The sequence below is a fragment of the Rossellomorea orangium genome, from assembly GCF_019334305.1.
GTDB lineage: Bacteria > Bacillota > Bacilli > Bacillales > Bacillaceae_B > Rossellomorea.
Map to the genome: position 1 here is coordinate 284431 of NZ_JAHWGH010000012.1, position 57671 is coordinate 342101.

Genomic DNA, 57671 nt, shown 5'->3' on the forward strand with positions numbered 1-57671 from the left:
TCTGTCACTTTTTATTTTGTCATCAAAGGATTCAAATCGTTTTACGAAAAGCTTCTACGATTGAAGGAGAAATGGTTCGGCCGGAATGCAACCCTTACGACAGGCCAAATCGCCGTTCTCAGGTTGATCCCTTTTGTCCATTATCAGCTCTTAAATCTTTGTCTGCTCGAACGGAAGAAGGAGCTCAAGCCCTTCATTCGTGCATCTGTCCTTTCAAACATTCCCCTGGCGTTCTTTTACACTGTCTTCGGCCAGTACATCAAACAATTTTCCCCGCCCATTCTCGTTATGATCTTCCTTGCACTCATTGTCCTATTCTACCTTTTAAGAGAAAAAGTGCGTGTTATTCAGTGGAGAGAGTTTTTTCCCAGTAAATAAAATCAATGGTTGTTATTTACACAAAATGTGTATCGCGATGCTCTGTCAATGAGTGTGTGCTAGAGGGTGGTGGGAACTGCTTCGCTTTCCGCGGACGTTCGGCCAAGCCTCCTCAGCACACTTCGCTTCCGGGGTCTTGCTCGCCCGTTTTCCGCAGGAGTCTACGCAGTTCCCACCACCCTCTTAACAAGATTTTGGTGACAGAGCTAAATAGTACTTAGCCATCATTTAACTTATTGGATAAAAATATCATCATGAGTTGATTGGAGCGGAAGGTGCTCGACTCCGGCGGGAATTGCTGGACAGGTGAGACCCCGCAGGCGCAGCCGAGGAGGCTCACCGCCAGCCCCGCGGAAAGCGAGCACCTCTCGCTGTAATCAACCGCTACTAGCTTCTTTAACAGCATGAATGTTTAGGAAAATAATAAAATTAAAAAAACGACTGGCTAGTCGTTTTTTTGTTGCGCGTTTTGAAGAAATTCGTGGATCGGGCTTTTCCAGTCGAGTTTGGCATTGGGGTATCGTTCTCTGATTTCGTTTTGTAAATATTCGAAGTCCTCCCGGGTGAGGCCATTCAGGGAAGAGACATTTTTCGTCCATACAAAAATGGACACAACTTCGAAAGACCGGTCTGTAGCCCCCAGATATTTTTCCCCTTCGAATCGGACACCTTTATATGTTATGTGGAAATTCTTTCGGACATTTTCCTGATCATCCAGAAAATAAAAACGTTTCTGCTCTTGGGCAAGCTCGAGTTTTCGCTTTGGGTTCATAATGTATTTCACGCTGCTGTATAAAAGATAAATAATAAGGACAAAAATCACTAACCGAATAATCCAAAGCATCACCATTACCTCCATAGGCATATTTCTTCCACTATAATTTACGGTTAAAACAGAAAAAGGTTTCATATTATTTAAAATTTGTTTAAAAATTTGTCATACTAAGAGTGAGCGACATAAATACAGACATCATAAGGGGAGAATGACGATGAACATTGAGAAGTTATTGGACATGCAGAAGAAACTGGATCAGCATATCGAAGAAGAACATGGATTAGAAAAAGAAGACCTGGTCGACAAGAAGATCCTTGCTTTACTTGTAGAAGTAGGGGAACTGGCGAATGAAACAAGAAGCTTTAAGTTCTGGAGTACAAAACCTTCTTCCTCAAAGGATGTAATCCTGGAGGAATTCGTGGATGGTGTGCACTTCATCCTGTCCCTTGGAATCGAAATTGGCATTCAGCAATTTGATTTGGGTGAAACAAACTATACGAATGAAGATGTGACAAAGCAATTCATGGACGTGTTCAAGTACGCCAACCATTTTGCTGAAGAACGTTCGGTTGAACATTTTCAGGAGTTATTCAGACACTATGTATATCTGGGGGAACTACTTGGATTTTCCCATGAAGAAGTGTTTGATGCATATGTGAAGAAGAATGAAGTGAATTATAATCGTCAAAAAGAAGGATATTAAAAGAAAGCGTCATATCTATGAATAGTGAAGAAGATTCAGCAAATTTTGATGAATCACACATGTTTTAGTATAATGGAAGAGTATAATCATTTAGGGGGTCGAAATAATGGCGAAATTAGACGAAACTTTGACAATGCTCAAGGATTTAACCGATGCCAAAGGGGTACCGGGTAATGAACGAGAAGTACGTGACGTCATGAAGAAATACATAGAGCCGTTTGCAGATGAAGTGACAACAGATAATCTTGGAAGCCTGATCGCTAAGAAAGTCGGCGATGAGAATGGTCCCAAAATCATGGTGGCTGGCCATCTTGATGAAGTAGGGTTTATGATCACACAGATCGACAGCAAAGGATTCCTTCGCTTTCAAACCGTAGGAGGCTGGTGGTCTCAAGTCATGCTCGCCCAGCGTGTGACGATCGTGACCAGCACTGGGGAAGTGACAGGTGTGATCGGTTCCAAACCGCCGCATATCCTGCCTCCGGAAGCGCGGAAAAAACCGGTTGACATCAAAGATATGTTCATTGATATCGGTGCGTCAAGCCGTGAAGAAGTACAGGAATGGGGAGTGAAGCCGGGAGATATGGTCGTCCCTCATTTCGAATTCACGGTGATGAATAATGAGAAGATGCTCCTTGCGAAAGCATGGGATAACCGAATCGGATGTGCGATTGCCATCGATGTGTTAAGGAATCTGAAAGATGAGAAGCATCCTAACATCGTCTATGGTGTCGGTACCGTACAGGAAGAAGTCGGTCTTCGTGGAGCGAGGACGGCGGCAGCGAAGATCCAGCCTGACATCGGATTTGGTGTGGATGTCGGAATCGCCGGCGACACACCTGGTGTTTCTGATAAGGAAGCGTCAAGTAAGATGGGGGAAGGTCCACAAATTATTTTATACGATGCGTCAATGGTTTCCCACAAAGGTCTTCGCGACTTTGTTACGGATACGGCGGATGAGCACAACATCCCGTATCAGTTTGATGCGATTGCAGGTGGTGGGACGGATTCAGGAGCGATTCATTTAACCGCCAACGGAGTTCCTGCATTATCCATTACCATCGCAACACGCTACATCCATTCCCATGCAGCCATGTTGCATCGTGATGATTATGAAAACGCCGTTAAACTGATTACAGAAGTGATCAAGAAGCTCGATAAAGAGACAGTGGCGAAAATAACGTTTGATTGATTTTACGGAGAGACCCTTATGAAAAGGGTCTCTTTTTATGTGCATTCATAAGGTCATTTCCCCGGATAAGGTCATGTCGGCGGAGATCGTTTTTTTAATGATGCGAATGGCGCTTTCATTATCCTCATCCGTTTCAGAAGCCATGCAATCCCTTGGTATCGACATATCATATTCCCTCATATAAGCATCATTGGCAGTATACAGGACACAGATGTCACCTGCGATGCCTGTTAAAATAAGGTGCCCTACATCTAGCTGATGAAGCAGGATATCGAGCTGCGTCCCGAAAAAGCAGGAGTGCTTGGGTTTGATGATGAAATAGTCATCGGTATCAGGGTGAAGCTTCTCGATGACGGTTCTCCCCCTTCCTTTTTTGCACTCTTCAATGACGTCATTCATATTATCCTGCCAAAGCCCATAGTTATCATTCACATAAATGACCGGTACTCCTGCTTCCTTTGCTTTCTTCTTCAATTCCCGAATATTCCCGACGATATTCAGCGTATTTTCGTAAAGTTTCTCTCCGCCCTCAAAATCAAACGTATTAATCATATCGATGATTAACAATGCGCTTTTCTTATGATTCATACAGCGTTTCCCCTTTTGTTTACATATGTATTTTTCATTACCACTGAAAGGGCGATCTATAAACCTGGAAGGAATAAAACAAGGGCAATCCATTTTTAGGATTGCCCTTGTTTCTAATGCATTTGCTGCAATGATTCCTCTAATGTTTCAAGGACCATTTTTTGTTCCTGCGGATCTGCGTTTTGCCAGAAGACTTCAAGCAGTACACCGAGGCCTGGAAGAGTTTTTTCTTCCCCTCCCTGGATGGCGTCGACGATGGTGTCTCTCAGTTCGTCCTGGTTATTACCAGATACGTTGTGTATGATCGCTTTACGTAAATTAAGATTCATCACACATTTCTCCTTTTTTCTAGGATAAGGAACTCATTGTTATCTTGTCTCAAATTGAATTTATTATGTAGGAAAGTTAAGGTATAATGAGACGTTGAATAGGAATTTAAAGGAGCGGATACGATTGAAGTATATTCAATCCTCAAAAAACCCTGTAGTTAAACAGTGGAAGAAATTATTAACCAAAAAAGAACGGGATCTCACCCGTACATATATCATTGAAGGCTTTCATCTTGTGGAGGAAGCGTTAAAACAGGAAGATACAGTCTTAGAGATCATCCTTGTAGAAGGAGTCGACATCCCTCAGAAGTGGAACGTGGACTCTGTTTCCATCACGATGGTGTCCGATGAAATTGGGAAAGTCCTGTCTGATACGGAAACCTCACAAGGGATCTTTGCCATCTGTAAGCAAAAAGAGGATGAGCATATCATCGACCAGGCAGCAACGCTGATGCTCCTTGATGGTCTGCAGGACCCAGGTAACATCGGCACAATCATCCGAACAGCCGATGCAGCTGGGATCGATTTGGTCGTGTTAGGGAAAGGGACGGTGGATCCTTATAACCCTAAAGTATTGCGCTCGGCACAGGGAAGCCATTTCCATATTCCCATTGTCAGGAAAGACCTTCATGAAGTCATTCCAATGTTGAAGGAGCGGAACATTCCTGTGTACGGGACCGCCCTTGAAAATGGTGTTGAATATACAACGGTCAAGCCGCACTCTTCTTACGCCCTCATTATGGGGAACGAAGGAAATGGGATGTCGAAAGACCTTTTATCGGAGACGGATCAGAACCTCTATATTCCGATTTACGGCAAAAGCGAATCATTGAATGTAGCGATAGCTGCAGGTGTTTTACTGTACTATTTCAAAAATGGGCAGTGAATTCCCTGAAAAGGTTTGAAATTTGCTGTGAAATTCACTATAATAATGCACATATAACTTTAAAAACGTTGAAAGAGGAAAGTAGCACATGACCTTCTTTAAGGGAGAGGATGCCTTTAGACTGCAAGCATCCTTAAGAAAACATGATGTGAACATTTCACCTCTCGAGTTGGCATCGGGACCATTCCATTATTGCGAATGTAAAGATGCACCGGCAAAGCCGTTATCCGAATGAAGTGAGTATGTCCACCCGTGGATATGCTTATAAGGGTGGTACCGCGATATAAACCTCGTCCCTTTTGGGGATGGGGTTTTTTTATTTGTTTTAAAATAAATTAAAACCGCCCGTTCGGACGATATACATTAAAGGAGGAAGAACAATGGAGGACAAATTACGATCCCTTCAACAAGAAGCCATCGAAAAAGTAAACGAAGCTCAAGACCTGAAAGAACTGAACAACATCCGTGTTGCCTATCTGGGGAAAAAAGGACCGGTAACCGAAGCTTTAAAAGGAATGGGAAAACTGTCAGCGGAAGAGCGTCCTAAAATGGGGGCACTTGCCAATGAAGTCCGTGGAGCGATCACGGAAACAATTGAAGCGAAGCAGGCCGTGCTTGAAAAAGAAGCGGTGGAAAAGAAGCTTCAATCCGAAACGATCGATGTCACATTACCAGGTCGCCCCGTGAAAAAGGGAAATCATCATCCCCTTACGATGATCGTGGAAGAAATCGAAGACCTTTTCATCGGTATGGGCTACACGGTTGCTGAAGGACCGGAAGTCGAGAAGGATTATTATAACTTTGAAGCCCTGAACCTTCCGAAAGGACATCCGGCCCGCGATATGCAGGATTCTTTCTATATAACTGAGGAAACACTGTTGCGTACCCATACGTCACCAGTTCAGGCAAGAACGATGGAACTCGCCAAAGGAAAAGGCCCGATCAAGATCATCTGTCCAGGTAAAGTGTACCGTCGCGATACGGATGATGCGACACACTCACATCAATTTACTCAAATCGAAGGTCTTGTCATTGATGAAAACATCCGCATGAGTGATCTTAAAGGAACGCTGAATGTGTTTGCCAAGAAAATTTTCGGTGAAGACCGTGAAATCCGCTTACGCCCAAGCTTCTTCCCATTCACAGAGCCTTCTGTCGAGATGGATATCTCATGTAAGATTTGCGGTGGAAAAGGCTGTCGTGTATGTAAAGGAACAGGTTGGATCGAAATTCTCGGCGCAGGGATGGTTCATCCGAATGTCCTTGAAATGGCAGGATTTGATTCGAAGAAATATACTGGATTCGCATTCGGTATGGGACCGGAGCGTATTGCCATGCTGAAATACGGAATCGATGATATCCGTCATTTCTACACAAATGATACGCGTTTTGTCACACAGTTCGGAACACAAGAGTAATCGAAAATCGGGTAGGAGGTACTAACACATGTTTGTTTCATATAAATGGTTGGAAAATTATGTAGACCTATCAGGCACAACACCTGAAGAGTTGGCAGAGAAAATTACAAGAAGCGGGATCGAAGTTGAAGGGGTAGAACGTATCGGCGAAGAAATCAAAAATGTGGTCGTCGGCTATGTACTTCAATGCGAGCCTCATCCCGATGCGGATAAATTAAATAAATGCCTGGTGGATGTAGGGGAAGAAGACCCCGTCCAAATCATTTGCGGTGCACCGAACGTAGCACAAGGTCAGAAAGTGGCTGTGGCAAGAGTAGGAGCGGTCCTTCCCGGCAATTTCAAAATCAAAAAAGCAAAGCTTCGCGGTGAAGCATCCCACGGGATGATTTGTTCCCTGCAAGAGCTTGGGGTAGAAGGTAAGCTTGTACCGAAAGAACATGCAGAAGGAATCTATGTATTCAGTGATGATGCACAAGTCGGTCGCAATGCAGTTGAATTATTAAACCTGGATGATGCGATCCTCGAGCTTGGCTTGACACCAAATCGCTCAGACTGCTTAAGCATGCTTGGTGTTGCGTATGAAGTGGCAGCGATCCTGGATCGTGAAGTAAAGCTTCCTGTAACCAATCTTTCCGAAGCTGGTGAACGAGCATCGGATTATGTAACGGTTAAAGTAGAAGCTAAAGAAGATAATCCTTTATATGGTGCTAAGATCATCAAAAATGTCAAAATCGGACCATCTCCACTTTGGATGCAAAATGCACTGATTTCAGCGGGAATCCGTCCGCATAATAATGTAGTCGACATTACGAACTACGTGCTGTTGGAATATGGCCAACCGCTCCATGCGTTTGACTATGACCGCCTCGGTTCAAAAGAAATACTTGTCCGTCGTGCAAAAGATGGTGAAACCTTCGTAACACTGGATGATGCGGAAAGAACCTTATCAAGCAGCCAGCTTGTTATCACCAATGGTACGGAACCTGTTGCCCTTGCCGGAGTGATGGGTGGAGCGAATTCAGAAGTCCAGAACGATACGACCACTGTCCTTCTTGAAGCGGCTTACTTCACTGGTGCCATCGTAAGGGGAGCGTCGAAAGATCATGGGCTCAGAAGCGAAGCGAGCACCCGCTATGAAAAGGGAGTAGACCCGAACCGTGTCCTGAAAGCAGGAGAAAGAGCGGCTCAATTGATGGCTGAATATGCCGGAGGGGAAGTCCTTGAAGGCACTGTATTGGTTAATGAATTGGATGTAGAACCTGTTAAAGTGGAGATCACTCTGGAAAAAATTAATTCTTCTCTAGGAACAGACATCACAGTTGAAACAGTGGAAGACATCTTCCGCAGACTTCAATTTGATATCGAAGTGAACGGTGAAACGTTTGCCGTTACGGCTCCTACAAGAAGGGGAGATATCACCATCCCTGAAGATTTACTTGAAGAGGTGGCACGCCTTTACGGCTATGATAATCTTCCGCTTACTCTTCCAGAAGGAGAAGGAACGCCTGGTGGTCTTACGCATCACCAGCTGAAACGACGGACTGTCCGCCGTTATCTAGAGGGAGCAGGATTATTGCAAGCCATCACGTATTCACTGACAAATGATAAAAAAGCGACCCAGTATGCACTGGACGTGAAAGAGCCTGTCCGTTTATTGATGCCGATGAGTGAAGAACGCAGCAACCTACGCTTAAGCATCATTCCGCAGCTTCTAGAAGTGGTTTCATACAATAAAGCCCGTCAAAACGATTCACTTGCTTTCTATGAAGTCGGATCCGTTTTCTTAAGCGAAGCAGGGGAAGAGCTTCCCGAGGAACAGGAGCATATCGCAGGTGCCCTCACAGGCCTGTGGCACCAGCACGCTTGGCAGGGAGAGAAGAAGCCTGTTGACTTCTATGTAGCTAAAGGGATCCTTGAAGGAATGTTTGAAGAAATCGGTGTTTCTGAAGCCATCTCTTACCGTCAGGCGACTGTAGAGGGAATGCATCCAGGCCGGACGGCAGAAATTCTCTTGGATAACGAAGTGATCGGTTTTGTCGGAGCGATTCATCCGGAAGTGGAAAAAGAATTGGATCTGAACGAAACGTATGTGTTCGAACTGAAAGCTTCTCCTGTATTTCATTATGAAAAGCCGGCACTAAGCTATACGCCGATCCCACGTCATCCATCGATCACAAGAGATATCGCCCTTGTTGTAGATGTGGATGTGAAAGCAGGGGAACTGCAATCCATCATTAAAGAGGCTGGAGGAAAACTTCTGAAAGAAGTGGCCGTCTTCGATCTTTATGAAGGGGAGCATATGGAAGCAGGCAAGAAATCACTTGCATTCTCCTTGAAATACTTCGATCCGGCGAAAACCTTGACGGATGAGGAAGTCGTAAAAGTGCATGATAAGGTACTTTCAACAGTGAAAGAAAAAGCAGGAGCCGAATTGAGGGGATAATTCGATTCTTGGAGGAGATGTCAGACAGGGGTCTGGCATCTTTTTTTTGTATGTACGGGATTTTGGAAGGGGAATATTCTGTGGGGAATCAGCAGGTGAAATAAGGATGATATTCAGCAACTGAAATATACAAATAAATCACCTGCTGAATTAAGGCTAATATTCAACAGGTGAATTACCTAGAAAATTCACCTGCTGAAAAACAAAGAAAAATCAGCAGCTAAATATCTTTCACTTTTCAACAGCTGAACAAGCCACCAAAAAACAAAAAGCCGCATCGCTACACTGATGCGGCCTCTTCCTCATTTCCTTGCTAACTTCATTGCCTTCTCACTATTCGCAAAATGCCATTTGGTGATCGATTTTAATTCCTCGACCCCTTTTCGCTTGATGATCTTGGCTGCGGCGACATCCACATGTTTTCCTGCGCCTTTAGGTATTTCGACGCCAGCTTTTGCACTCAGCTTATCCATTTCTTTCAGGAATGCATAGCGTGCGATGATTGAGGCAGCTGCAACGGCAAGATGGATGCTTTCTCCCTTTGTGCTGAAGTATACCCGGTCCTTTTGGACTTTTTGTTGAGCAGACACGTGTTTGAAGTATGTATTCTTTTCGACGAATTGGTCGATCAATATTCCCTCAGGTTGTTCAGGGTCCATCTTTTCCAGTAGGTTCAGGATGGCTTTGTTGTGAAGGAGTGCCTTCATTTTCCCTTGTGTCATCCCTTTGGCCTGCATCTCATTGTATTTTGGATTATGCAGGATGAGCAGGGAATAAGGAATGGTGGAAATGAGATCCCTGGCAATGCTGATGATTTGAGGGTCTGATAGGTTTTTGGAATCCTTCACCCCGAGTTCTTTCATGAGGGGGATATGCTCTTTCTTCACGTAAGCACTGACGACGGTGATCGGTCCGAAGAAATCTCCTGTCCCGACCTCGTCTGAACCGATGACAGACCAATCGGCAAAGTTCTCAGGCAGGTTCGTCGTACCCTTGGTTGGGGATTTGACCTTCGGGGTAACGCTGCTTCCCCACTGACTTGCTTCGCCATCACCGTTTGCTCCCTGAAACAATACTTTCCCGGATTTATAAGCGGTTACCGTACAGCCTGATGGTTTAGCCACAAATACGGCACCCGGCGGCAACTTGTCGACCAACACCTTTTGATAATGGTCTTTCATTTTCTCGATTGTTCCTTTAGTTGTTTGAATGACGGTATTGGCCATGTTTCTCTCTCCTTATGACAAAAATCTTGTATTGAATAAAAATTGTGAGCTATTATGACAAATTCCTTCCATAATCAAAAAGTTTCATGGTATGATTATGTGTAGGATTCTTAATGAATGGGGGCTTTCAGGTTGTCTGATGAACAAAAAAATCGTACCACTGTAGACATATATGGACAACAATATACGATTGTTGGGACTGAATCAACAAGTCAAATCCGATTCGTTTGTTCGAAAGTCGATGACAAAATGAGAGAGATCAACTCCATGAATCCATCTCTCGACACAAGCAGATTGGCGGTTCTGACAGCGGTGAACGCCGTAAACGATTATCTCAAACTTCAAGAACGAGTTGAAGAGCTTGAACGGGAAATTAAACGATTAAAGGATTGAAAAAAAGATGTTGGACTTAGCTTTGTTAGTCATCCTGGTGATAGGGTTTTTAATAGGATTAAAACGTGGATTCATACTCCAGGTCATCCACATATTCGGGTTTATCGTTTCTTTCATTGTAGCATACATATATTATGATCAGCTTGCTCCGAAGTTGACTTTATGGATCCCTTATCCTGTACTGGACGAGCAATCCACATTGAATATGATATTTGAATCGACCCATTTGGATCAAGCATACTATCGTGTGATTGCGTTTGCGCTGATTTTCTTCGCAACTCGTATCATACTGCAAATCATTGGATCGATGCTCGACTTCGTTGCACATCTTCCTCTATTAAAGCAGTTGAATGTACTTGGCGGAGGGATATTGGGCTTTATTGAAGCATACTTAATGATCTTCATTCTATTATATATTGCTGTATTATTGCCGATTGAGTCGGTTCAATCACTCATCAATCATTCGTTCATAGCACAAGGGATGGTGAAACATACTCCTGTTTTCTCTGATATGGTGAAATCATGGTGGATTGAATACGTTGCCTGAAAAAGGGCTGACTATAAGTATGCAACTCACATTCGTAAGGGTTCCCTTCACGGATTAGTTCATCTTATAAGTCAGTCTTTTTTCTTTTTATGGCAATTTTGCTACTATAATAGGTGGAGTGTTAGGACCATATTTTTTAATTCTAAGATAGAGGGTGAATCTCTTGAATAAAAAAGATATTATAAAATTATTAGAACAAATTGCAATATATATGGAATTAAAAGGTGAAAATTCGTTTAAAACATCAGCCTACAGAAAAGCGGCAGCGGCACTGGAGAATGATGACCGCAGCTTACAGGAAATCAGTGATTTCACCAAGCTTCCAGGCATAGGGAAAGGGACAGCCGGTGTCATTGAAGAGTACATAAACGAAGGGACCTCTTCTGTTCTTGAAGAATTGCAAGAGGAAGTTCCCAAAGGATTGATCCCCCTTTTGCAATTACCGGGCCTTGGCGGGAAGAAAATCGCTAAGCTTTATAGTGAACTTGGGGTAGAAAATATAGAAGATTTGGAAGAAGCTTGTAAAGAGAGCAGAGTACAGGCTCTTGCAGGTTTCGGGAAGAAGACGGAAGAAAAGATCTTAGCAGCCATTGAGCAGGTAGGGAAAAGACCTGACCGATTACCTATCGGATTTATGATGGGGATTGCAGAAGAGATTGAAGGTTATCTTTCTGAGATTGAGAGCATCCATACCTATTCGAGAGCCGGAAGCTTGAGAAGGATGAGGGAAACCATTAAGGACCTCGACTTCATTCTGGCAACAGAACATCCTCATAAGGTGAAAGAAGAACTGTTGAAATTGCCGAATATCGTTGAAACCATTGCGGCAGGGGATACGAAAGTTTCATTGACCCTCTCTTACCAATGGGATGTCAGCATCGATTTCCGAATTGTAAAACCGGAAGAATTTGCGACAACCCTTCACCATTTCACGGGATCCAAGGACCATAATGTCCGCATGCGTCAGCTTGCAAAAGAACGTGGAGAGAAAATCAGTGAGTATGGAGTAGAGAATAGTGAAACAGGTGAAGTGACAACCTTTAAGACCGAGGAAGAATTTTACCATCACTTCAATCTTCCCCTGATTCCACCGGAGCTGAGAGAGGATGGAAAAGAAGTAGAAGAGTTCAGTAAGGAATATCCTCTTCTCACGTTGGAAGATATAAAGGGAGACCTTCACATGCACTCCACTTGGTCTGATGGTGCCTATTCCATAGAAGAAATGGTGCAAGCATGCCGTGCCAAAGGGTATCAATACATGGCCATCACCGATCATTCCCAGTATTTGCGGGTGGCAAACGGTCTTACAACAGAACGGTTATTGAAACAGATCGAGGAAATAAACGAAATCAATCAGAAATACGATGATATAGAAGTCCTTTCAGGTATCGAAATGGATATCCTTCCTGACGCTACCCTGGATTATGACGATGACATCCTGGAAAAGGTGGATCTCGTGATTGCCTCCATTCATTCAAGCTTTTCACAGTCTCAGGAGAAAATCATGGAGAGACTATCAACAGCCTTGAAAAGTGCACATGTGGATATCATTGCCCACCCCACTGGCAGAATCATTGGTAGACGGGAAGGCTATGATGTCGATATAGATCTTCTTATCCAGTTGGCGAAAGAAACAGGTACGGCTCTTGAGCTGAATGCAAATCCGAACCGCCTGGATTTGTCTGCTGAAAATATCCGGAAAGCACAGGAGCAAGGTGTGAAGCTTGTAATCAACACAGATGCCCACAGTATCGACCATCTGGAATTTATGAAGGTCGGTGTCGGGACTGCCCGTAAAGGATGGATCAAGAAAGACAGTGTCATCAATACATGGGATAAAGATGAGTTCATTCAATTTATTAAGCGAAACTGAAAAAAGGTGGAATACATTCCGTGAATTCTAAAGTATTAAAGACGTTAGAGTTTGACAAAATCAAAGAACTATTAAAGCAATTCGCAGCATCTGCACTTGGTCATGCAAGGGTATCTTCCCTCATGCCTTCAGTCGAATATGAAGAGATCACAGCTCTGCATGAAGAGACGGATGAAGCTATGACCATACTCAGATTAAAAGGTCACGCGCCACTAGGGGGGATTTTCGATATACGACCTCACGTGAAGCGGGCTCAGATAGGCGGTATGCTTTCGCCTTCTGAATTCGTACAGGTGGCGAGTACGATCCGGGCAAGCAGGAAGCTGACACAGTTCGTGGAAGAACTACTTGAGGAAGAAGTGGAGATACCACTGTTACAGGAGAAAATGGGGACGGTCATTCCGCTTCCTCAACTGGAGCAGGATATAAGGAAAGTGGTGGACGATAACGGTGAAATCCTGGATTCAGCCAGTGAAACACTGCGCACGATCCGCACCCAGCTCCGTGCCAATGAAGGCCGGATCCGGGAGAAGCTGGAACGTATGATCCGATCTTCAAATGCTCAGAAAATGTTATCCGATGCCATCATCACCATCCGGAATGACCGGTACGTCATTCCGGTAAAACAGGAATATAGAGGGCAATACGGCGGGATCATCCATGACCAGTCCTCATCAGGGCAGACGTTGTTCATCGAGCCTGAAGCAATCGTTCAGCTGAATAATCAGCTGCGGGAGTATCGATTAAAGGAACAAACGGAAATAGAAAAGATTCTGCAAGAGCTTTCTGAGAAAGTCCAGGAATTTGGAGAAGAACTGCTTCTGATCGTCAACGTGCTGTCAGACGTAGATTTCATGTTTACGAAGGCAAAGTTCGGGCGGTCCATCAAAGGGTCTAAACCAACGATCAATAATGAACGACGGGTAAAGCTGAATAAAGCGAGGCATCCATTGCTGCCGATTGAAGAAGCTGTTGCCAATGATATCGAGCTTGGGAATGAGTTTTCCTCCATCGTCATCACCGGTCCGAATACGGGTGGTAAAACGGTTACCCTGAAGACATTGGGCTTAACAAGCCTGATGGCACAGGCCGGACTTCCGATTCCTGCTCTGGACGGATCCGAAGTAGGGGTATTCCGTACCATCTATGCCGATATCGGGGATGAGCAATCGATTGAACAAAGCTTGAGTACCTTCTCTTCCCATATGGTCAATATCGTCGACATTCTGAAAAAGGTCGATCACGAGAGCCTCGTATTGTTTGATGAATTGGGAGCAGGTACGGATCCTCAAGAAGGGGCGGCATTGGCGATTTCCATCCTGGATGAAGTTCATGGAACAGGGGCAAGGGTCGTTGCGACCACCCACTATCCCGAGTTGAAAGCATATGGATACAATCGGGAAGGTGTCGTGAATGCCAGTGTGGAATTTAATGTAGAAACATTAAGTCCTACGTACAAGCTTTTACTTGGGGTGCCGGGAAGAAGTAATGCGTTTGACATTTCCAAGCGTCTCGGTTTGTCAGATGGGGTCATTCAACGGGCGAAGTCCCACATCGGTACCGATAGTAAAGAAGTCGAGAACATGATTGCCTCCCTCGAAGACAGCAGACGTCAGGGCGAACGGGAGCTTGAGGAAGCTCATGAGCTTTTAAGACAGGCAGAGAAGATGCATAAAGATATGCAAAAGCAAATGATGGAGTATTACGAGAAGAAAGATACCCTTTATGAAAAGGCTCAGCAAAAAGCCAGTGAAGTCGTTGAAAAGGCGAAGGCGGAAGCTGACCAGGTGATCAAGGATCTGCGGAAAATGCAGCAGGAGAAATCGGCACAAATCAAAGAACATGAATTGATTCAGGCGAAAAAACAGCTCGAAGATGCGACTCCTAAGTTGAAAACGGGTCAAAAGAAGAAGTCCACGGGATCAAGCCATGAATTGAAGCCAGGTGATGAAGTCAAGGTGTTGAGCTTTGATCAAAAAGGTCATTTGGTCGAAAAAGTGTCGTCAAAGGAATGGCAGGTTCAAATGGGCATCATGAAGATGAAAGTGAAGGAATCGGACCTTGAATTTATCCAGTCCCAGCAAAAGGTGGAAACGAAGCCCCTCGCTACAGTTAAGGGAAAGGATTTCCATGTCAGTCTTGAACTTGACTTGCGCGGTGAGCGTTTTGAAAATGCATTATCAAGAGTGGAGAAATATATCGATGACGCCCTCCTTGCCGGCTATCCCCGCGTTTCCATCATCCATGGAAAAGGGACAGGTGCTTTAAGACAGGGAGTACAGGAGTATCTGAAAAATCACCGCTCAGTCAAAAACATTCGTTTTGGGGATGCAGGTGAAGGTGGAACGGGAGTAACGGTCGTTCAATTCAAGTAATTGAAAAAAGGATTAAAGGGAGCTTTTCAATGGAGAATTTCTGGGAAAATGAATTTGTTCAAACGGCGGGGAACTACAGTGTCGTCATCCTTTGCCTGGTATTGTTCTTAGCGATTTTTGAACTGGTGACCAAGTATCGGAACTGGGAAGAAATTAAAAAAGGAAATTTGGCTGTGGCAATGGCGACAGGCGGTAAGATTTTCGGGATCGCCAATATTTTCAGGCACTCGATCAGCCACAATGATACCATTCTTACCACAATAGGATGGGGCGTTTTCGGCTTCATCTTATTGTTGATCGGGTATTTTATTTATGAATTTCTGACACCCAAATTCAGGATCGATGAAGAAATTGAAAATGATAACCGGGCGGTTGGCTTCATTTCGCTGGTCATCTCAGTCGGATTATCCTATGTCATAGGAGCCGGTATATCGTAAGGAGAGGGAATATGGAAACATTGGCAAAGGTTCTGCTTACCCTGTGCGGGGTATTCATCGTGGTCGGGATCATCTACATGCTCTTCTTCACATGATCAGACCAAAGGACTCAAAAAAGGGATAAACATCATACCAAAATAATAATAGTGTACAAACAGACTGTCATATGGTTGAATAGGCAGTCTTTTTTCTTTAATAAAAATGATCTTTCACGAAGGGCAAGCTTCAAGGATAGTAAGAAAGTCGGGTCGTCATTTTTTTCAAATTGTAACTGAAGTCCCCTTATATTATAATAATGAATAGAAGAAATTTTCTAAAAATTATGAAGGAGGGATTACGATGAACAAACCATGGCTTGCTGAATATCCGGCTGAAATACCAAAGGAGCTTAACCTTGTCGAAAAACCTTTACAGTCTTATTTGACCGATGCCGCTTCTCTTTATGCGGAAAGGACAGCGATTCATTTCATGGGAAAAGAAATAGGATACAAAGAACTGTATGAATCGGCTCTTACATTTGCCGGCTATCTTAAGACACTTGGGATCAATAAGGGCGATCGGGTGGCGATCATGCTTCCGAATACCCCTCAATCAGTCATCGCCTACTACGGCATCCTATATGCAGGAGGAGTGGTGGTACAAACCAATCCGCTATATATGGAAAGAGAAATCGAATATCAAATGAAGGACTCCGGTGCCAAGGTAATCCTGACATTAGACATCCTTTATCCGAGGGTATCGAAAGTAATGAAAAACACCGATCTTGAGCACATCATTGTAACCGCTATCAAAGATTATCTTCCTTTTCCCAAGAATCTCATTTACCCATATATCCAGAAGAAACAATATGGTATCGTCGTGAAAGTGGACCATGCAGGTCAGAACCATTTATTCACTGAAATCATGAAAAGAGAGAAGGGTGAAGTTATACCCCGGGAAGAGTTCGACTTTGAAAATGATCTCGCCCTGCTTCAGTACACAGGGGGCACTACAGGTTTCCCTAAGGGCGTCATGCTCACCCATAAGAATCTGGTCGCGAACGCCTCCATGTGTGATGCCTGGCTGTATAAGTGTAAAAAAGGGGAAGAAAAGATGCTCGGGATCCTTCCATTCTTTCATGTGTATGGAATGACTGCCGTGCTGATTCTCTCTGTCATGCAGGGATACCAGATGATCCTGCTCCCTAAATTCGATGCTGAAACGACGTTGAAAACAATACAGAAGCAGAAGCCGACACTTTTTCCAGGTGCCCCGACGATCTATATCGGACTCTTGAATCACCCGGAATTAAAGAAATATGATCTGTCCTCCATTGATTCATGTCTCAGCGGCAGTGCACCATTACCGGTGGAAGTGCAGCAACAATTCGAGGAGGTCACGGGCGGGAAGCTTGTTGAAGGATATGGCTTAACCGAATCATCCCCCGTCACTCATTCCAATTTCCTTTGGGATAAAGCGAGAATAAAGGGAAGCATCGGTGTACCATGGCCTGGTACGGACAGTGCCGTGTTCTCGATGGAAACGGGAGAACCACTCCCTCCAAATGAAATGGGTGAGATCGTCGTCAAAGGTCCGCAGGTGATGAAAGGATATTGGAACCGTCCTGAGGAAACCGAGCAAACGTTAAAGGACGGATGGCTCCTGACGGGAGATATCGGGTATATGGATGAAAAGGGCTATTTTTACGTAGTGGATCGTAAGAAAGATATGATCATTGCCGGCGGCTTTAATATCTATCCCCGGGAAATTGAAGAAGTCCTTTACGAGCACCCTGCCATTCAGGAAGTTGTTGCAGCAGGCGTCCCTGACCCATATAGAGGAGAGACCGTCAAGGCATATGTTGTTTTGAAAGAAGGAGAATCCCTGACAGAAGAGGAGCTCAATGAGTACTCCCGTAAATACTTGGCTGCCTATAAAGTGCCGAGGATATATGAATTCAGGAAGGAACTGCCTAAAACCGCTGTCGGAAAGATCCTACGGAGATCCCTTGTGGAAGAGGAGCGCCAAAAAATAGAAAACGAACAAAAAACAAGCTAAGATGAGTTTCATTGAGCTTTCTCTTTTTGGATTCGAATGGGACAAGGATCTATTCTTGACAATCATGGAGAAACCTTTTATTATAAAAATATGAATGAATGGTCATTCATATTTTGTTAAGGCAGGTCAGAACTTATGAAACGAAATAAACCTAAATACATGCAAATTATCGATGCAGCTGTTATTGTTATAGCTGAAAATGGCTACCATCAGGCCCAGGTCTCAAAGATTGCAAAGCAGGCAGGTGTCGCAGATGGTACCATCTATCTTTATTTTAAAAACAAAGAAGATATCCTGATTTCTTTGTTCAAAGAAAAAATGGTTCTCTTTGTCGAAAAAATTGAGGAAGTTGTAGCAGGAAAACAGACAGTTTCAGAGAAATTATTAGTGATGATTGAAAATCATTGTAGGATTCTGTCGGATGATCATCATCTGGCCATCGTTACACAATTGGAACTCAGACAATCCAATAAAGATATCCGTTTAAAAATCAATGATGTATTAAAGGGATATCTGGAATTAGTCGATAAAATCCTGATCAGTGGTATTGAATCAGGAGAGTTCTCAAGTGACCTGGATGTCCGCCTCGCCCGCCAAATGATCTTTGGAACATTGGATGAAATGGCGACAACATGGGTGATGAATGATCAGAAATATGATTTGGTAGCTCAAGTCCCTGCTATACACAAACTACTACTTCATGGATGTGGCGGCAGGAACTAACTTAGTTTAGGGGGATGAGAGATGGAAAGTTTATCATGGGTCTTAGAAGGACAAGTAGCAACGGTCCTGATTCAAAGACCTCCAGCTAATGCACTCGCAAGTGGACTCATCAGGGAGATTGATTTGGTTCTTGATGAGCTTGAAACAAATAAGGATGTCAGGGTCATCTTGCTGAAAGGTGAAGGACGTTTCTTCTCGGCAGGTGCTGATATTAAGGAATTCACGACCATCGAAAGTGGGGAGGAATTCTCTAAGCTCGCGAAAAGGGGGCAGGACGTGTTCGAACGGATGGAGAACTTCCCGAAACCGATCATTGCAGCGATTCATGGAGCTGCTTTGGGTGGTGGATTGGAACTCGCAATGGGCTGTCACATCCGGTTGGTCAGTGAGAATGCCAAACTCGGATTACCGGAACTGCAACTTGGACTTGTTCCTGGATTCGCAGGATCTCAGCGCCTTCCGAAGCTTGTTGGCAGAGCAAAAGCAGCTGAAATGCTGTTGACGAGTGAGCCGATCAGCGGAACAGAAGCCGTTCAGTGGGGACTCGCCAATAAGGCCTATCCAGAAGACCAGCTTTTTGATAAAGCAAAGGAAATGGCGGAAAAGATTGCGAAGAAGAGCCCAGGTGCCATGAAGGCTGCGATCGATTTGTTAAGTTATACGAAAGATGACCGTTTCTATGAAGGCGTAAAGAAAGAATCGGATCTTTTTGGTGAAGTATTTGTGTCCGCTGATGCCAAAGAGGGTATTTCAGCGTTCGTTGAAAAGAGAGAACCACACTTTAAAGGCTAGAATACATTCTAGTAATATAGTAAACTCTTAGTGAGGGGCAGTATTGCATGTCAATGCTGCCCATTCAAAGGGGTTAAATTGTCGAAATCTTTTTAAGGGAAAGAATGTTTACATTATTAGGAGGGACTTACGAATGAACATCTATGTACTTTTGAAAAGAACGTTTGATACTGAGGAGAAAATTTCGATCCAAAACGGTCAAATTGCCGAAGACGGAGCTGAATTTATCATAAATCCTTACGATGAATATGCAGTCGAAGAAGCCATTCAAGTCCGTGATGCACAAGGCGGAGAAGTAACAGTCGTGACAGTCGGCGGAGAAGAAAGCGAAAAGCAATTGAGAACGGCTTTAGCAATGGGTGCTGACAAAGCAGTCCTTATCAATACAGAAGATGATCTTGATCATGGAGATCAATTCACAACAGCCAAAATTCTTGCTCACTATTTAAAAGAACAGGAAGTTGATTTGATCCTTGCAGGTAATGTTGCTATTGACGGTGGATCTGGACAAGTTGGACCACGTGTGGCAGAACAGCTTGATATTCCTTATGTAACAACCATCACAAAATTGGAAATCGATGGTGAAACGGTAACGGTCACTCGTGACGTAGAAGGGGACTCAGAAGTCATTGAAACATCTCTTCCACTGTTAGTGACAGCTCAACAGGGGTTGAACGAACCGCGTTACCCATCCCTTCCAGGAATCATGAAGGCAAAGAAAAAGCCTTTGGATGAAGTGGAATTGGATGATATCGATTTAGACGAAGATGAAGTAGAAGCGAAGACCAAGACAATTGAAATCTACCTTCCACCGAAGAAGGAAGCAGGTAAAGTATTAGAAGGCGAATTGGATGCTCAAGTATCGGAGCTTGTTTCACTTCTTCGCAACGAAGCGAAAGTTATATAAGCGGGAGTCACAGTAATAACTAACATTCAGGGGGTAATTTAACATGGCGAGAAAAGTATTAGTACTTGGAGAAGTTCGAGACGGATCATTACGTAATGTTTCCTTTGAAGCGATTGCGGCAGGTAAAACAGTATCTGAAGGCGGAGAAGTCGTCGGTGTCCTTATCGGCAAAAGTGTAAGCGCTTTAGGAGAAGAGATGATTCAATATGGCGCGGATAAAGTAGTGGTTGTGGAAAACGATAAGTTGGATCAGTACACGTCAGACGGTTATTCACAAGCGATTCTTTCAGTCATTGAGGAAGAGGAGCCTGAAGGCATCATTTTCGGTCATACGGCACTTGGAAAAGACCTGTCCCCTAAAGTGGCAAGTAAACTAAGCACAGGATTGATTTCAGATGCAACAGATCTTGAGGAAGCTGGCGGTAACCTCGTCTTCACAAGACCGATTTATTCAGGGAAAGCATTTGAAAAGAAAATCGTGACAGACGGAGTGATCTTTGCGACCATTCGTCCAAATAACATTGAGCCATTGGCGAAAGATGAGTCACGTAGTGGTGAGGTTACATCCCTTTCCGTTGATATAAAAGATTTACGCACGATCATTAAAGAAGTTGTACGCAAAGCAAGCGAAGGTGTTGATCTTTCCGAAGCAAAGGTCATCATTGCCGGTGGACGTGGAGTGAAGAGTGAAGATGGATTCAACCCTCTTAAAGAACTTGCCGATGTACTTGGTGGGGCAGTAGGAGCATCCCGTGGAGCGTGTGATGCAGACTATTGTGACTACTCCCTGCAGATTGGTCAAACAGGGAAAGTCGTAACGCCTGATCTATATATTGCTTGCGGTATTTCCGGAGCCATCCAGCATTTAGCCGGTATGTCCAACTCTAAGGTCATCGTTGCGATTAACAAAGATCCAGAAGCGAATATTTTCAACGTTGCTGATTATGGTATCGTTGGAGACCTGTTTGAAGTAGTACCAATGTTAACGGAAGAGTTTAAAAAATTAAAAGTATCTTCTTCTTAATCCGTTCATGTTTGGAAGGAACGGATACAGGGTAAGAGCATAATATGAAAACAAATGAGGACGTAGCTGAATCACGGGCTGCGCCTTATTTTTTCTCTCAAGGTATATTCCGTTTTCCAAAGGGAATATTACCTACGAGCAGAAAGATAGCATCCCCAAAAAAACGGTGATATACTTACGTTACATTCAAAGATTTTAGGAGGCGCATATATATGGCTATTACACATGCTACTGATCAATCATTCACAACTGACACAAACTCTGGACTGGTACTTGCAGATTTCTGGGCACCTTGGTGTGGACCTTGTAAAATGATCGCTCCAGTTCTTGAAGAGCTTGATAGCGAAATGGGCGACAAAGTGAAAATCGTCAAAATCGACGTTGATGAAAACCAGGAAACAGCAGGGAAATACGGAGTTATGAGTATCCCGACTTTAGTTGTCCTTAAAGACGGCGAAGTGGTAGACAAAGTGATCGGTTTCCAACCTAAGGAAGCACTTGCTGAATTATTAAACAAACACGTATAAGAGATTACTCAGAAATATCGGGGCTGAAGTTCAGCTCCGTTTTTTTTATGTTGATGTAACTGGTTTTTTGTAATGAAGGCTAGAGGAAAGTCCCCCAACAAACCTAAAAATGCTGCCACCACTCATAAATTCCCCACAACAAAATTAATTTTCAAAATACGTTGACTGTGAGAATCATTCTCGCTATAATTTAAATGGAATTGAAAATCATTATCATTTAATCAGTCGGGGGTTTATACATATGAGAAAGAGAGATTTAACGAAGATTTTTGCCGCATTTTTATTAACGGGTTCTGTCCTTGCAGGGTGTGGAACAGATGATAAAAACAGCGATGAAAAAACAGCTGCATCAGATGAGTCGAAACAAGTAGAAAAGGAAGATGAATCAGAAGAGGCAAATGTTGATTTCTCTGCTTCATTTGAGGAAGCAAAGGCAGAGCTTTCCAAAGCAAAGGAAGACAAAGAGGTTGACTTTGATAAAGTGACTTCGATCTATGAATCAGATCTGCAGGAACTTGTGCAAAAACGTGATCAGGAATTTGAAGATACGGTGGATGAACATATTTCCACTGCTCTTGAAGCAGGGAAGGATGGTTCCCTTGATCAAGTGGTCGTAGCACAATTATTTGATAAATTAATGCAAAAAGTATTTTATACAACCATGAAACATGAATTCACAGAAGTAGCCGAGAACTGGGGCAATACAGAAGAAGTGAATGAAGAAATAGAAGAAGCGAAGGAATTCTATGAAATTCTTGAACCAACTGTCGAAAAGCGGGATCAGGCATATGGAACAAAGATGATTGACGCCATTAATGGTGGATTCTCCGAAATGGAGAAGGCGGTTGAAGAGGATGATGAACTCGGCTTCCAACTTGGAAAACAAGTGGTTGATAAGACACTCATGAAGACGTTTTATCTAGCTTCCGGGGCACTTCCGAACGGTTATGCCATGAAAGCCTCTATGGAAGCGAAGGAAGATGCTGAAGCGGCCAAAGCGGAACAAGCAGAAGGATGGGCATTCTATCAATCTCTTGCTAGTTATCTATCAGGCAACGCTCCTGAAGAAGCAGAAATGATCAACAACCAATTTGATTTACAAACGGACGTGACGTCCATCGACCCTGAAGCAGTGAATCATGCTTTCGTTCGCGGATTCTCTAAAATTGCTTTACATGAGTATGAAGAGAGCGAAGAGTACTGGGGAGAAGATAAATCTGCGATCACGGCATTGGAAGGTGCTTTGTTTATTGATTTGATCTCTTCTGATATTAAGAGTCTGATGGGTGAAGAATCATATGAGTCCTTATCGACCAATGCTCAAAGCTACTTAGAAGCTGTTAAGTCACAAGATAAAGAAAAAGCAGAAGGCTTAAGGAAAGACCTTGAAAAAATGTTGAACGATGTGATGGCGAAAGCGAATAAATAGTCATTTGGGTTGACCCTTTATAATTGTGTGAAGTCCTTCTTTCATCATAGATGGAGTTTCAGAGCACAATGGGGTCAACCCTTTTTCACTTTCTCTCTTAGGTAGGGTACAATATAGAAGGATTAAATCGGTATGGTACGAGGTGTAAGATATTGAAGATTATTGTTACAGGTGGTGCCGGGTTCATCGGTTGCCATTTATCAAGAAAGCTCATTGAAGAGAAGCATGATCTGTTGATCATAGACAGCTTCCACCCCTATTATTCTCCTGAAAGAAAGAAACGGCAGTTATCCTTCGTGAGGGAAATCGGTTCATTCAGATTTGCTCAAAAAGACTTGCTGCTGGATGAGGAAGATCTCCAAGAGGTGTTTCACGAATTTAAAGGTGACTGTGTCGTCCATCTGGCCGCAATCCCGGGAGTATCACACTCCTTGAGTGCTCCTCATGAATACGTCGATTATGATATTAAAGCGACAATCAACACGCTCCGGATGGCCGGAGAGAGCGGTGTCAGTAAGTTTGTTTTCGCATCTTCCTCCTCTGTATATGGAAATACGAACCATAAACCTTCACGGGAAGAGGATGCTACGGGGTCGGTAGTGTCGCCGTATGCTGCGGCAAAGTATAGCGCCGAATCGTTTTGTAAAGCGTATGCGTCCATTTATGGGATGGAGTTGACAATCCTCCGTTTCTTTACTGTTTACGGTCCTTGGGGAAGACCTGATATGGCCATTTATTCTTTTATCAAGAAGCTTATGAATGGTCAGGAACTTCCCATATTCGGTTTGGAGAACACACGGGATTATACGTACATAGATGATATCGTAGATGGTACATATAAGGCGATCGGAAGTGATGAGTCAGGTACGTTCAATCTGGGAAACGGATCTCCTATTTCCATGGACAGATTGATATCTGAATTGAAACGCCATTTTCCCTCGCTTAATCTGAATGTGACAGATAGGAGACTTGGGGATGTTACGTCTACGTGTGCGGACTTCTCGAAAGCGAATGAAGTTCTCGGGTATTCTCCCATGGTTTCCTTTGAAGAAGGAATCAGAAGAACGGTTCAGTGGATGAGAGAACATGAAGAAATCGTACTATAGGTTTGCAAAAAACGGCGTGCGGATCCTATTGACTGTTGTCTTTTTCATCTTACTATTATTCTATTTTGACAAAGAATATATGACGAAAACCTTACAGCAGCTTCTCCATCATCCCGTCATCGTGTTAGTCGTGCTGGGAATCTATTTTTTTTCATTCTTCCTGAAGGGAATCGCATGGAAACTCTACTTGAATGATGAGGTACGATTATCTAGTTGTTTGATCGGACTGTTTTACAGTTTGCTGTTTAATCACTTGTTACCCTTGAAAGTAGGGGACGGGCTGCGGGTCATGGTGATGAATCAGCGAGAAAAGCATATTAGCGTTGAAAGGTCCTTTCATTCCGTCGTGGTTTTAAGGGTAATGGACACATTATTGCTTTTACTGCTGGCAGGATGCGGGCTTTTCTTTTTCCCATTTGCTTTAAAGCTCCCTGGCTTTTTAACAGTCGGATTGGTCATTGTATTCATAGTGGCCGCATGGGTCCTCCTTCAATTCATTACACCAGACATTCTTTCAAGACATGTCGGGATGTTGAAACATGCGCTGTCAGGAGGCAGGGGGCTTTTGGTGGCAGGTCTTATCCTTTCAAGCTGGGTATTGGAAGGAGCCATTCTTTACGGGGTTTCCATGATCATACTTGAGCCTTTATCGATGGGAGCTGCGATTTGGGTTAACAGTGTGACGATCACTGGTCAGTTATTTCAATTTGCCCCAGGGGGACTTGGTACCTATGAATCTGTTATGAGTTATACTTTGCTCTCGGCTGGTATCCCCTTAGGGAAAGGCCTTTCCATGGCTATTTTGAGCCATGGATTAAAATTTATTTTTTCTTTTGCAGTTGGAGGAATCGTAATCGCCGTATCACCTGTTTCGATTAAGCAAGTGAAACAGTGGGGCAGGATGAAAGGATGAATGACATTGAAAAGCGCATCGAAATTTGAAAAAACGGCGGCAAGATGCTGGAATCTGCTGAATGAAGGGAAGCCATTCACCCCTATTTTTGTCGTAGGGACTATGACGATCTTTCACTTTCAGGGATTGCTGCAAGGTGAATGGTTCTCGTTCCTTATTAGCTTGCTGTTTACACTTCCCCTATTTATTTTATATTTCTATTATGATTTTCCATTGTTCTTACGAAACTATTTATGGATCCCTGTCATAGGGTATCTTCTTCTCTTTGAATCACCGGATTTAGCATTGTGGGGACTTGGGATTGGCCTTTATTTCTTCTTTACGGTCTTTTTCTGGGGAACCTTTTATTATCACCTCCGGATCGGGACGGACTGGCTGAATTTCACCCGGTTTTGGAAACTGGTGCTGAAGAACAGTGATTCAACGAGCGGGAACGCCCAGGAACAGCTGCCGAAATTCCTACTCCTGCTCTCGGTATGGGATGGAATGATGACGAATTTGTCAACGGGGGAATTACTTCCTACGAATGATTATTTCATCTTCTGTGGTGTGGTTTTCGCATTGGCGTTCATCCTTCACCATTTTCTATTTGACTGGAAGCCGAAGCAGTATGATTCATTTACAGCAGGAGAGCCAGGCGAAGCACTCAATGATAAAGTGGTTGTCATCGTGATAGACGGGATGAGGAAGGAACGCTTCTATGAAGCGAATACGCCTTTTCTTGATGGATTGATGGAGAAGGGAACCGAGTATTTAAATATGGAGACGGTGTATCCTGCGAGAACGGTTGTCTGCTTCTCTTCCATGTTCACTGGCACATATCCTAAGGAACATGGCATGAGATCAAATATGGTCTGGAAGCTTGGCATCAAGGTGGAAAGTATCTTTGATTCTTTACGGAAAGTAGGGAAAAAAGGGAAGATGCTTGGAATCGCCCACCTGGTGGATTCGTTCGGCAGTGATGTTGATACGGTCACAGCCGTGATGCACAAAGATAAAGCAGATCGAAATATTATCAATAAAGCCAAAAAAATCATGGAAGAGGAAGACCCTGATCTATTTATTGTCCAATTAATCGGCACCGATCAAATTGGGCATAGTAGGGGTGTCCTATATAATGAATACATTGAAAAGATTGAAGAAGCGGATCGTTTAATACAAGAATACGTGGAGTGGCTGGAAGCTGAAGGGAAGATGGAAAACACGACCCTCATGATATGCGCCGATCACGGACAGGCAGATGGAATCGGTGGACATGGTCATCTTGATGAAGGCGAGAGGTTCGTTCCTTTCTTTATGGTCGGTCCAGGGGTAAAACCTGGTGAGAAGATTCAGGAAAAACACAGTCTTGTTTCCATGGCACCGACCATCGCCCATTTATTAGGGGCTCCCTTTCCGGGGAACAGCAGAGGACCTGTATTAAACGAGGCGTTAAAGGAGAGTTGGAAGCAACATGAATAAACAGAAAGTCATTGTCTTCATGCCTGCCCATAATGAGGAAGAGTCGATCGGGGCCGTGATCAGGCGGGTCCCCCGTTCTTTTCATCCTTCCGTTGAAGTGGAGGTGCTGGTCATCAATGATGGTTCAACGGATCGTACGGTTGAATTGGCACAGGAGGCAGGTGCTGATCACATCGTAACATTCGATCATAACCGCGGTTTGGGCGCTGCCGTGAGGGTAGGGTTGAAAGTTTCCGTTGAACTGGGTGCCCATATCGGTGTCATGATAGATGCAGATGGAGAGTATCCCCCCGAACAGATTCCTGATCTATTACAGCCGCTTTTCAAGGGAGAAGCCGACTATACAATGGGATCGAGGTTCCTTGGTACCATTAACGGGATGAAGCTTCACCGCCGTTTAGGTAATTACTGTTTTACAGCACTGCAATCCCTTTTGCTCAGAAAGTGGATATATGACGGTCAGTCCGGAATGCGTGCATTTTCTAAACAGGCGATGGAACATGCAGAAATCATCCATGATTACAATTATGCTCAAGTGCTGACCTTGAACCTTGTACGAAAGGGGTTCAGGGTGAAGGAAATCCCGATTTTGTATCATGTACGGACAACGGGACGCTCCTTCATAAAGTTCAAATCTTATATGTCTTCTGTTCTACCTGCGATTTTGAAAGAGATGCGGAAGCCTGTAAGGAAAGTGTATGTAGAAGAGCAGGCCCATTTCATCCCTTCTGAAGAAGGAATGAATCAATACGCTAAATAAGGTAGGATAAGGTTTGTCTATATCGTGAAAAATAAGTACTCTCCTTGTAGTGAGAGTACTTATTTTTTATTGACAATACGAATGATAATCATTATCATTGAAAACAGGAGGGAATTATAGATGAAAAAAACATTCATTACCAGTTTACTCTTAGGTTTACTACTTAATATAATGCTATCTTCGCAGGCAGCCGCCTATTCTTACGGTGACCCAAGCGAAGAAAAAATTGCAGAAGCGTATAAAGAAATCATGATCAAGCTAGATGAAAACCCTCCAAACTATTCTGAGTCCAAAAAGATTTATGAAACGGTTCAAGAAGAAGTGGATCAGCATATGGGTGAAAAACCTTCCAAGGTCATTCTTCAAAACCTGGATGAGAAAGAAAAAGAACAAGCCATCGAAAATTTAGATGAACTCCTTGTCCTCAATATTGCCAGAAGACTTGAGAGCATTGATAAAAACTTCTCTGAATATGATACTAGTAAGCGATTACTCGCAAAAGGATTTGCTACATATAAAACGCTGTCTCCCAAGGTAGAAGGAGAAAATCCTGAGTTGGATCAAAAAATTCGTACACAGTTCGATCAAGCGTTGGAATCATTGGGGAATCCGGGGTTGTTCGGTGTCGGAACCAAGGAATCCGATCAGGAAGCGTATAAACAAAGTAAACAGTTCATAGTGGATTCTCTTCAAAAAGAATTTAACATCAAAAGTCTTGAAGTAGGGCATTTTGCTGAAAGTGCCACTGAAGAGGCGAGTCAGAAACAGGAGTGGACAGATATTTCCAACCTGAAGAACTGGCTGCCCATCATCATCATTGCAGGGATTCTTGCAGCTGCGATCATTTATGCAGTCAGAAAACGTAAATAAGTTTAATAAACCGTCATAGCTAGTAAGGGGGAACTAACGTGGAATTACAAGCTTTGCTGATCACCTTTCGTGAAGTCCTCGAGGCTTTATTGATCATCGGGATCATCACCACCTATCTGAAGAAAACGAACCATGGCCATTTTACAAAGTATGTCTGGCTTGGAGCAGGATTGGCGATTTTGGCCAGTGTCGGAGTAGCAATGCTCTTTCAGGTCGTCTTTACCGGATTTGCCGCCATGGGAAGCGAGATGTATTTAAAGATCGGCATTATGCTGGTATCGTCCGTTCTTCTTACACAAATGGTCTTCTGGATGGCAAAGCACAGCCGTGACCTTAAGGGGAATATGGAAGGGAAAATGAATCATTTCATTTCGACAGGAAACATAGTCGGCATGGTGATCCATTCCTTCCTGGTTGTTCTGCGTGAAGGTGTAGAGACCGTCTTCTTCTTCGCAGCCATTACAGGTGGCGATATTGGAGCTGCCATGCAGGGATGGGGAGCGATTACCGGTGTTGTCATCGGGAGTGTAGTAGCTTACTTATTCTTTAAAGGCACGATGAGAATCTCATTGAAGAGCTTCTTTAAAGTGACAGGTGCATTCATCATCCTGATTTCTGCCGGACTTCTTGTCCAGGCGATTTCCATGATGCAGGATATAGGATTGATCGGCAGTGTCATTCCACATCTTTATGACCTTACCTGGATTCTTCCTGAGCATCCGATCGACTATGCACATTTCTTGCGTGATACGGGAACTGCACCGCTGCTATCGGGTGACGTCGGGATTTTCCTTAAAGCACTGTTCGGATATTCTTCCATGCCTTCCATTGAAGAAGTGATGGCCTATATCGGATATTTCGTAGCCATCTACTTCCTGACCTCCACTAAGCCTAAGACGGTAAAGGCAAAGGAAGAGGTTCAAGCGGGTGTGAAGGACTTAAGCCCCCAAGCTAAATAAATGTTTGTAAGGACCAAACATCATTGCCTTAAAGATTGAACACCTTTTTCGAAAGGTGTACACTCTATAAAGGAATGTATGTTTGGTCCTTTTTGTATTAAAACGTATGAGGGTGAAGTTGGTGAGGGAGAAGACTAGGAAATATAGTAGTTGGGCAAATGGCATCGGGGCATTGGTCATCATATCGGTTTTTATTCTTCAGGTAATCTGGGTGCCAGCATACGCGTCTACATGGGATATGGTGGATTTTGCCCTCGGTGTGATTCATTTTGATATGTACCAGATGCAGCCCCATTTTCCCGGATATCCTTATTTTATCCTGGGGGGCAAAGCATTTCATATGCTGGTGAGAGATCCAGTACAAGCCCTGAGCTTCTTTAATATTTTCATGTACGGTAGTGCCGTCATCCCTCTTTTTTTATTAGTGAAAAGGTTGGTCACCCCTTCCTATACAGTCATGGCGACGGCGTTCATTTATTCAAGCAGCTTTACTATCCTGATGGTGAATCAACCCATGTCTGAGGGAGCGGCAATCGGGATGATGTGGTGGTATATATGGAGTTTGGTATTAGCTCATGAGAAATCGCATAATGGATACATCATCCTCCCCCTGTTTCTATTCAGCCTGCTTCTGGGAACACGGTTATCTTACTTGGCTCTTGGAATCGGGATCCTGATGATGCTGTATACTAAATGGAAATCAGGGCTGTTGAAAATCATGGACCTATTTGTTTATGTTCTTATCACGATTCTCTTTCAGCTCCTGTGGGTTTCAGGCATCAGCATGTCAGAAGGTGGTTTTGACAGTTTCCTGCGATTGGCCCTTTCCTTTACGAACGGTCACTTTCAGGAATGGGGAGGTGCAATCGGTGCCTCGGATCTCAGCCTGTTGGACAGGATGGTAAAACTGCTCTTCGTGAATACGATATGGGTAGGGGGATCAGGGGAATCGGTTATCCTTCTACTCCTTTTGGTTGGAAGTTTCTTTCTGTTAAGGAGAATTAAGCTTGGGAACCGTCATATGATAAGCATACTGGTCCTTCTGGCAGGCAGTTATTTTCTGTGGGCTTTATTTGCCCAGAACGTGATGAAACCGCGCCATGCACTGCCTTTGATTGGTATATCGTGGTTTTTCATTACGGTGATGCTGTTTTCAAGAAAAAGGACAAGGGAAGGTTCTCTATTCCTGATCTTATTCCTTCTGCTTCAAGTTTTCCATACAGGTAAGCTATTATATACTCATACTTCGGAAGTTCCGGTTGTGTATCAAATGGCCGCTTATTTGGAAGAAACCGATCGGCCGCTTGTTGTTTATACATGGGAAGAGTCAAGGGTACTCGAATATCTTGACGTCCCTTTTATCCATAAAAAAGTGCAAACCTATGAGGTGTTTGCCACCGATGCAGGATATTATCCTGACCGGGCTATCTATCTGACCGATAAAGTGGTGGAAGGTTTTAAACACCAGGGGATTTCGGTGGATGACTTCATAAAAGTAGAAAAGCATTTTCATTCAAGTGAGCTCATCGACCCGATTTATCATGACCTTACACTGTATAAATGGGAGAAACCAAGGAAGGGGGAAGAATGATGAATCAGAATATCACGAATAAATTAGCGCTGCTTCCTGATCAGCCGGGGTGTTATTTAATGAAGGACAGGCAGGGGACGATCATTTATGTAGGTAAAGCCAAAGTATTGAAAAACCGTGTCCGCTCTTATTTCACCGGTTCCCATGATGCGAAAACCCAGCGTCTGGTAGGAGAAATCGAAGACTTCGAATACATCATGACATCATCGGATCTTGAAGCCCTTGTGCTTGAAATGAATTTAATCAAAAAATTTGACCCTAAATATAATGTCATGCTAAAGGACGATAAAAGCTACCCGTTCATCAAATTAACGAACGAAAGGCACCCAAGGCTTATCACCACAAGGAAGGTACAGCGAGGGAAAGGAAAGTATTTCGGACCTTATCCCAATGTCGGAGCCGCAAATGAAACGAAAAAGCTTCTCGACCGATTATATCCTTTACGGAAATGCTCGACCCTCCCTGACCGGGCCTGCCTTTACTATCACATGGGCCAATGTCTCGCCCCTTGTATTAAAGAGGTAAGTAAAGACACGTACCGTGACATGACTGATGAGATCGCCCGATTTTTGAACGGGGGATACAAAGACATAAAGAATCAGCTGACAGTTAAGATGAATGAAGCATCAGAAAATCTGGAATTTGAAAGGGCAAAGGAATTCCGGGATCAGATCCTTCACATTGAAGCCACAATGGAAAAGCAAAAAATGACGATGACTGATTTCACAGATCGTGATGTGTTCGGATATTCCGTTGATAAAGGCTGGATGTGTGTGCAGGTATTCTTCGTCCGGCAAGGAAAGCTCATCGAGAGGGATGTCTCACTATTTCCTCTCTATAATGAGCCCGAGGACGAATTCCTGACGTTCCTTGGTCAGTTCTATTCAAAGTCCAATCATTTTAAGCCGAAGGAAATTTTCTTACCCGAGGAAATCGATATCGAACTCGCTGAAAATCTTCTGGAAGTGAAGATGACCCAGCCGAAACGAGGAAAGAAAAAGGAACTTGTAAAGCTGGCCGAAAAAAACGCGAAGCAGGCACTGGGAGAGAAGTTCGCCCTGATTGAAAGGGATGAAGAACGGACGATTAAAGCCATTGAAAGGCTTGGGGAGCATATGGGGATTTACACTCCATTCCGGATCGAAGCCTTTGATAACTCCAATATCCAAGGTTCGGATCCGGTTTCTGCCATGATCGTCTTTTTAGACGGGAAACCGGCAAAGAAAGAATATCGTAAATATAAGATCAAAACCGTGAAAGGTCCCGATGATTATGATTCCATGCGGGAAGTTGTGCGCAGAAGGTATACCAGGGTATTGAAAGACGGACTTCCTTTACCCGATCTTATCATCATCGATGGAGGAAAAGGACAGATCGAAGCGGCGAGAGACGTCATCGAAAATGAATTGGGACTCGATATCCCCATCGGCGGCCTCGCAAAAGATGACAAGCATCAGACATCGGAACTGCTGTACGGGAACCCGTTACAAATCGTTCCCCTTGAAAAGCGGAGCCAGGAATTCTATCTTCTCCAACGAATCCAGGACGAAGTTCATAGGTTCGCCATCACCTTCCACCGTCAACTAAGAGGAAAAAGCGCCTTCCAATCCATCCTCGACGAAATCGACGGCATCGGCCCGAAAAGAAAGAAACAGCTACTTAAACATTTCGGATCCATGAAGAAAATGAAAGAAGCAACCGTGGAGGAGTTTATAGAGATCGGAATACCTGAAGCCGTTGCGAAGGTACTGGTGGAGAAGTTGAAGTAGGAAGTGTTAGATATAGGAAATATTGATCATTAGGTTTATATAACATGAGAGTACGGGTTATTGGTTGGTTTAGAAGTAACCATTGAAAAAGCAGAGTTGATTGGAGCGGAAGGTGCTCGACTCCTGCGGGAAACGCTGGACAGGTGAGACCCCACAGGCGCAGCCGAGGAGGCTCACCGCCAGCCCCGCGGAAAGCGAGCACCTGCAGCGGAAATCAACCACCGCATGCTCATCCAAAGCATCTTAACAAAAACACAATAAAATGAAAAATTGACTCAATTAAACATTGAATCAATTTTTACCCTATGCTATAATAAACAAAAATTTATAACATTATCACTTTAAAAAGTGGTGATAGAGGTGCGAACTTCAAGAGTACAGGCAAAGAGGAGTATGAGCTCCAGTGAGATGCCTGGAAAGGGGAGATTCGCCGAAGTGTTTATGATCTCATATCATATCCGCTGGTCCTGCGTTTAAGAAATGTAGGATTGTCAAGATGATTCAATCTTGGAGAGCTATCTCACAATGCCGATGAACCTATTTGTATGTTCTGCTGTATGTTCATAAAGCAATGAGATATTATTCTCATTGCTTTTTTTATTATCAGCGCAGGAGTTCCTGTCTATGGACGTCTAGGATGATTGTGATTGTACTCTTCATCATCAAAAAGAGTAGCGAAATGCACTCAGAAAGAGGGAGAAGTCGTGAGTATTATTGTTCAGAAATTCGGTGGAACTTCAGTGGGATCTGTGGAAAGAATTCAAAATGTTGCGTCAAGGATCATTGAAGAGAAAGAAAGAGGAAATGATGTGGTTGTCGTCGTTTCTGCCATGGGGAAAACAACAGACACACTCGTTGGCCTTGCAAGGGAGATTACATCTCAACCGAGCAAAAGGGAAATGGATATGCTGCTCTCAACCGGGGAACAGGTGACCATTTCACTACTGACGATGGCCCTCATCCAATCCGGACATGATGCGATTTCCTTTACTGGTTGGCAAGCCGGTATCGAGACAGAGTCTGTTCACAGCAATGCAAGGATTACCAATATTCATACCGACAAGATGTCGGCTCACCTTCAAGAGGGAAAAGTGGTCATTGTTGCCGGGTTTCAGGGTATGACTGAAACGGGTGAAATCACAACTCTCGGCAGGGGAGGATCAGATACTACAGCGGTTGCCATTGCGGCTGCCCTCAAAGCTGAAAGGTGTGATATTTATACTGATGTAGACGGGGTATACACGACAGATCCACGTTATATAAAAGGAGCCAGAAAGTTACCGTCGATTTCCTATGATGAAATGCTCGAACTTGCGAATCTGGGGGCTGGAGTCCTGCATCCAAGGGCAGTGGAGTTTGCCAAGAATTATCAAATTCCGTTAGAAGTCAGGTCAAGCATCGATCGAGTGGAAGGAACGTATATTGAGGAGGAAGCAAGCATGGAACAGAACTTGATTGTAAGAGGAGTAGCGTTTGAGAATGAAATTACACGGGTCACTGTATTCGGACTTCAAAATGCTTTAACAGGACTATCATCCGTATTCACTACGCTAGCTAAGAATCATCTGAACGTAGACATCATCATTCAGACCCAGACAGATCAGAACACAACCAATCTATCCTTCTCCATCAAGGAACAGGATCTTGAAGAAACCCTTGCTGTTCTTGAGCGAAATAAGGAACAGTTGAATTTCACCCATGTCGAGCATGAAAGCGGGCTTGCGAAGGTATCGATCGTCGGTTCCGGCATGATTTCAAACCCCGGCGTTGCAGCGGAAATGTTTGAAGTACTGGCACAGGAAGACATTGTCGTGAAGATGGTCAGCACCTCTGAAATCAAAGTATCTACAGTGGTAGATGGAGAGAATATGCAAAAGGCAGCGCGTGTCTTACATACTGCCTTTAACCTCGATGCGCTGAAAATGGAAGAAATCACGTTGTAGAACCAATATAGAAAAGGGTTGCCCAGAACATACTGGGCAACCCTTTATTAGGAGTCAGACTACTCAATCCGGTCTTTGTCGTCCCATCGTACGACCACTTTGACCGCATGACTCCGTTTATGTAGTTCGTCAGCAGCTTCTGCCACGCATTTTCTTTGCAGTTGAATTTGTTCTGCAATAAAGCCGGTTTCCAGTTTGAAATTCACATCCGTTTTCAATGAAAGGCGCCGTTCGATCACTGGACCTTTCAGTTCAAAAGTCATTTCATTCTTTTTCTGTTCCATAAGTGTAAGGGTTCCCCAGCCTGCCTCATCGAAAAAAGAGGATATTTCCTCTGTCGACTGCAGGGGGAATTTCCGCGAAAGGTGTTTTCCACCCCAGTAAAGAATGTCAGGTGTATGCTTCCCTAAAATTTCTGGAATCAATATGTCGCGCAACATTTCATATCCGAAGATTGGAACGGATGGTTCATGCAGTTCTTCTTTTTTTTGTTCCAAGTAAATCCCCTCTTTCTATAAAACTATTATATACATGAAGAGGTGATTTATCATCCCATACCATGAAAAAATGACCTTGGGATATTTTGGTGATATAATATTTATTGTCTATTTATTAGAATTTTCGAACATTTAGTTGTACAAAACCTCGACTTTTCCATTATCAATTTATTAAAAATATTTTTGCGGTATTGTCGAAATTATGTATACGTTTTCTTGACGCTTCCACTCCTTGGGAGTAAAATGAACATGTCACATTATTGTTACAATATAAAATATGTATCGTCGTCTAATACGTTTTGAGATTCATTAGAAAACGAATTCATATTTTATCATTAAGGGGGGTAAATCATGGCTGGAAATCGAGAATTTAATTATCGCAGGCTTCATTCATTGCTAGGTGTTATTCCAGTTGGATTATTTTTAACACAACATTTAGTCGTGAACCATTTTGCCACTGGTGGGGAAGAATCATTCAATCAGGCGGCACACTTTATGGAAAGTCTTCCTTTCCGTTATTTCCTTGAAATCTTTATCATCTTCCTTCCATTGTATTTCCATGCAATTTACGGAATTTACATTGCATTCACTTCAAAGAATAATGCAAGTAAGTTTGGTTATTTCCGTAACTGGATGTTTTTACTTCAACGTGTATCCGGAGTGATCACATTCATTTTCGTAACTTGGCATATTTGGGAAACAAGAGTTGCGGCAGCGTTTGGTGCTGAAGTGAACTTTCAAATGATGGAAAACATTTTATCTAATCCATTGATGTTAGGATTTTATGTGCTGGGTGTACTTTCAACGATTTTCCACTTTGCAAATGGATTATGGTCATTCTGCGTTAGCTGGGGACTTACGGTTACACCTCGTTCTCAATTAATTGCTACATATGTTACGATCGGAATTTTTGTAGCGTTATCGGTTGTCGGTATGCGTGCAATCTTTGCTTTCGTATAAGCAGAAAATATATACGAGTCTGATAGATTAACTAAGTGCTCTCGAAGTATGGTAGAAAAAGGAGTGAGTCACGATGAGTAAAGGCAAAATCATCGTTGTCGGTGGCGGTCTAGCCGGCCTGATGGCCACAATTAAAGCAGCAGAAAAAGGAACGCAAGTCGATTTATTCTCACTGGTACCCGTTAAGCGTTCTCACTCTGTTTGTGCACAAGGTGGTATTAACGGAGCCGTTAATACGAAGGGAGAAGGAGACTCTCCTTGGGAACATTTTGATGATACGGTATATGGTGGGGATTTCTTAGCGAATCAACCGCCTGTTAAAGCAATGACTGAAGCAGCGCCAGGGATTATTCATTTACTCGATCGCATGGGAGTTATGTTTAATCGTACACCGGAAGGATTACTGGATTTCCGTCGTTTCGGTGGAACACAGCATCATAGAACCGCTTTCGCCGGTGCTACGACTGGTCAGCAATTATTATACGCTTTGGACGAGCAGGTACGCCGTCATGAAGTGGCAGGTTTAGTAAGCAAGTTCGAAGGTTGGGAATTCCTTGGAGTCGTCATTGATGACGAAGGAGTAGCACGAGGAATCGTCGCTCAAAACCTTCAAACAATGGAAATCAAATCCTTTGCAGCGGATGCCGTTATTATGGCATCAGGCGGACCGGGAATTATTTTCGGGAAATCTACAAACTCTGTCATCAACACAGGTTCAGCCGCTTCGATCGTGTATCAACAAGGTGCTTACTATGCAAATGGTGAGTTCATCCAGATTCACCCGACAGCGATTCCCGGGGATGATAAGCTTCGCCTCATGAGTGAATCCGCTCGTGGTGAAGGTGGACGTGTCTGGACGTACAAAGATGGTAAGCCTTGGTACTTCCTTGAAGAGAAGTATCCTGCATACGGGAACCTTGTACCGCGTGATATCGCCACACGTGAGATCTTCGATGTGTGCGTAAACCAGAAGCTTGGAATCAATGGTGAAAACATGGTTTACCTGGATCTATCCCATAAGGATTCAAAAGAGCTTGATATCAAGCTTGGCGGAATCATTGAAATCTATGAGAAATTCATGGGTGACGATCCTCGCAAAGTACCAATGAAGATCTTCCCTGCAGTTCATTATTCAATGGGTGGACTATGGGTCGATTATGACCAGATGACCAATATTCCTGGATTATTCGCAGCTGGTGAGTGTGATTATTCTCAGCACGGTGGAAACCGTTTGGGAGCAAACTCATTACTATCCGCTATCTACGGTGGTATGGTTGCCGGACCTAATGCGATTAAATATATTGAAGGTCTTGAGAAAACGGTTGAATCCGTTCCTTCATCTGTATTCGACCGCTATGTAAAACAGGAAGAAGAAAAATGGAACAACATCATGTCCCTGAATGGTACGGAAAATGCGTATGTCATTCATAAAGAGCTTGGCGAATGGATGACGGATAATGTTACGGTTGTACGTCATAACGACAAGCTGAAACAAACGGATGAAAAGATCCAGGAATTGATGGAACGTTACCAAAATATCAATATCAATGATACAGCCAAGTGGAGCAACCAGGGAGCGACATTCACGCGTCAATTGTGGAACATGCTTCAGCTTGCCCGCGTTATTACAATCGGTGCATTAAATCGTAATGAGAGCCGTGGAGCTCATTACAAGCCTGACTTCCCTGAACGTAATGATGAAGAATTCCTGAAGACGACGATGGCGAAATACAATGCTGCGACGAATTCACCTGAATTCCATTACGAGGAAGTGGATACTTCACTGATCGCACCACGTAAGCGTGACTATTCTAAGAGCAAAGGGGGAAATAAATGATGAGTGAAAATAAAAAAGTCCGTTTTATCATTACTCGTCAAGAAAGCCCGGAAACTGCCCCTTTCCAAGAAGAGTTCGAACTTGATTACAGACCGAATATGAACGTGATTTCCGCACTGATGGAAATCCGTCGTAATCCGGTCAATGCAAAAGGGGAGCATACGACTCCGATCAACTGGGATATGAACTGTCTGGAAGAGGTATGTGGAGCTTGTTCGATGGTGATCAACGGAAAGCCGAGACAATCTTGTACGGCACTGGTGGATCAATTAGAGCAGCCAATCCGTCTTGAGCCAATGCGCACGTTCCCAGTTGTCCGCGACCTGCAGGTAGACCGCAGTCGCATGTTCGACAGCTTGAAAAAGGTCAAAGCATGGATTCCGATTGATGGAACTTACGATCTTGGTCCAGGACCACGTATGCCAGAGAAGAAACGTCAGTGGGCGTATGAACTATCAAAATGTATGACTTGCGGTGTATGTCTGGAAGCATGTCCGAATGTAAACAGCAAATCAGACTTCATCGGTCCTGCCCCATTATCTCAAGTTCGTTTATTCAATGCGCATCCAACAGGTGCCATGAATCAGGATGAGCGTCTTGAGTCGATCATGGGCGACGGTGGACTTGCCAACTGTGGTAACTCTCAAAACTGTGTTCAATCTTGTCCTAAGGGAATTCCTTTGACGACCTCGATTGCGGCCCTTAACAGAGAAACCACATTCCAAATGTTCAAGAACTTCTTCGGAAGCGACCATATGGTTGACTAATAATTTTTATAAAAAAAGCACTTTCCTTCAGGAGAGTGCTTTTTTGTTTGCCTCATAAAATACACGGTATTGATGCATAGTAGACACATATGGTCGCATAGAAAAATCCAGGAGTGATGTATGTGAAACGGAGCGGAGTTTTGGTAGTACTCGTAATCATAATGGTAAGCGCAACCTCATTTTTATCGGAAGAAAATGCATTAGCTATCGAAAAAGATGGCTTACTTCACTTAACGATCTTACATACAAATGATGTACATGCCCATTTGGAAAACATTCCATATCTCCACACGGCCATCAAGGAAATAAGAGGAAAGGATGGGGAACTTCTTCTCCTGGATGCAGGGGATGTATTCTCCGGAACACTGTATTTTAACCAGTATCTTGGGCAGGCCGATGCTGAATTCATGAATAAAATAGGTTATAACGCCATGACACCGGGAAATCATGAATTCGACAAAGGCAGTAAGGTGCTGGCTGCTTTCATTAAAGCGCTCTCTTTTCCCGTTGTGAGCAGCAATGTGGATGTCCGGGATGATCGGTATCTTGCTCCTTTAATGAAGAAAGGCATCCCTGACCGTGCGGAAGGTGGTTCGATTTATCCTGCGATTATGCAGTCAGTGAAAGGAGTGAAGGTTGGAATCCTCGGTCTGACAACGGAGGATACAGCCTTCCTATCAAAACCGGGCGATACAATTGTGTTCAGGAACGCCGAGGAAAAGGCGATGGAAGAAGTGGCTAATCTAAAAGGAAAAGGTGTCAATCATATCATCGTATTGTCGCACTTGGGTTTATCCCGTGATAAACGATTAGCTCAGAAGGTGAAAGGAATCGACATCATCATAGGAGGTCATTCACACTCCAAATTGACCAAACCACTTGTCTACAACCTTCAAACGGAGCCTACATTGATTGTGCAGGCCAATGAGTATGGCATGTCTTTAGGGGAAGTGCAGGCGGTATTTTCTGACGCGGGCGTATTAACGAGTTGGAACGGCAGATTGATCGATGTGTTGGCAAAAGATGAGGAAGGAAAAGACGTGTATCGTCCCGATCCATGGGCTCTAAAGAGACTGTCTCAATTAAAGAAGCCAATCGAAGACTTAAAGGGCACGGTCATTGGATTTACGAACGTGCCATTAAATGGGGATCGCCAGGCTGTTCGGACAACAGAAACCAATTTAGGCAATCTCATTACGGATGCCATGCTGGAGGAAGCAAATCAGTTCGCACCCACTCAAGTCGCTTTTCAAAATGGGGGTGGGATCAGACGTTCCATCGATGCAGGAGGAATAACACTCGATGAAGTATTGGAAGTGTTGCCTTTTGGAAACAGCCTTGTGACGTTGAATCTCTCAGGAGAAGAAATTCTTCAAGCATTAGAACATAGTGTAGCTAAAGTGGATGAGGAATCGGGTCAATTTCTCCAGGTATCAGGACTTTCATTTCACTTTGATCCCACAAGGACTGTGGGGGAAAGGGTAAGTAACGTAAAGGTGCAAGGTGAACGTCTTGATCGGGCGAAGTCATACAGGGTGGCGGTCAATGCATTCCTTGCCGATGGGGGAGACGGCTTTAACATGTTTCGAGACGCAAAAGAAAATGGCAGGATCACCGAACTATACTTGAATTTATACGAGGTGATCAGTGGCTATCTCACCAAACATTCACCTGTTTCCCTTAAAGTGGAGGGAAGAATATTGGAGGAATCCTCATAGTCATGTAAGAGCCGATTTTTCATTCGACTCTATTTCGTGTATATAGGTTTCTTATTTTTCAGAAAAAGGGTATAATGAAATGAATCACCATTCATTTTTAGGATATTTCGTTCAATAAAAGGAGGAGCCAATTTGAAACACTTTACATACATTGAAGATATAGAAACATGGCAAAAAGAATTCTCATTTTCTATCCATATAAAAGTCCGGTTTTCTGAGACCGATATGTTCGGGCATATGAACAATACGGTGCCCTTCACGTACTTCGAAGAAGCCAGGATCGAGTATTTAAATCACATTGGATTTATGCAGAATTGGGTAAAGCCCGAAAATGATACCATTCCGGTAGTGGCAGATTTACAATGTGATTTTGTAAAACAAGTATTCTTCGACGAAACGTTGAGGATCTATGTGAAGGCGAATCGTGTTGGTCATTCTTCAGTGGACATTCATTATATGGGTCTGAATGAAGAAGATGAGATTTGCTTTACAGGTAGAGGAACCATGGTGCAAATATCCAAGCAAACTGGAAAAGGTGTCCCTTGGACGGAAGAAATGAAGGCGAAGCTGCATAGTGATAAGGTGGTCTCAAACCCGGTTTAGGAAGCAAAAGAAACCGCTGCCTATTTTTCATTTAACTTCCTTCTCTATGTCACTCTAAACCCTACCTTCACATATGATATTCTGACGACCGACAATACCCATCCCCGCGGTTTAAAGCTGGCGAAGGCAAGGAGGGTTACCATAATTGAAGGACAATGATTTTACACACAAACCGTTGCTCACCAAAAGAGAAAAAGAAGTATTCGAACTGTTAGTTCAAGACAAAACAACTAAAGAAATTGCTAGTGATCTATTTATTAGCGAAAAGACAGTTCGAAATCATATTTCCAACGCCATGCAAAAGCTTGGAGTGAAGGGGCGATCTCAAGCTGTTGTAGAGCTTCTTCGCATGGGGGAACTCAAGCTTTAAATGTAAGGGACTGATTCTGATGCAGAACAATTAACGGGTTTCTAAACACGATGCCTATTAATGTTTGAATGAGAGTCAGTCTCTTTTAGTTCTGTTCCATGCTAACTTGTCTTGAATTTTCCCGCGAAAAAGGCGAAAATGCTAGTAAGGGTCATATGAACTTGTCCCATAATAGATAGAGAAGCTAAAACAGGAAGGCTGACGCGTCGTTCCCGTTTTTCATAAGGAGTAATTGTCCGGTTTCAGAATGTAAAAGGAGAGAAATGATGACGAATTCTAAAGAAGACCAATCCATTGGAGATTTACAAGTTGTGGCAGATATTGAGAAAGACCTTCGATACATATCGTCGATCATCAAGCAAAAAGGCAGAGAGATATTAAGTCAGTATACCATCACTCCCCCGCAGTTTGTTGCATTGCAGTGGTTATTTGAATATGGTGATATGACGATTGGAGATCTATCAAATAAGATGTACCTCGCATGCAGCACCACGACGGATCTGGTGGACCGTATGGAAAAAAACCAGTTGGTGGAACGTGTAAAAGATGAGAATGACCGCCGGGTCGTCCGAATCCATATGTTAAAAGAGGGCGAAAGAATTATTGAAGAAGTAATCAAGAAAAGGCAGAATTATCTTCAGAGTGTCTTAACGGACTTCTCTGAGAAGGAAGTGCTATTATTAAAAGATAATTTAGCCAAACTTCATCAAGAAATTAAACCAGAGTGAGGGAATAATGTGATTCAACCAATCGGCATCATCGATTCTGGGGTGGGAGGCCTGACCGTCGCAAGAGAAGTGATGCGTCAGCTGCCGAAAGAGACCATCTATTATCTCGGCGACACAGCTCGCTGTCCATACGGACCCAGATCAGCACAAGAAGTAAAAAAGTTCACATGGGAAATGACGCAATACCTCATGGAATACGACATTAAAATGTTGATCATTGCCTGTAATACAGCCACGGCGGTTGTTCTGGATGAAATTCAGACCCACCTGGATATACCTGTGATCGGGGTCATCCATCCAGGGGCGAGGGCTGCCATCAAGCATACGTATAATAAGAAAATCGGTGTTCTTGGAACCGTGGGGACGATCAATAGCGGCGCTTATGTAGAAGCCCTTCACTCCCTTCACGGAAACCTGGACGTCACGTCACTCGCATGTCCTAAATTTGTTCCATTAGTGGAAAGTGGGGAGTACGACAGCTCCATGGCGAGCGATATTGTTGGGGAGACCCTTCAACCTCTCAGAGATTCCGGGATTGATACGTTGATTCTGGGATGTACGCATTATCCGCTGCTACAACCCAAGATACAGGCATATATGGGCCCGGATGTCAGTGTGATCAGCTCGGGGGACGAAACTGCGCGGGAAGTCAGTACGATTCTTGATTATTACAATCTCCTGTACAGAGGTGTCCAGCAACCTGAGCATCGATTCTTTAATACAGGGTCATCAGCGATATTTTCGACGATTGCCTCAGATTGGCTGACAATCGGAAAAGTAAGAGCAGAAACCATTCGATTACAAGGTTAGAATCTTGTGATCGGGTGGTTTTTTGTTGTTGATGGGGTGTTTGTGAGTGGGGACATCGACCGTTTTGTAAATTTCGACAATATCTTCACTGCGAGACGTTCAATCAAGCCGCCTCCGCTTTTGAATCATCCAGCTCCGGCGGCTAGCCCCTCGAGGTCATAAGTCAAGCTTGCCCAAAAGGCAAAGTGCGCCTTTAGGGCAAGCTCGCCTTATGCTTGTCGTCTCTACCAAGCCGCCTCCGCTTTTGTTTGTATCTATTTTCAAAAAGTTTCGGTCTATTTTTTGGACGGGGCTCGTATATATGTTAGTACAAACTGTCTTTTAGGAGGTTTCCCAATGGCAAAAAAAGCGAAGGTGTCAATAGCAGTAACGGTTTTAGCTTCTTCTGTATATCTTTCAGGTTGTGGATTACTCAGTTTCGGTGACGACAAGGAGAAAATCGATCCTCCTCAAGACCTATCCTACTTAAAAGAAGGGGAGAAAGTCGATACAGCCAAGGGTGAGGATTCAGAGAAAAAGGTGAGTAAGGAAGAATCGAATGCTGAAACTGTCATGACGGAACTATATTTAATTGATAAAAACGGCTATGTCGTTTCACAGTCCATCCCTCTTCCCGGTCAGGAAAGCGTGGCCAAACAAGCACTCGAATATCTCGTGAAGAATGGTCCGGTGGAAAACATCCTGCCGAATGGATTCAGGGCCGTATTGCCGGCAGACACACAGGTAACGGTGGATATTAAAGACGGTAAGGCGATTGCCGATTTTTCCCCGGAATTTAATAACTACCAGCCTGAAGATGAGCAAAAGATCCTTCAATCCGTCACATGGACATTGACTCAGTTCGATTCGGTTGAAAAAGTCGAGCTCCGCGTAAACGGATATCCATTAACGGAAATGCCGGTGAATGGTACGCCAATTGATGAAAAGGGATTAACGAGAAAAGTCGGGATCAATGTAGATACCTCAGGTGTTGTGGATCCGACAAGCACAAAGCCGTTGACGGTTTACTATGTAGCGCAGTCCGATGACAAAACCTATTATGTACCTGTCACAAAACGCGTCAGCTCAAAATCGGCAGATGAAGTTAAGGCTGTGGTGAATGAGTTGATTGACGGACCTGGATATTCCTCTTCTCTTGCAAGTGACTTTACCGGTGCGAAGTTATTGGACGATCCGAAGCTAGAAGATGGAACGGTTACTCTGAACTTTAACGAAGCAGTCTACGGCAGTTTGGAAGAAAAAATTGTCTCTGAACATATGCTGAATTCCCTCGTCCTTTCATTAACAGAGCAAAAGGGCATTAAAGGCGTCTCTGTATTGGTTAACGGCGAAGCAACCAAGGTGGCCAAAGACGGTGAAACAGTAACCGAGCCTGTGACAAGACCGGAAAATGTCAACGCAATTAGTTTTTAAATAGCGATTTTTTGATATACTATTATAGAATCACTTGAAAAGAGGTTGGCAGATTGCCGCCTCTTCTATTTTTGATTAGAACATCTTACATAACATATGAAATGACAGGAGGAAATCAAATGAGAACAGATGGCAGAGAAAAAAATCAATTGCGTTCGATTGACATTCAAACAGATTTCGTTAAGCATCCGGAAGGTTCAGTCCTGATAACGGTAGGAGAAACGAAAGTCATTTGTAATGCAAGTATAGAAGATAGAGTCCCTCCTTTTATGAGAAACAGCGGGAAAGGATGGATTACTGCAGAATATTCCATGCTTCCTAGAGCGACTGATACAAGGAACATCCGTGAATCGTCCAAAGGGAAAATCTCCGGAAGAACGATGGAAATTCAACGACTGATCGGACGGGCCTTGAGAGCGGTAGTGGATCTGGATAAAATAGGGGAACGCACAATCTGGATTGACTGTGACGTCATACAGGCAGACGGCGGTACCAGAACAGCATCAATCACGGGGGCATTCGTTGCCATGGCACTGGCGCTTGCGAAGCTGCAGGATAATAAGAAGATTTCAACCTTCCCATTGAAGAGTTTTCTCGCAGCAACAAGTGTCGGCATCATAGAAGATCAAGGTGCGGTCCTTGACCTAAATTATGTTGAAGACAGCAGTGCATTGGTAGACATGAACATCATCATGACAGGCGAAGGTGAGTTTGTCGAGCTTCAGGGAACGGGAGAAGAAGCAACCTTTACAATGGAGCAATTACAACAATTACTGAAGCTTGGACAAGATGGAATACAAGAACTATTCGAAATCCAGAAGCAATCATTAGGTGAAATAGTCAATAGATTTCAATAAAGGGATGAGAAGCCGATGACAAAACGTGTGATCATAGCGACGAAGAACAAAGGGAAAGCAAAAGAATTCCAACATATGTTTGCTCCGTACGGATATGAGGTACAAACATTACTAGACCTTCCTCATATTGATGATGTAGAAGAAACAGGTGTAACGTTTGAGGAAAATGCGATATTGAAAGCAGAAACTGTAGCGGAGGAATTGGGAGCATTGGTGATTGCCGATGATTCAGGTCTCTCCATCGATGCCCTTGAAGGTCGTCCGGGCGTCTATTCTGCCCGTTATGCCGGTGAAGAGAAAAGTGACGAAGCAAATATGGTAAAAGTATTAGGCGAATTGGAATCTGTGGACGAGTCCGACCGGACGGCCCGTTTTTACTGTGTACTCGCCATTGCCGGACCGGACATGGAAACGAAAACGGTGACCGGTACTTGTGAAGGAAGAATCTTACGTGAGAAGAGGGGAACGAATGGCTTCGGCTATGATCCCATTTTCTTTGTGCCATCCCTAGATAAAACCATGGCAGAGTTAACACAAGAAGAAAAAAGCCGGATAAGCCATCGCGGTCATGCGTTAGAAAAGTTAGGAAATATCATTTCAGACTTAATTTAAAGGGTGAGCTGCATGAGATTATTAGTAGTAAGTGATAGTCATGGATCAAAAGAAGAGTTGATGGAGCTGTCAGAGAAATATCAGTCAACCGTCGATGCCATGATTCACTGCGGTGACTCCGAGTTAAGTGCCGATGACCCGGTATTGTCACCTTATCTTATCGTTCGGGGAAACTGTGATATGGATGCGCGTTTACCGGATGATCTGGTAGAAGTGGTTGATGGTCACACCATCATGGTGACCCATGGGCACCTTTATGGAATCAAAATGTCCTTGATGAAGCTCCGTTACCGTGCAGAAGAAGTAGGGGCACAATGTGTGTTCTTTGGACATTCCCATACGCTTGGTGCGGAATTGAATAATGGCATCTTATTTTTAAACCCTGGCAGTATATTGCTGCCACGGGGGAGAAGTGAGCGTACCTACGCGTTGGTGGAGATCCAGGATCAAGAAATAAAAGTATCTTTCCTGACCCATGATCATGTGGTGCTAGAGGAATTGACGCAAACTTTTCAGCTGTAGGGCATAGTGTGAGAACCCGTATCATGCGGGTTCTTATCTATTGTTGAGGAACGTTAAGGAAGAAATGATAAATAAAATTAATCTTTTTTAAATAACCTGTTGACTTATTGATGCTATGTGAATATAATAAATATTGTCCTTGATAAACAAATCAAGAAAAACAAAGCAAGTCCCAGTAGCTCAGCAGGATAGAGCAACGGCCTTCTAAGCCGTCGGTCGGGAGTTCGAATCTCTCCTGGGACGCCATATTCTTTACATAATACCTTGACATCAGGGTTTTGACACAAGGGATACTATTACAGGTAACTGTAGGGTATCCCCTTTTTTATCCCATATGATATAATAATGAATCTAAGAGTGACACATACTTAATTTTTGTCCCAGTAGCTCAGCAGGATAGAGCAACAGTTTCCTAAACTGTAGGTCGGGAGTTCGAATCTCTTCTGGGACGCCATCAATCCTACATACCAAAGCTTACCTTGCAGAAGGTAAGCTTTTTTTGTTATCCACTAGATATCGTGCTAAACTTAAGGCAACTAAACAGTATAGGCAGGTACGTTTTATGAATAAGGGAAACCAAGAAGGAAAAGGAAAGATTGTTCAGTTTCCGGGATTGAAGGATCGTCTGCTGGAAAAAGGGGTACTGGCACTGGAACAGGGTGAGGTCCATGAAGCGTCGGAACTCCTCGCACAAGCCTATGAAATTGACCCGGATAACCCGGATATCAATACAGCGCTTGTATTATCCCTCTATGAAAGCAAGCAATATGACGAAGCGGGATCCATATGTAAAGAGATGCTCCTTGAAGGGATCGGTGACTACTTCGAGGTTGTTGATATGTATTTAATGATTCTCATTCAGCTTCATCATCATAGGGAAGTGATCGATACGATCAATGCCCTTTTTGATGAAAAAGAAGTTCCTATTGAAAAGGAAGAACATTTCAGGAAGCTTCTTCAATTCAGTGAAAAGGTCGTGAGTGGGAAAGCGACGATCCCTGAAAAAGAAGAGCCGGAAGAGGAACAAATCCTGGCTGGAAAGAGCCTGGAGGAGCAGACGCTGATCGTGGCACAGCTCGTTCATCGGAATATCCAACCGTTTCGACGGGAGTTGGTAAGGGTATTAAGGGACCCGGATGCCCATCCGTTTTTACAAACGATGATATTAAATGTTTTAAGAGAGCACGGAATGGATAAACAAGTAGTCGTGGTGAAGTTTGATAAGGAAGAGAAGGTATATCCATCAGGATTGACCGATGTATTCGAATCTGGGTTCTTCAAAGGTGTTACAGACTCCCTGGATGACCTCCTGGCGCAAACAAACCCTACTCTATTTCAGCACGCCCTGGAACTGGTGAAGCGACACGCCTTCCTTCTCTACCCTTTTACACTTGAAGGGGATCCGAAAGAAATCGCATCGGTATATGCCTACTATACAGCGGGGATGTTTGCTGATACGATCCTTGAGGAAGAATTGGAGGAGCAGGTAAAAAGTATACAATCTAAAGGGATTTTAGCCAAAGTAGAGGAACTAGAGGAAATTTCCTCTCCCAATATTTAAACGCTCTCTGTTGAAAGACAGTGGCTGTATGTTATAATGTAATGGTTGTAATGTAAAAGTTTTTCATATATTTACGATGATAGTGCTAGATTCACACGGGACTATCTACTACTATGCGTAAAAAAATTAAGATCAATCATAGATTGTTGGAGGGAACAGTATGTCTGCAAAATGGGAAAAGCAAGAAGGAAATCAAGGAGTTCTTACAATTGAAGTAGAAGCTGCAAAAGTAAACGAAGGTTTAGACGCAGCATTCAAAAAAGTTGTAAAACAAGTAAACGTACCAGGATTCCGTAAAGGGAAAATGCCACGCGGTATGTTCGAAAAACGTTTTGGTGTAGAATCACTTTACCAAGATGCATTAGATTTCATCTTACCTGAAGCGTATGCGAAAGCAATCGAAGAAACTGGAATCGATCCAATCGACCGTCCGGAAATCGATGTTGAGCAAATGGAAAAAGGCAAAGACTTAATCTTCACTGCGAAGGTACAAGTGAAACCTGAAGTGAAATTAGGCGAATACAAAGGTCTTGAAGTAGAAAAAATGGAAACAGAAGTAACAGCTGAGGACGTTCAAGCTGAACTTACTTCACTTCAAGAAAAACAAGCTGAGCTTGCTGTTAAAGAAGATGGAAAAGCTGAAGAAGGCGACACAGTGACAATGGATTTCGAAGGATTCGTTGACGGTGAAGCATTCGAAGGCGGCCAAGCTGAGAATTATTCACTTGAATTAGGTTCAGGTCAATTCATCCCAGGTTTCGAAGAGCAATTAATCGGGGTTGCATCTGGTGAAGAGAAAGAAGTAGAAGTTACTTTCCCTGAAGAGTACCATGCAGCTGAGCTTGCTGGTAAGCCTGCTACATTCAAAGTGAAAGTTCACGAAATCAAAGCAAAAGAACTTCCTGCTCTTGACGATGAGTTCGCAAAAGACGCTGACGAAGAAGTTGAAACGCTTGCTGAACTAAAAGAAAAAATCGAAAAACGCCTTCAAGAGTCTAAAAAGAACGAAGCTGAAACAGCTGTTCGCGAAACTCTTGTAAATAAAGCTTCTGACAATGCTGAAGTTGAAATTCCAGAAGTTATGGTTACAGCTGAAGTAGACCGCATGATGCAAGAATTCGGTCAACGCCTTCAAATGCAAGGTATGAACCTTGACCTTTACTTCCAATTCTCTGGTCAAACAGAAGAAGATCTACGCGGTCAAATGACAGAAGACGCTGGCAAACGCGTTCGCACTAACCTGACACTTGAAGCAATCGCAGCAGCAGAAAACCTTGAAGTGACAGACGAAGAAGCAGAAGAAGAAGTAAACAAAATGGCTGAACAATACAACATGTCTGCTGACAACATCAAACAAGCACTAGGTGGCCTTGACACACTTAAAGCCGACCTTAAAGTTCGTAAAGCAGTAGAATTCCTTGTAGAAAACAGCAAAACCGTAGCATAATAAAAAATAAGGACAAGGCGCGATTCTTCGTGCCTTGTTTTCTACAATCAAGCATCATGTTTTGGCTCATTTGTGTGAAACGAACGTTTCACACGCTTTTCAGCCCAGCTGAAAAGTAGCCCTCCAACTCAAAAGCGAAAGAGCAAACTCGTTTGCTCCGTCGCTTTTGAGTTGGAGGGCGTAAATGAGCCAAAACCACCACTATGCTAAGCTCGGATTATTAGCCAGCACCACAATATGCTGCATCCATTTTTTTCAGTGGAAATCACGGCCAAAATATTATACTCTATAGTATAAGAAACTTTTATCTCCCCAAAAAGAATAAGAACCATTATTTATGGAAAAAGCTTATTAACGGGGTTGCATTACTTTCACCAGGAACATACATAATAAGATTCCTTACATTACCTGACTTCAATTGGACAAGCTAGACATTAGCAATGTAAAATATTTGCTAAAATGCGTATTACATAATAAGATGATTCTTAAGAATCGTATCCATTTCTTTACGAACATATAATATGATAAAATGCAGTACATAACTTTAGGTAATAGGGATGCAAGGAATCGTTCGTTTGATGAAACAGAGCACGATTTAATGAAGTTTTAACGAAGGGGTGAAAATCATTGTTTAAATTTAATGATGAAAAAGGGCAATTAAAATGTTCTTTTTGCGGAAAAACACAAGACCAAGTTCGTAAACTAGTCGCTGGACCAGGTGTGTATATTTGTGATGAGTGCATCGAGCTTTGCACTGAAATCGTAGAAGAAGAGCTGGGTACGGAAGAAGAAGTAGAATTCAAAGACGTACCGAAACCACGTGAAATCCGTGAAATCCTGGACGAATACGTAATCGGTCAGGATCAAGCGAAGAAATCACTCGCAGTTGCGGTTTATAACCACTACAAGCGTATCAACTCCAGCAGTAAAGTCGATGACGTTGAACTTTCCAAGAGTAATATTGCCATGATCGGACCAACAGGTAGCGGTAAAACCCTCCTTGCCCAAACACTGGCTCGTATTCTTAACGTTCCTTTCGCCATCGCAGATGCCACGTCACTAACCGAAGCAGGTTATGTTGGGGAAGACGTAGAGAATATTCTATTGAAATTGATTCAGGCAGCTGACTACGATGTAGAAAAAGCTGAAAAAGGAATCATCTACATCGATGAAATCGATAAAGTAGCAAGAAAATCTGAGAATCCGTCGATCACAAGAGATGTTTCAGGTGAAGGGGTACAACAAGCCCTCTTGAAAATCCTTGAAGGTACGGTAGCAAGCGTTCCACCACAAGGCGGACGTAAGCATCCTCATCAGGAATTCATCCAGATTGACACGTCCAATGTCCTGTTCATCTGTGGTGGAGCATTCGACGGTATCGAGCAGATCATCAAGCGCCGTTTAGGTCAAAAGGTCATCGGATTCGGTTCTGATCCTAAGAATGCCGAAGTAAAAGAAGACAAATCCCTTCTTTCTAAAGTTGTTCCGGAAGATCTGTTGAAATTTGGATTGATTCCAGAATTCATCGGTCGTCTTCCAGTCATTTCAAGCCTTGAACCTCTTGATGAAGAGGCATTAGTTGAAATTCTGACAAAACCTAAAAATGCATTGGTGAAACAGTACCAGAAAATGCTTGAATTAGATGATGTCGAGCTTGAGTTCACAGAAGATGCCCTGCTTGAAATCTCTAAAAAGGCCATCGAGCGTAAAACGGGTGCAAGGGGATTACGTTCCATCATCGAAACGATGATGCTGGATGTAATGTTCGATCTTCCTTCCCGTGATGATATTAAAAAATGTATCATTACGAAAGAAACGATCCTTGAAGATGCGGCTCCTCATTTAATGCTTGAAGATGGAACAGTCATCGATCCAAACGAAGAAAAGACATCAGCTTAATAGCCTAATACAGAGCCAAGAATGATTCTTCATTCTTGGCTTTTTTTACGATGAAAATGATAAAAAGGAGATGGGACAATTGCATGGGAAGAAAACAAAGGTGGTTATTAGCTGGAGCGGAGGGAAAGATGGATGTCTCGCTTTATATCGTACTCTAAAAGCAGAAAAAGAAGTAGAGTGCCTTGTCTCCATGGTCTCTGAAAAACATGAGCGAAACCATGCACACGGCCTGCGATTAGAGATATTACAGCAACAGGCAAAGGCATTGAATATCCCCTTGGTAATGGTCGATTCCGGAGATGATTATGAGCATTCCCTGATACAGGCATTAGCAGAGTTAAAGCAGGAAAGAGGAATTGACGAAATCGTCTTTGGAAGTTTATATGCAGAAGAAGACAGGAAGTGGAATGAAGAAGTGGCATTGAAAGCAGGTCTTAAACCTTCCTTTCCCGTTTGGATATCTAAGGATGAAAGCAGTCGATTATTAAAAGAGTTCATTACACTTGGATTCTCTGCAGTCATATGCAGGGCTTCCGACAAAGTATTCGATCCATCGTGGCCAGGCCGAATGCTCGACTGGAAATTTTATGAGGATATTCACACGAAAAAAGACTGTTGCGTCATGGGAGAAGCAGGCGAATACCACACCTTCGTCCTCGACGGCCCAATCTTTTCTAAAAAAATTCATCTCGTAAAATCAGGAGTGGTATTGAATTCCGGACTCTGGTCACTCGACATAGAGGACTGCAAATTAGTAGACAAAAAAGGTGAGTTTGATTGTATTTTTTACCCTTAACGTTAGTGTGGAATTACATATAAGTGCAAGAGAGAAAACAAATTTTTAAATTAAATTTATATTGTTGATTGGAGTGGAAGGTGTTCGACTCATGCGGGATAGTGGGACAGGTGAGACCCCTGAAGCGGAAATCAACCAGCACCCGCCAGGTAACGGATTAGAAGTACTCTGCTTTTTTTATCCCTTTTTCAACCATCCATTCCCCCCAACTTTTTTGTTTATTCCCACAAGGTCAAGGAGATACTAACCGATAACAACTTGTATCTACTTGGAGGGAGACGAATGAGCTTTACTAGCATCGCTTTATTCATCCAATTATTCTTCGGAATCATCATTGGATTGTACTTCTGGAACCTGTTAAAGAACCAGCGAACTCAAAAAGTTTCCATTGACCGTGAATCAAAAAAAGAAATGGAAGAACTCAGGAAGATGAGATCCATTTCATTGACAGAACCCCTTGCAGAGAAGGTTAGACCTGCAAGCTTCGAAGATATTGTCGGGCAGGAAGATGGCATTAAAGCATTGAAAGCTGCATTATGCAGCCCGAATCCTCAACACGTCATCATCTATGGACCTCCAGGTGTCGGTAAGACGGCAGCAGCCCGTTTGGTCCTGGAAGAAGCCAAGAAAAATATGAAATCCCCTTTTAAACAGACTGCTGTTTTCGTTGAACTGGATGCCACAACGGCACGCTTCGATGAACGAGGGATTGCCGATCCACTGATTGGATCTGTCCATGATCCAATCTACCAGGGTGCTGGAGCCATGGGGCAGGCGGGTATTCCCCAGCCTAAACAGGGTGCAGTGACGAATGCCCATGGAGGAGTGCTGTTCATTGACGAAATAGGGGAATTGCATCCCATTCAATTGAATAAGCTATTGAAAGTGTTGGAAGATCGAAGAGTGTTTCTTGAGAGCGCTTATTACAATGAAGAAAATCACCAAATCCCGACTCATATTCATGATATTTTCAAAAATGGCCTTCCGGCTGATTTCCGGCTGATCGGCGCAACAACTCGTACTCCGAGTGAGCTCCCACCTGCCATCCGTTCAAGGTGTATGGAGGTTTTCTTTAGGGAGTTAGAGCATGATGAAGTGAAAAAAGTAGCGGCCGGGGCAGTCGATAAAGTAGGGATGACCATCAGCGAAAAGGGTCTCGACACCCTTGCATCATATGCGCGCAATGGGCGTGAAGCCGTTAATATGGTTCAAATCGCGGCAGGGGTCGCCATAACAGAAAATAGAAAAGAAATCTATGATCATGAGCTTGAATGGATCATCCAATCCAGCCAGCTGTCACCCCGTTATCAGAAAAAAATCAACGAAGAAGCAACGATTGGCCTGGTCAATGGTTTAGCCGTGACAGGTCCGAATACCGGATCTTTGCTTGAAATTGAAGTGAATGTTATACCGGCAAGCGACAAAGGAACCATAAATGTAACCGGAATTGTAGAAGAAGAAAGCATCGGTGATCGGAGTAAATCGATCAGGCGCAAGAGTATGGCGAAAGGATCGATTGAAAATGTCATCACAGTCCTTCGCTCGATGGGTGTTCCTGCCGATCAATATGATATTCATGTGAACTTCCCTGGTGGAGTGCCGGTTGACGGACCTTCCGCAGGGATCGCCATGGCTCTTGGCATCTATTCGGCCATCTATAGGATACCGATCAAACATACTATTGCTGTCACAGGTGAAATCAGTATACATGGATCGGTTAAACCTGTCGGCGGGGTCTTTCCAAAGGTGAAGGGTGCGAAACTTGCCGGGGCGACCATGGCCATCATTCCCTTCGACAATCAACAGGCGATGTTAAGTGAGATTGAAGGAATCGAAGTGGTTCCTGTCAAGCAACTCAAGGAAGTGCTTGATCTTGCCCTGATGAAGGATCATATTCCTCAAAGTGAGCTTGTATCCGAACAAAATAAGAAAAGTGTGTAGACTGTTGACCGATTCGGGTCTATCCGAATCGGTTTGTTTTTGAATGGGGATAACAGGAATAAGCGCAGCCTACCTTGAATAAAGTTGTAAATACCTATTTAATAGACACTCCCTAGTAAATAAGTTAGAATTGTACAAAGACTAGGAGAGCATACTTCGGAGGTGTTATATGTGACAAAACAAAATAATTTAACGGTTCCCCTCCTTCCATTAAGAGGCTTACTTGTTTACCCAACAATGGTCCTGCATTTAGATGTTGGACGTGAGCGCTCTGTTCAAGCTTTAGAAAAAGCCATGATGGATGATCATTTAATTTTCTTAACGACTCAAAGAGATATGAATATAGATGAGCCAACACAGGAAGATTTCTACGAAATGGGAACTTTGACAAAGGTTAAGCAAATGCTTAAACTGCCAAACGGGACCATCAGGGTGTTGGTTGAGGGAATGAACCGGGCGTCGATTACTTCGTTCACTGAGCAAAAGGATTTCTATGAAGTGACGGTGAAGGAATTCCATGATTCTGAAGGGAAAGAATCGGAAACAGACGCCTTGATGAGGACGTTACTCAATTATTTCGAACAATACATAAAATTATCTAAAAAAGTTTCAGCTGAAACATATTCCACTGTTTCAGATATCGAAGAACCAGGCAGGCTTGCAGACATCGTGGCATCCCATCTGCCCCTGAAAATGAAGGAAAAGCAGAACGTCCTGGAAACACTGGATATTAAGAAGCGACTTCAAATGGTCATTGAAACGATCAACAATGAAAAAGAAGTGCTCAGCTTAGAGAAAAAAATCGGGCAACGCGTAAAGCGTTCCATGGAGCGGACTCAAAAAGAGTATTACCTTCGCGAGCAAATGAAAGCCATCCAAAAAGAATTGGGCGATAAAGAAGGGAAAACTGGTGAAATTGAAGACCTTACCCTGAAGATTGAACAAGCCGACATGCCGGAAGATGTAGAACATACGGCATTAAAGGAGCTTGCCCGCTATGAGAAAGTGCCTTCGAGCTCCGCAGAAAGCTCTGTGATCAGAAACTACATTGAGTGGCTCGTTTCCTTACCATGGTCCACTGAAACGGAAGACCAATTGGACATTAAGCGGTCCGAACAGATATTGAACCGTGACCACTACGGTCTTGAAAAAGTAAAAGAGCGAGTGCTTGAATACTTGGCTGTACAGCAATTGACCCAGTCCCTTAAAGGGCCGATCTTATGTCTTGCCGGACCTCCAGGGGTTGGTAAAACGAGTCTTGCCCGTTCCGTGGCTGAATCACTCGGACGGAATTTCGTCCGTATTTCACTCGGTGGCGTTCGTGATGAGTCAGAAATCAGGGGCCACAGACGTACGTATGTAGGAGCCATGCCGGGAAGGATCATCCGCGGGATGAAAAAGGCTGGCACCATCAACCCTGTTTTCCTCCTTGATGAAATCGACAAGATGTCCTCCGACTTCAGGGGAGATCCATCCTCTGCGATGCTTGAGGTACTGGATCCCGAGCAGAATTCGAACTTCAGTGATCACTATATTGAAGAGACATACGACTTATCAAAAGTCATGTTCATCGCTACGGCAAACGATTTATCCACCATTCCGGGGCCACTTCGTGACAGGATGGAAATCATTACGATTGCGGGATATACAGAGCTTGAGAAGTTAAATATTGCGAAGCATCATTTACTGGAAAAACAAATCAAAGATCACGGTTTAACTAAATCGAAGCTTCAAGTGAGAGACGAAGCGATTGTTGATATCGTCCGCTATTACACCAGGGAAGCAGGTGTGAGGAGCTTGGAGCGCCAGCTGGCAGCCCTATGCAGAAAAACGGCTAAGATCATTGTCTCAGGTGATAAGAAGCGGGTAGTGATCACTTCTAGCAATATAGAAGAGTTCCTTGGGAAGAAAAAATTCCGTTACGGTCAGGCGGAAGTGGAAAACCAGATCGGTGTATCAACCGGACTTGCCTACACCACTGTCGGCGGAGATACCCTTCAAATAGAGGTATCCCTCGCACCAGGTAAAGGGAAGCTTGTTCTTACAGGGAAGTTGGGGGATGTCATGAAAGAGTCGGCACAGACAGCGTTCAGTTACGTTCGTTCGAAGGCAAAGGACCTTGGCATTGACGAGAATTTCCACGAGAAACATGACATTCATATCCACGTTCCTGAAGGAGCAGTACCGAAAGATGGCCCTTCTGCAGGAATTACGATCACAACGGCCCTCGTATCAGCTCTCACCGGTAAATATGTCAACCGTGAAGTAGGAATGACAGGTGAAATAACCCTGAGGGGACGAGTCCTTCCAATCGGAGGGGTGAAAGAAAAAACATTAAGCGCTCATCGTGCCGGAATTAAAACGATTATCCTTCCGAAAGACAATGAAAAGGATATTGATGATATTCCTGAAAGTGTTAGGGGAGAATTAACATTCATCCTTGTATCACACATAGATGAAGTCTTAGAGAAAGCATTAGTAGGTGAAAAGAAGTGAAAGTAAATCAAGTTGAGCTAGTCATCAGTGCAGTCAGGCCTGAACAATATCCTGGCGATTTTCTTCCCGAGTTTGCCTTAGCGGGGCGATCCAACGTAGGGAAATCCTCATTCATTAATAAAATGATCGGTCGCAAGAGCATGGCGAGGATTTCATCCAAGCCTGGTAAAACCCAGACGCTGAACTTCTACAAAATAGAAGAAACCCTCTACTATGTGGATGTTCCCGGTTATGGATTTGCCAAAGTATCAAAAACAGAACGTGAAGCATGGGGAAAGATGATTGAAACGTACATCACCTCCCGAGAGCAGCTGCGCGCAGTCATCCTGATTGTGGACCTGCGTCACGCACCGACGAATGATGATGTCATGATGTATGATTTCCTGAAGCATCATGAGCTGCCATGCATCGTCATTGCCACCAAAGCGGATAAAATCCCAAAAGGCAAATGGCAGAAGCATCTGAAAGTCACAAAAGAAACACTGAACATGGACAGTGAAGACGACCTCATCATGTTCTCATCCGAAACAGGCCTTGGAAAAGACAAAGCCTGGGACGCGATCAAGTCATTCTATAAATAAGTCATAAAAAGAACCGATTTCCGCAAATGTGGAGATCGGTTCTTTTTATTACGAAAAATAGAAATTCGCTTCTAGCTTAAATGTAGTAAAAAAGGAGGTCTACTGAAGTCCGTATAAGGTTCATGGACCTATATCGTCCAAGCATATGAAAGGAAATGAAAGGATAGGGACGTATATCTATCAATATCAAAGCTGAGTCCGTTTCATCCACTAAAATGGAAAATTATAAGCTGCAGAAGCTATATTTGAATTTTGAGAATTTTCTCTTTTGTTGATAAAATTATGAAAGATTAAAAATATTACAAGCTACATAAGGGGGACTCTAGACAGTGAAGAATTGGAAAAGCCTAGTCTTGTTAGTACTTGCTGCTCTTCTTCTATCCGCATGCGGAGACAAAGCTACAACTGAGAGTGGTGCGAAGTTAGTGGAGGAAGGCAAATTCGTTTATGCAGCTTCAGGTGAATTCAAGCCATTCAGTGTAACGAATAATGATGGAACCATGTCCGGTTTCGATATTGAAGTGGCAGAAGCAGTGGCAAAAGAAATGGGACTTGAACCCGAACAGAAGAAATTTAAATTTGCAGGGATCGTTGAAGGAGTAAAATCCGGACGTTTCGATGCGGCGGTAGCCAGTCATACCATCACGGATGATCGTTTGAAAGAAGTGGATTTCTCAACACCTTATTATTATTCAGGACCGCAGATCTTCGTTCGCAAAGACAGCGATGTTGAAACATTGGATGATTTGAAGGACATGGAAATTGCCGTATCCAAAGGTTCAACGTATGCTGACACTGCAAAGGAAGTAACCGATAAGATTCAGGCATATGATAGCGACGTTGTGGCCCTTGAGGCGTTAAATAAAGGGAAGCATGATGCTG

52 protein-coding genes, 2 tRNA genes, 1 riboswitch and 1 other annotated feature (2 of these 56 only partly in view) are annotated in these 57671 nt (G+C 43.5%); of the genes, 49 read left to right on the forward strand and 5 right to left on the reverse strand.

Features of this window, described 5'->3' with window-relative positions:
* On the forward strand, positions 1 to 378 hold the 3' portion of the coding sequence (locus KYJ26_RS08020; RefSeq protein ID WP_219166751.1) for a TVP38/TMEM64 family protein. 192 nt of this gene lie to the left of the window's left edge; only the last 378 of its 570 coding nucleotides appear in the window; its start codon lies off the left edge, out of view; the stop codon is at positions 376 to 378.
* 445 nt (positions 379 to 823) lie between these two features.
* On the opposite strand, the gene KYJ26_RS08025 is transcribed toward KYJ26_RS08020, so the two are convergent.
* On the reverse strand, positions 824 to 1222 hold the full coding sequence (locus tag KYJ26_RS08025) for a sigma-w pathway protein ysdB (RefSeq protein WP_219166752.1): 399 nt from the start codon (positions 1220 to 1222) through the stop codon (positions 824 to 826).
* A gap of 145 nt (positions 1223 to 1367) precedes the next feature.
* On the opposite strand from KYJ26_RS08025, the gene KYJ26_RS08030 reads away from it, so the two are divergent.
* Together KYJ26_RS08030 and KYJ26_RS08035 are read left to right on the forward strand one after the other, a co-directional pair.
* On the forward strand, positions 1368 to 1856 hold the full coding sequence (locus KYJ26_RS08030; RefSeq protein WP_219166753.1) for a dUTP diphosphatase: 489 nt from the start codon (positions 1368 to 1370) through the stop codon (positions 1854 to 1856).
* A 106-nt stretch (positions 1857 to 1962) separates the two neighbouring features.
* The gene (locus tag KYJ26_RS08035) at positions 1963 to 3048 is read left to right on the forward strand and encodes a M42 family metallopeptidase (RefSeq protein ID WP_219166754.1); all 1086 of its coding nucleotides are present in this window, start codon (positions 1963 to 1965) and stop codon (positions 3046 to 3048) included.
* 45 nt (positions 3049 to 3093) lie between these two features.
* On the opposite strand, the gene KYJ26_RS08040 is transcribed toward KYJ26_RS08035, so the two are convergent.
* Both KYJ26_RS08040 and sspI read right to left on the reverse strand, forming a co-directional pair.
* The gene (locus KYJ26_RS08040; RefSeq protein ID WP_219166755.1) at positions 3094 to 3636 is read right to left on the reverse strand and encodes a cysteine hydrolase family protein; all 543 of its coding nucleotides are present in this window, start codon (positions 3634 to 3636) and stop codon (positions 3094 to 3096) included.
* A 113-nt stretch (positions 3637 to 3749) separates the two neighbouring features.
* Positions 3750 to 3965, reverse strand: coding sequence for a small acid-soluble spore protein SspI (sspI, locus tag KYJ26_RS08045; protein ID WP_206851204.1), 216 nt, complete (start codon positions 3963 to 3965; stop codon positions 3750 to 3752).
* Between the two features lie 124 nt (positions 3966 to 4089).
* Here sspI and KYJ26_RS08050 point away from each other — a divergent pair, with 124 nt between their 5' ends.
* The 3 genes from KYJ26_RS08050 (at position 4090) to pheT (ending at position 8712) form a co-directional block, all read left to right on the forward strand.
* Positions 4090 to 4851, forward strand: coding sequence for a TrmH family RNA methyltransferase (locus KYJ26_RS08050; protein ID WP_219166756.1), 762 nt, complete (start codon positions 4090 to 4092; stop codon positions 4849 to 4851).
* Positions 4852 to 4910: 59 nt separating this feature from the next.
* Positions 4911 to 5152, forward strand: a binding site (T-box leader).
* Positions 5153 to 5231: 79 nt separating this feature from the next.
* Entirely contained in the window at positions 5232 to 6269 is a 1038-nt protein-coding gene (gene pheS / locus KYJ26_RS08060) for a phenylalanine--tRNA ligase subunit alpha (protein ID WP_219166758.1), read from the forward strand.
* Between the two features lie 28 nt (positions 6270 to 6297).
* Positions 6298 to 8712 (forward strand): phenylalanine--tRNA ligase subunit beta, encoded by a 2415-nt coding sequence (gene pheT, locus KYJ26_RS08065; protein WP_219166759.1) that lies wholly within the window; start codon positions 6298 to 6300, stop codon positions 8710 to 8712.
* A gap of 302 nt (positions 8713 to 9014) precedes the next feature.
* Here pheT and rnhC read toward each other — a convergent pair whose 3' ends face one another.
* A complete protein-coding gene (gene rnhC / locus KYJ26_RS08070) occupies positions 9015 to 9938 on the reverse strand; it encodes a ribonuclease HIII (RefSeq protein WP_219166760.1) in 924 nt (307 codons plus the stop codon).
* Between the two features lie 132 nt (positions 9939 to 10070).
* Between rnhC and zapA the strand changes: the two genes are divergently transcribed.
* From zapA to KYJ26_RS08175, 21 genes are all read left to right on the forward strand, one after another.
* Positions 10071 to 10331 carry a cell division protein ZapA gene (gene zapA / locus KYJ26_RS08075; RefSeq protein WP_206851199.1) on the forward strand — a complete coding sequence of 87 codons (261 nt, stop codon included), beginning with the start codon at positions 10071 to 10073 and terminating at the stop codon, positions 10329 to 10331.
* A 7-nt stretch (positions 10332 to 10338) separates the two neighbouring features.
* Entirely contained in the window at positions 10339 to 10878 is a 540-nt protein-coding gene (locus KYJ26_RS08080) for a CvpA family protein (protein WP_219166761.1), read from the forward strand.
* A gap of 163 nt (positions 10879 to 11041) precedes the next feature.
* Positions 11042 to 12751: a DNA polymerase/3'-5' exonuclease PolX gene (gene polX / locus KYJ26_RS08085; protein ID WP_257474923.1), complete on the forward strand. Its 1710-nt coding sequence runs from the start codon at positions 11042 to 11044 to the stop codon at positions 12749 to 12751.
* Between the two features lie 20 nt (positions 12752 to 12771).
* Positions 12772 to 15126, forward strand: a complete 2355-nt coding sequence (locus tag KYJ26_RS08090; RefSeq protein WP_219166763.1) for an endonuclease MutS2 — start codon at positions 12772 to 12774, stop codon at positions 15124 to 15126.
* A 29-nt stretch (positions 15127 to 15155) separates the two neighbouring features.
* The gene (locus KYJ26_RS08095; protein ID WP_098354631.1) at positions 15156 to 15563 is read left to right on the forward strand and encodes a DUF350 domain-containing protein; all 408 of its coding nucleotides are present in this window, start codon (positions 15156 to 15158) and stop codon (positions 15561 to 15563) included.
* A gap of 339 nt (positions 15564 to 15902) precedes the next feature.
* On the forward strand, positions 15903 to 17600 hold the full coding sequence (locus KYJ26_RS08100) for an AMP-binding protein (RefSeq protein WP_257474924.1): 1698 nt from the start codon (positions 15903 to 15905) through the stop codon (positions 17598 to 17600).
* Positions 17601 to 17735: 135 nt separating this feature from the next.
* On the forward strand, positions 17736 to 18323 hold the full coding sequence (locus KYJ26_RS08105) for a TetR/AcrR family transcriptional regulator (protein ID WP_219166764.1): 588 nt from the start codon (positions 17736 to 17738) through the stop codon (positions 18321 to 18323).
* 21 nt (positions 18324 to 18344) lie between these two features.
* Positions 18345 to 19115, forward strand: coding sequence for an enoyl-CoA hydratase (locus KYJ26_RS08110; RefSeq protein ID WP_219166765.1), 771 nt, complete (start codon positions 18345 to 18347; stop codon positions 19113 to 19115).
* 133 nt (positions 19116 to 19248) lie between these two features.
* Entirely contained in the window at positions 19249 to 20022 is a 774-nt protein-coding gene (locus KYJ26_RS08115; RefSeq protein WP_219166766.1) for an electron transfer flavoprotein subunit beta/FixA family protein, read from the forward strand.
* A 43-nt stretch (positions 20023 to 20065) separates the two neighbouring features.
* Positions 20066 to 21046, forward strand: coding sequence for an electron transfer flavoprotein subunit alpha/FixB family protein (locus KYJ26_RS08120; RefSeq protein WP_219166767.1), 981 nt, complete (start codon positions 20066 to 20068; stop codon positions 21044 to 21046).
* A gap of 212 nt (positions 21047 to 21258) precedes the next feature.
* Entirely contained in the window at positions 21259 to 21573 is a 315-nt protein-coding gene (gene trxA, locus KYJ26_RS08125; protein ID WP_219166768.1) for a thioredoxin, read from the forward strand.
* Positions 21574 to 21814: 241 nt separating this feature from the next.
* Entirely contained in the window at positions 21815 to 23002 is a 1188-nt protein-coding gene (locus KYJ26_RS08130; RefSeq protein WP_219166769.1) for a hypothetical protein, read from the forward strand.
* Between the two features lie 152 nt (positions 23003 to 23154).
* The gene (locus tag KYJ26_RS08135; RefSeq protein WP_219166770.1) at positions 23155 to 24108 is read left to right on the forward strand and encodes an NAD-dependent epimerase/dehydratase family protein; all 954 of its coding nucleotides are present in this window, start codon (positions 23155 to 23157) and stop codon (positions 24106 to 24108) included.
* Complete coding sequence (locus KYJ26_RS08140; RefSeq protein WP_219166771.1) at positions 24089 to 25021, forward strand: lysylphosphatidylglycerol synthase transmembrane domain-containing protein; 933 nt, start codon at positions 24089 to 24091, stop codon at positions 25019 to 25021. Before KYJ26_RS08135 ends, KYJ26_RS08140 begins: the two co-directional genes overlap by 20 nt.
* A 6-nt stretch (positions 25022 to 25027) precedes the next feature.
* Positions 25028 to 26482, forward strand: a complete 1455-nt coding sequence (locus KYJ26_RS08145; RefSeq protein WP_219166919.1) for an alkaline phosphatase family protein — start codon at positions 25028 to 25030, stop codon at positions 26480 to 26482.
* Positions 26475 to 27242, forward strand: coding sequence for a glycosyltransferase family 2 protein (locus tag KYJ26_RS08150; RefSeq protein ID WP_219166772.1), 768 nt, complete (start codon positions 26475 to 26477; stop codon positions 27240 to 27242). Before KYJ26_RS08145 ends, KYJ26_RS08150 begins: the two co-directional genes overlap by 8 nt.
* Before the next feature lie 120 nt (positions 27243 to 27362).
* A complete protein-coding gene (locus KYJ26_RS08155; RefSeq protein ID WP_219166773.1) occupies positions 27363 to 28112 on the forward strand; it encodes an imelysin family protein in 750 nt (249 codons plus the stop codon).
* Between the two features lie 38 nt (positions 28113 to 28150).
* Positions 28151 to 29071 (forward strand): FTR1 family iron permease, encoded by a 921-nt coding sequence (locus tag KYJ26_RS08160; protein WP_219166774.1) that lies wholly within the window; start codon positions 28151 to 28153, stop codon positions 29069 to 29071.
* Between the two features lie 121 nt (positions 29072 to 29192).
* Positions 29193 to 30662 (forward strand): hypothetical protein, encoded by a 1470-nt coding sequence (locus KYJ26_RS08165; protein ID WP_219166775.1) that lies wholly within the window; start codon positions 29193 to 29195, stop codon positions 30660 to 30662.
* Positions 30662 to 32431: an excinuclease ABC subunit UvrC gene (gene uvrC, locus KYJ26_RS08170; protein WP_219166776.1), complete on the forward strand. Its 1770-nt coding sequence runs from the start codon at positions 30662 to 30664 to the stop codon at positions 32429 to 32431. The genes KYJ26_RS08165 and uvrC overlap by 1 nt, the downstream gene beginning before the upstream one ends.
* A 347-nt stretch (positions 32432 to 32778) precedes the next feature.
* Positions 32779 to 32957, forward strand: a riboswitch (Lysine riboswitch).
* 178 nt (positions 32958 to 33135) lie between these two features.
* Positions 33136 to 34374, forward strand: coding sequence for an aspartate kinase (locus KYJ26_RS08175; RefSeq protein ID WP_219166777.1), 1239 nt, complete (start codon positions 33136 to 33138; stop codon positions 34372 to 34374).
* Between the two features lie 59 nt (positions 34375 to 34433).
* Here the strand turns inward: KYJ26_RS08175 and KYJ26_RS08180 are convergent, their stop codons facing one another.
* Complete coding sequence (locus KYJ26_RS08180) at positions 34434 to 34871, reverse strand: YslB family protein (RefSeq protein ID WP_226673292.1); 438 nt, start codon at positions 34869 to 34871, stop codon at positions 34434 to 34436.
* Positions 34872 to 35222: 351 nt separating this feature from the next.
* Between KYJ26_RS08180 and KYJ26_RS08185 the strand changes: the two genes are divergently transcribed.
* The 22 genes from KYJ26_RS08185 to KYJ26_RS08290 form a co-directional block, all read left to right on the forward strand.
* Positions 35223 to 35831, forward strand: coding sequence for a succinate dehydrogenase cytochrome b558 subunit (locus tag KYJ26_RS08185; RefSeq protein ID WP_219166778.1), 609 nt, complete (start codon positions 35223 to 35225; stop codon positions 35829 to 35831).
* Between the two features lie 73 nt (positions 35832 to 35904).
* Entirely contained in the window at positions 35905 to 37668 is a 1764-nt protein-coding gene (gene sdhA, locus KYJ26_RS08190; protein WP_219166779.1) for a succinate dehydrogenase flavoprotein subunit, read from the forward strand.
* Positions 37668 to 38435 (forward strand): succinate dehydrogenase iron-sulfur subunit, encoded by a 768-nt coding sequence (sdhB, locus tag KYJ26_RS08195; RefSeq protein ID WP_060671328.1) that lies wholly within the window; start codon positions 37668 to 37670, stop codon positions 38433 to 38435. The genes sdhA and sdhB overlap by 1 nt, the downstream gene beginning before the upstream one ends.
* Before the next feature lie 122 nt (positions 38436 to 38557).
* Positions 38558 to 40153, forward strand: a complete 1596-nt coding sequence (locus KYJ26_RS08200; protein ID WP_219166780.1) for a bifunctional metallophosphatase/5'-nucleotidase — start codon at positions 38558 to 38560, stop codon at positions 40151 to 40153.
* 132 nt (positions 40154 to 40285) lie between these two features.
* Complete coding sequence (locus tag KYJ26_RS08205; RefSeq protein WP_219166781.1) at positions 40286 to 40756, forward strand: acyl-CoA thioesterase; 471 nt, start codon at positions 40286 to 40288, stop codon at positions 40754 to 40756.
* Between the two features lie 145 nt (positions 40757 to 40901).
* Positions 40902 to 41126, forward strand: a complete 225-nt coding sequence (locus KYJ26_RS08210) for a helix-turn-helix domain-containing protein (RefSeq protein WP_032087424.1) — start codon at positions 40902 to 40904, stop codon at positions 41124 to 41126.
* 266 nt (positions 41127 to 41392) lie between these two features.
* Positions 41393 to 41854, forward strand: a complete 462-nt coding sequence (locus KYJ26_RS08215) for a MarR family winged helix-turn-helix transcriptional regulator (RefSeq protein WP_219166782.1) — start codon at positions 41393 to 41395, stop codon at positions 41852 to 41854.
* A 9-nt stretch (positions 41855 to 41863) separates the two neighbouring features.
* Positions 41864 to 42664 (forward strand): glutamate racemase, encoded by an 801-nt coding sequence (racE, locus tag KYJ26_RS08220; protein WP_219166783.1) that lies wholly within the window; start codon positions 41864 to 41866, stop codon positions 42662 to 42664.
* 336 nt (positions 42665 to 43000) lie between these two features.
* A complete protein-coding gene (locus tag KYJ26_RS08225; protein ID WP_219166784.1) occupies positions 43001 to 44077 on the forward strand; it encodes a GerMN domain-containing protein in 1077 nt (358 codons plus the stop codon).
* Positions 44078 to 44196: 119 nt separating this feature from the next.
* Entirely contained in the window at positions 44197 to 44934 is a 738-nt protein-coding gene (gene rph / locus KYJ26_RS08230) for a ribonuclease PH (protein WP_219166785.1), read from the forward strand.
* Between the two features lie 15 nt (positions 44935 to 44949).
* Positions 44950 to 45546: an XTP/dITP diphosphatase gene (locus tag KYJ26_RS08235; RefSeq protein WP_219166786.1), complete on the forward strand. Its 597-nt coding sequence runs from the start codon at positions 44950 to 44952 to the stop codon at positions 45544 to 45546.
* Between the two features lie 12 nt (positions 45547 to 45558).
* Entirely contained in the window at positions 45559 to 46068 is a 510-nt protein-coding gene (locus KYJ26_RS08240) for a metallophosphoesterase (RefSeq protein ID WP_219166787.1), read from the forward strand.
* 169 nt (positions 46069 to 46237) lie between these two features.
* Positions 46238 to 46314, forward strand: a tRNA-Arg gene (locus KYJ26_RS08245).
* Positions 46315 to 46445: 131 nt separating this feature from the next.
* Positions 46446 to 46522, forward strand: a tRNA-Arg gene (locus KYJ26_RS08250).
* Between the two features lie 108 nt (positions 46523 to 46630).
* On the forward strand, positions 46631 to 47629 hold the full coding sequence (locus KYJ26_RS08255; protein ID WP_219166788.1) for a tetratricopeptide repeat protein: 999 nt from the start codon (positions 46631 to 46633) through the stop codon (positions 47627 to 47629).
* Between the two features lie 160 nt (positions 47630 to 47789).
* A complete protein-coding gene (tig, locus tag KYJ26_RS08260; protein ID WP_219166789.1) occupies positions 47790 to 49076 on the forward strand; it encodes a trigger factor in 1287 nt (428 codons plus the stop codon).
* Positions 49077 to 49703: 627 nt separating this feature from the next.
* Positions 49704 to 50975 carry an ATP-dependent protease ATP-binding subunit ClpX gene (clpX, locus tag KYJ26_RS08265; RefSeq protein WP_219166790.1) on the forward strand — a complete coding sequence of 424 codons (1272 nt, stop codon included), beginning with the start codon at positions 49704 to 49706 and terminating at the stop codon, positions 50973 to 50975.
* Positions 50976 to 51054: 79 nt separating this feature from the next.
* Positions 51055 to 51771 (forward strand): Dph6-related ATP pyrophosphatase, encoded by a 717-nt coding sequence (locus KYJ26_RS08270; RefSeq protein WP_219166791.1) that lies wholly within the window; start codon positions 51055 to 51057, stop codon positions 51769 to 51771.
* 282 nt (positions 51772 to 52053) lie between these two features.
* Complete coding sequence (gene lonB, locus KYJ26_RS08275; RefSeq protein WP_219166792.1) at positions 52054 to 53712, forward strand: ATP-dependent protease LonB; 1659 nt, start codon at positions 52054 to 52056, stop codon at positions 53710 to 53712.
* Positions 53713 to 53883: 171 nt separating this feature from the next.
* Positions 53884 to 56208 (forward strand): endopeptidase La, encoded by a 2325-nt coding sequence (gene lon, locus KYJ26_RS08280; protein ID WP_219166793.1) that lies wholly within the window; start codon positions 53884 to 53886, stop codon positions 56206 to 56208.
* The gene (gene yihA, locus KYJ26_RS08285; protein WP_219166794.1) at positions 56205 to 56789 is read left to right on the forward strand and encodes a ribosome biogenesis GTP-binding protein YihA/YsxC; all 585 of its coding nucleotides are present in this window, start codon (positions 56205 to 56207) and stop codon (positions 56787 to 56789) included. The genes lon and yihA overlap by 4 nt, the downstream gene beginning before the upstream one ends.
* A gap of 329 nt (positions 56790 to 57118) precedes the next feature.
* Positions 57119 to 57671, forward strand: the 5' portion of a protein-coding gene (locus KYJ26_RS08290) for a transporter substrate-binding domain-containing protein (RefSeq protein ID WP_219166795.1). Its footprint extends 230 nt past the window's final position; the window shows 553 of its 783 coding nt (coding positions 1-553); the start codon lies at positions 57119 to 57121; its stop codon lies off the right edge, out of view.

Coding starts and splice junctions, on each gene's coding strand:
- sspI (WP_206851204.1), bottom strand. CDS start 3,965: ATGAATCTTAATTTACGTAAAGCGATCATACACAACGTATCTGGTAAT.
- KYJ26_RS08110 (WP_219166765.1), top strand. CDS start 18,345: ATGGAAAGTTTATCATGGGTCTTAGAAGGACAAGTAGCAACGGTCCTG.
- KYJ26_RS08240 (WP_219166787.1), top strand. CDS start 45,559: ATGAGATTATTAGTAGTAAGTGATAGTCATGGATCAAAAGAAGAGTTG.
- sdhB (WP_060671328.1), top strand. CDS start 37,668: ATGAGTGAAAATAAAAAAGTCCGTTTTATCATTACTCGTCAAGAAAGC.
- KYJ26_RS08225 (WP_219166784.1), top strand. CDS start 43,001: ATGGCAAAAAAAGCGAAGGTGTCAATAGCAGTAACGGTTTTAGCTTCT.
- pheS (WP_219166758.1), top strand. CDS start 5,232: ATGGAGGACAAATTACGATCCCTTCAACAAGAAGCCATCGAAAAAGTA.
- KYJ26_RS08120 (WP_219166767.1), top strand. CDS start 20,066: ATGGCGAGAAAAGTATTAGTACTTGGAGAAGTTCGAGACGGATCATTA.
- KYJ26_RS08140 (WP_219166771.1), top strand. CDS start 24,089: ATGAAGAAATCGTACTATAGGTTTGCAAAAAACGGCGTGCGGATCCTA.
- uvrC (WP_219166776.1), top strand. CDS start 30,662: ATGAATCAGAATATCACGAATAAATTAGCGCTGCTTCCTGATCAGCCG.
- KYJ26_RS08155 (WP_219166773.1), top strand. CDS start 27,363: ATGAAAAAAACATTCATTACCAGTTTACTCTTAGGTTTACTACTTAAT.
- KYJ26_RS08025 (WP_219166752.1), bottom strand. CDS start 1,222: ATGCTTTGGATTATTCGGTTAGTGATTTTTGTCCTTATTATTTATCTT.
- pheT (WP_219166759.1), top strand. CDS start 6,298: ATGTTTGTTTCATATAAATGGTTGGAAAATTATGTAGACCTATCAGGC.
- KYJ26_RS08215 (WP_219166782.1), top strand. CDS start 41,393: ATGACGAATTCTAAAGAAGACCAATCCATTGGAGATTTACAAGTTGTG.
- KYJ26_RS08115 (WP_219166766.1), top strand. CDS start 19,249: ATGAACATCTATGTACTTTTGAAAAGAACGTTTGATACTGAGGAGAAA.
- KYJ26_RS08105 (WP_219166764.1), top strand. CDS start 17,736: ATGAAACGAAATAAACCTAAATACATGCAAATTATCGATGCAGCTGTT.
- KYJ26_RS08030 (WP_219166753.1), top strand. CDS start 1,368: ATGAACATTGAGAAGTTATTGGACATGCAGAAGAAACTGGATCAGCAT.
- KYJ26_RS08080 (WP_219166761.1), top strand. CDS start 10,339: ATGTTGGACTTAGCTTTGTTAGTCATCCTGGTGATAGGGTTTTTAATA.
- KYJ26_RS08185 (WP_219166778.1), top strand. CDS start 35,223: ATGGCTGGAAATCGAGAATTTAATTATCGCAGGCTTCATTCATTGCTA.
- KYJ26_RS08040 (WP_219166755.1), bottom strand. CDS start 3,636: ATGAATCATAAGAAAAGCGCATTGTTAATCATCGATATGATTAATACG.
- rph (WP_219166785.1), top strand. CDS start 44,197: ATGAGAACAGATGGCAGAGAAAAAAATCAATTGCGTTCGATTGACATT.
- tig (WP_219166789.1), top strand. CDS start 47,790: ATGTCTGCAAAATGGGAAAAGCAAGAAGGAAATCAAGGAGTTCTTACA.
- KYJ26_RS08235 (WP_219166786.1), top strand. CDS start 44,950: ATGACAAAACGTGTGATCATAGCGACGAAGAACAAAGGGAAAGCAAAA.
- KYJ26_RS08150 (WP_219166772.1), top strand. CDS start 26,475: ATGAATAAACAGAAAGTCATTGTCTTCATGCCTGCCCATAATGAGGAA.
- trxA (WP_219166768.1), top strand. CDS start 21,259: ATGGCTATTACACATGCTACTGATCAATCATTCACAACTGACACAAAC.
- KYJ26_RS08255 (WP_219166788.1), top strand. CDS start 46,631: ATGAATAAGGGAAACCAAGAAGGAAAAGGAAAGATTGTTCAGTTTCCG.
- KYJ26_RS08095 (WP_098354631.1), top strand. CDS start 15,156: ATGGAGAATTTCTGGGAAAATGAATTTGTTCAAACGGCGGGGAACTAC.
- rnhC (WP_219166760.1), bottom strand. CDS start 9,938: ATGGCCAATACCGTCATTCAAACAACTAAAGGAACAATCGAGAAAATG.
- sdhA (WP_219166779.1), top strand. CDS start 35,905: ATGAGTAAAGGCAAAATCATCGTTGTCGGTGGCGGTCTAGCCGGCCTG.
- lonB (WP_219166792.1), top strand. CDS start 52,054: ATGAGCTTTACTAGCATCGCTTTATTCATCCAATTATTCTTCGGAATC.
- KYJ26_RS08035 (WP_219166754.1), top strand. CDS start 1,963: ATGGCGAAATTAGACGAAACTTTGACAATGCTCAAGGATTTAACCGAT.
- KYJ26_RS08100 (WP_257474924.1), top strand. CDS start 15,903: ATGAACAAACCATGGCTTGCTGAATATCCGGCTGAAATACCAAAGGAG.
- KYJ26_RS08130 (WP_219166769.1), top strand. CDS start 21,815: ATGAGAAAGAGAGATTTAACGAAGATTTTTGCCGCATTTTTATTAACG.